General features: G+C 64.8%; 47 protein-coding genes and 4 pseudogenes (1 of these 51 running past the window's edge). 18 read left to right on the top strand and 33 right to left on the bottom strand.

The genetic code is table 11. The features are described from left to right. A pseudogene (locus NOF53_RS18130) lies at window positions 1–263 on the top strand (hypothetical protein) (its annotated part extends 106 nt beyond the left edge of the window); the annotation flags it as partial. 386 nt (window positions 264–649) lie between these two features. On the opposite strand, the gene NOF53_RS18125 reads toward NOF53_RS18130, so the two are convergent. After that, the gene (locus NOF53_RS18125; protein ID WP_255971215.1) at window positions 650–1,603 is read right to left on the bottom strand and encodes a DUF808 domain-containing protein; all 954 of its coding nucleotides are present in this window, start codon (window positions 1,601–1,603) and stop codon (window positions 650–652) included. A gap of 625 nt (window positions 1,604–2,228) precedes the next feature. Here NOF53_RS18125 and NOF53_RS18120 point away from each other — a divergent pair. Further along, a complete protein-coding gene (locus NOF53_RS18120; protein WP_255971213.1) occupies window positions 2,229–5,702 on the top strand; it encodes a serine/threonine-protein kinase in 3,474 nt (1,157 codons plus the stop codon). 100 nt (window positions 5,703–5,802) lie between these two features. On the opposite strand, the gene NOF53_RS18115 is transcribed toward NOF53_RS18120, so the two are convergent. Beyond that, window positions 5,803–5,985, bottom strand: a complete 183-nt coding sequence (locus tag NOF53_RS18115) for a hypothetical protein (protein WP_255971211.1) — start codon at window positions 5,983–5,985, stop codon at window positions 5,803–5,805. A gap of 402 nt (window positions 5,986–6,387) precedes the next feature. Between NOF53_RS18115 and NOF53_RS18110 the strand changes: the two genes are divergently transcribed. Continuing rightward, window positions 6,388–6,654: a type 2 periplasmic-binding domain-containing protein gene (locus NOF53_RS18110; protein WP_255971209.1), complete on the top strand. Its 267-nt coding sequence runs from the start codon at window positions 6,388–6,390 to the stop codon at window positions 6,652–6,654. A gap of 199 nt (window positions 6,655–6,853) precedes the next feature. Here NOF53_RS18110 and NOF53_RS18105 read toward each other — a convergent pair whose 3' ends face one another. The 12 genes from NOF53_RS18105 to NOF53_RS18050 form a co-directional block, all read right to left on the bottom strand. Further along, window positions 6,854–8,149, bottom strand: coding sequence for an acyl-CoA dehydrogenase family protein (locus tag NOF53_RS18105; RefSeq protein ID WP_255971207.1), 1,296 nt, complete (start codon window positions 8,147–8,149; stop codon window positions 6,854–6,856). Window positions 8,150–8,180: 31 nt separating this feature from the next. Continuing rightward, window positions 8,181–9,233, bottom strand: coding sequence for a phosphotransferase family protein (locus NOF53_RS18100; protein ID WP_255971205.1), 1,053 nt, complete (start codon window positions 9,231–9,233; stop codon window positions 8,181–8,183). Window positions 9,234–9,330: 97 nt separating this feature from the next. Further along, on the bottom strand, window positions 9,331–11,205 hold the full coding sequence (locus NOF53_RS18095; protein WP_255971203.1) for a helix-turn-helix domain-containing protein: 1,875 nt from the start codon (window positions 11,203–11,205) through the stop codon (window positions 9,331–9,333). Between the two features lie 80 nt (window positions 11,206–11,285). Beyond that, on the bottom strand, window positions 11,286–12,527 hold the full coding sequence (locus NOF53_RS18090) for a bifunctional 3,4-dihydroxy-2-butanone-4-phosphate synthase/GTP cyclohydrolase II (protein WP_255971201.1): 1,242 nt from the start codon (window positions 12,525–12,527) through the stop codon (window positions 11,286–11,288). 5 nt (window positions 12,528–12,532) lie between these two features. Then, the gene (locus NOF53_RS18085) at window positions 12,533–13,027 is read right to left on the bottom strand and encodes a flavin reductase family protein (protein ID WP_255971198.1); all 495 of its coding nucleotides are present in this window, start codon (window positions 13,025–13,027) and stop codon (window positions 12,533–12,535) included. Window positions 13,028–13,091: 64 nt separating this feature from the next. Then, on the bottom strand, window positions 13,092–14,189 hold the full coding sequence (locus NOF53_RS18080; protein ID WP_255971196.1) for an LLM class flavin-dependent oxidoreductase: 1,098 nt from the start codon (window positions 14,187–14,189) through the stop codon (window positions 13,092–13,094). A gap of 47 nt (window positions 14,190–14,236) precedes the next feature. Further along, the gene (locus NOF53_RS18075; RefSeq protein WP_255971194.1) at window positions 14,237–14,656 is read right to left on the bottom strand and encodes a nuclear transport factor 2 family protein; all 420 of its coding nucleotides are present in this window, start codon (window positions 14,654–14,656) and stop codon (window positions 14,237–14,239) included. A gap of 143 nt (window positions 14,657–14,799) precedes the next feature. Then, on the bottom strand, window positions 14,800–15,525 hold the full coding sequence (locus tag NOF53_RS18070; protein WP_255971192.1) for an SDR family NAD(P)-dependent oxidoreductase: 726 nt from the start codon (window positions 15,523–15,525) through the stop codon (window positions 14,800–14,802). Next, entirely contained in the window at window positions 15,522–17,486 is a 1,965-nt protein-coding gene (locus tag NOF53_RS18065) for an LLM class flavin-dependent oxidoreductase (RefSeq protein ID WP_255971190.1), read from the bottom strand. The genes NOF53_RS18070 and NOF53_RS18065 overlap by 4 nt, the downstream gene beginning before the upstream one ends. Before the next feature lie 73 nt (window positions 17,487–17,559). Continuing rightward, window positions 17,560–19,197 (bottom strand): long-chain-fatty-acid--CoA ligase, encoded by a 1,638-nt coding sequence (locus tag NOF53_RS18060; protein WP_255971188.1) that lies wholly within the window; start codon window positions 19,195–19,197, stop codon window positions 17,560–17,562. Continuing rightward, a complete protein-coding gene (locus NOF53_RS18055; protein WP_255971186.1) occupies window positions 19,194–20,231 on the bottom strand; it encodes an LLM class flavin-dependent oxidoreductase in 1,038 nt (345 codons plus the stop codon). The genes NOF53_RS18060 and NOF53_RS18055 overlap by 4 nt, the downstream gene beginning before the upstream one ends. A 123-nt stretch (window positions 20,232–20,354) precedes the next feature. Next, window positions 20,355–21,107 (bottom strand): SDR family NAD(P)-dependent oxidoreductase, encoded by a 753-nt coding sequence (locus NOF53_RS18050; protein ID WP_255971184.1) that lies wholly within the window; start codon window positions 21,105–21,107, stop codon window positions 20,355–20,357. A gap of 986 nt (window positions 21,108–22,093) precedes the next feature. Here NOF53_RS18050 and NOF53_RS18045 point away from each other — a divergent pair. Next, the gene (locus NOF53_RS18045) at window positions 22,094–22,351 is read left to right on the top strand and encodes a hypothetical protein (RefSeq protein WP_255971183.1); all 258 of its coding nucleotides are present in this window, start codon (window positions 22,094–22,096) and stop codon (window positions 22,349–22,351) included. 215 nt (window positions 22,352–22,566) lie between these two features. Here NOF53_RS18045 and NOF53_RS18040 read toward each other — a convergent pair whose 3' ends face one another. The 6 genes from NOF53_RS18040 to NOF53_RS18015 are packed head-to-tail and all read right to left on the bottom strand — an operon-like array spanning window position 22,567 to window position 27,802. Further along, entirely contained in the window at window positions 22,567–22,764 is a 198-nt protein-coding gene (locus NOF53_RS18040) for a ferredoxin (RefSeq protein ID WP_255971182.1), read from the bottom strand. Further along, window positions 22,761–23,963: a cytochrome P450 gene (locus tag NOF53_RS18035; protein WP_255971180.1), complete on the bottom strand. Its 1,203-nt coding sequence runs from the start codon at window positions 23,961–23,963 to the stop codon at window positions 22,761–22,763. Before NOF53_RS18035 ends, NOF53_RS18040 begins: the two co-directional genes overlap by 4 nt. Window positions 23,964–23,971: 8 nt before the next feature. Then, window positions 23,972–25,555, bottom strand: coding sequence for a bifunctional 3-(3-hydroxy-phenyl)propionate/3-hydroxycinnamic acid hydroxylase MhpA (gene mhpA, locus NOF53_RS18030; protein ID WP_255971178.1), 1,584 nt, complete (start codon window positions 25,553–25,555; stop codon window positions 23,972–23,974). Continuing rightward, window positions 25,552–25,701 carry a hypothetical protein gene (locus NOF53_RS18025; protein WP_255971176.1) on the bottom strand — a complete coding sequence of 50 codons (150 nt, stop codon included), beginning with the start codon at window positions 25,699–25,701 and terminating at the stop codon, window positions 25,552–25,554. The genes mhpA and NOF53_RS18025 overlap by 4 nt, the downstream gene beginning before the upstream one ends. After that, window positions 25,698–26,636, bottom strand: coding sequence for a fumarylacetoacetate hydrolase family protein (locus NOF53_RS18020; RefSeq protein ID WP_255971174.1), 939 nt, complete (start codon window positions 26,634–26,636; stop codon window positions 25,698–25,700). The genes NOF53_RS18025 and NOF53_RS18020 overlap by 4 nt, the downstream gene beginning before the upstream one ends. Then, window positions 26,633–27,802 (bottom strand): VOC family protein, encoded by a 1,170-nt coding sequence (locus NOF53_RS18015; protein WP_255971172.1) that lies wholly within the window; start codon window positions 27,800–27,802, stop codon window positions 26,633–26,635. The genes NOF53_RS18020 and NOF53_RS18015 overlap by 4 nt, the downstream gene beginning before the upstream one ends. Before the next feature lie 136 nt (window positions 27,803–27,938). On the opposite strand from NOF53_RS18015, the gene NOF53_RS18010 reads away from it, so the two are divergent. Beyond that, window positions 27,939–28,625 carry a TetR/AcrR family transcriptional regulator gene (locus tag NOF53_RS18010; protein WP_255971170.1) on the top strand — a complete coding sequence of 229 codons (687 nt, stop codon included), beginning with the start codon at window positions 27,939–27,941 and terminating at the stop codon, window positions 28,623–28,625. A 33-nt stretch (window positions 28,626–28,658) separates the two neighbouring features. Here NOF53_RS18010 and NOF53_RS18005 read toward each other — a convergent pair whose 3' ends face one another. Further along, window positions 28,659–29,705, bottom strand: a complete 1,047-nt coding sequence (locus NOF53_RS18005) for an amidohydrolase family protein (protein WP_255971168.1) — start codon at window positions 29,703–29,705, stop codon at window positions 28,659–28,661. Between the two features lie 186 nt (window positions 29,706–29,891). Beyond that, a complete protein-coding gene (locus NOF53_RS18000) occupies window positions 29,892–30,707 on the bottom strand; it encodes an SDR family oxidoreductase (RefSeq protein ID WP_255971166.1) in 816 nt (271 codons plus the stop codon). Between the two features lie 524 nt (window positions 30,708–31,231). Here NOF53_RS18000 and NOF53_RS17995 point away from each other — a divergent pair. Both NOF53_RS17995 and NOF53_RS17990 read left to right on the top strand, forming a co-directional pair. After that, on the top strand, window positions 31,232–32,542 hold the full coding sequence (locus tag NOF53_RS17995; RefSeq protein WP_255971346.1) for a cytochrome P450: 1,311 nt from the start codon (window positions 31,232–31,234) through the stop codon (window positions 32,540–32,542). A 369-nt stretch (window positions 32,543–32,911) separates the two neighbouring features. Continuing rightward, window positions 32,912–35,461, top strand: a complete 2,550-nt coding sequence (locus tag NOF53_RS17990; protein WP_255971164.1) for a helix-turn-helix transcriptional regulator — start codon at window positions 32,912–32,914, stop codon at window positions 35,459–35,461. On the opposite strand, the gene NOF53_RS17985 is transcribed toward NOF53_RS17990, so the two are convergent. Then, window positions 35,440–36,147, bottom strand: a complete 708-nt coding sequence (locus tag NOF53_RS17985) for a hypothetical protein (RefSeq protein WP_255971163.1) — start codon at window positions 36,145–36,147, stop codon at window positions 35,440–35,442. The two genes, NOF53_RS17990 and NOF53_RS17985, sit on opposite strands and share 22 nt — an antisense overlap. Here NOF53_RS17985 and NOF53_RS17980 point away from each other — a divergent pair. Further along, window positions 36,146–39,442 carry a beta-propeller fold lactonase family protein gene (locus tag NOF53_RS17980; protein WP_255971162.1) on the top strand — a complete coding sequence of 1,099 codons (3,297 nt, stop codon included), beginning with the start codon at window positions 36,146–36,148 and terminating at the stop codon, window positions 39,440–39,442. The two genes, NOF53_RS17985 and NOF53_RS17980, sit on opposite strands and share 2 nt — an antisense overlap. A 78-nt stretch (window positions 39,443–39,520) precedes the next feature. Here NOF53_RS17980 and NOF53_RS17975 read toward each other — a convergent pair whose 3' ends face one another. The 4 genes and pseudogenes from NOF53_RS17975 to NOF53_RS17960 form a co-directional block, all read right to left on the bottom strand. Further along, window positions 39,521–39,685: a hypothetical protein gene (locus tag NOF53_RS17975; RefSeq protein ID WP_255971160.1), complete on the bottom strand. Its 165-nt coding sequence runs from the start codon at window positions 39,683–39,685 to the stop codon at window positions 39,521–39,523. Window positions 39,686–39,808: 123 nt separating this feature from the next. Next, window positions 39,809–40,126 carry an HNH endonuclease gene (locus NOF53_RS17970; protein ID WP_255971158.1) on the bottom strand — a complete coding sequence of 106 codons (318 nt, stop codon included), beginning with the start codon at window positions 40,124–40,126 and terminating at the stop codon, window positions 39,809–39,811. A 727-nt stretch (window positions 40,127–40,853) separates the two neighbouring features. Beyond that, window positions 40,854–41,432 carry a ParB N-terminal domain-containing protein gene (locus tag NOF53_RS27765; RefSeq protein WP_308213837.1) on the bottom strand — a complete coding sequence of 193 codons (579 nt, stop codon included), beginning with the start codon at window positions 41,430–41,432 and terminating at the stop codon, window positions 40,854–40,856. 141 nt (window positions 41,433–41,573) lie between these two features. Then, window positions 41,574–41,888 (bottom strand): annotated as a pseudogene (locus NOF53_RS17960) (IS110 family transposase); the annotation flags it as partial. 484 nt (window positions 41,889–42,372) lie between these two features. On the opposite strand from NOF53_RS17960, the gene NOF53_RS17955 reads away from it, so the two are divergent. Both NOF53_RS17955 and NOF53_RS17950 read left to right on the top strand, forming a co-directional pair. After that, entirely contained in the window at window positions 42,373–43,914 is a 1,542-nt protein-coding gene (locus NOF53_RS17955; RefSeq protein ID WP_255971156.1) for an alpha/beta hydrolase, read from the top strand. Beyond that, window positions 43,914–45,467, top strand: a complete 1,554-nt coding sequence (locus NOF53_RS17950; protein ID WP_255971154.1) for a serine hydrolase domain-containing protein — start codon at window positions 43,914–43,916, stop codon at window positions 45,465–45,467. Before NOF53_RS17955 ends, NOF53_RS17950 begins: the two co-directional genes overlap by 1 nt. Before the next feature lie 48 nt (window positions 45,468–45,515). Here NOF53_RS17950 and NOF53_RS17945 read toward each other — a convergent pair whose 3' ends face one another. After that, complete coding sequence (locus NOF53_RS17945) at window positions 45,516–45,743, bottom strand: hypothetical protein (protein ID WP_255971152.1); 228 nt, start codon at window positions 45,741–45,743, stop codon at window positions 45,516–45,518. On the opposite strand from NOF53_RS17945, the gene NOF53_RS17940 reads away from it, so the two are divergent. Both NOF53_RS17940 and NOF53_RS17935 read left to right on the top strand, forming a co-directional pair. Then, window positions 45,730–47,043 carry an alpha/beta fold hydrolase gene (locus tag NOF53_RS17940; protein ID WP_255971150.1) on the top strand — a complete coding sequence of 438 codons (1,314 nt, stop codon included), beginning with the start codon at window positions 45,730–45,732 and terminating at the stop codon, window positions 47,041–47,043. The two genes, NOF53_RS17945 and NOF53_RS17940, sit on opposite strands and share 14 nt — an antisense overlap. A gap of 19 nt (window positions 47,044–47,062) precedes the next feature. Then, window positions 47,063–47,413, top strand: a pseudogene (locus NOF53_RS17935) (serine hydrolase domain-containing protein); the annotation flags it as partial. Between the two features lie 973 nt (window positions 47,414–48,386). Here the strand turns inward: NOF53_RS17935 and NOF53_RS17930 are convergent. Further along, complete coding sequence (locus NOF53_RS17930; protein ID WP_255971149.1) at window positions 48,387–49,883, bottom strand: aldehyde dehydrogenase family protein; 1,497 nt, start codon at window positions 49,881–49,883, stop codon at window positions 48,387–48,389. Here NOF53_RS17930 and NOF53_RS27760 point away from each other — a divergent pair. Together NOF53_RS27760 and NOF53_RS27755 are read left to right on the top strand one after the other, a co-directional pair. Next, window positions 49,882–50,538: pseudogene (locus tag NOF53_RS27760) on the top strand (cupin domain-containing protein); the annotation flags it as partial. The gene NOF53_RS17930 and the pseudogene NOF53_RS27760 overlap by 2 nt on opposite strands. Window positions 50,539–50,562: 24 nt before the next feature. Continuing rightward, complete coding sequence (locus NOF53_RS27755; protein WP_255971344.1) at window positions 50,563–50,970, top strand: helix-turn-helix transcriptional regulator; 408 nt, start codon at window positions 50,563–50,565, stop codon at window positions 50,968–50,970. Here the strand turns inward: NOF53_RS27755 and NOF53_RS17915 are convergent. After that, a complete protein-coding gene (locus NOF53_RS17915) occupies window positions 50,967–52,220 on the bottom strand; it encodes an acyl-CoA dehydrogenase family protein (protein WP_255971147.1) in 1,254 nt (417 codons plus the stop codon). The two genes, NOF53_RS27755 and NOF53_RS17915, sit on opposite strands and share 4 nt — an antisense overlap. A 71-nt stretch (window positions 52,221–52,291) precedes the next feature. After that, on the bottom strand, window positions 52,292–52,807 hold the full coding sequence (locus NOF53_RS17910) for a hypothetical protein (RefSeq protein WP_255971145.1): 516 nt from the start codon (window positions 52,805–52,807) through the stop codon (window positions 52,292–52,294). A 467-nt stretch (window positions 52,808–53,274) separates the two neighbouring features. On the opposite strand from NOF53_RS17910, the gene NOF53_RS17905 reads away from it, so the two are divergent. Then, window positions 53,275–53,544, top strand: a complete 270-nt coding sequence (locus NOF53_RS17905) for a hypothetical protein (RefSeq protein ID WP_255971143.1) — start codon at window positions 53,275–53,277, stop codon at window positions 53,542–53,544. Window positions 53,545–53,678: 134 nt separating this feature from the next. After that, on the top strand, window positions 53,679–54,395 hold the full coding sequence (locus NOF53_RS17900) for an HNH endonuclease family protein (protein ID WP_255971141.1): 717 nt from the start codon (window positions 53,679–53,681) through the stop codon (window positions 54,393–54,395). A 120-nt stretch (window positions 54,396–54,515) separates the two neighbouring features. Here NOF53_RS17900 and NOF53_RS17895 read toward each other — a convergent pair whose 3' ends face one another. Further along, on the bottom strand, window positions 54,516–55,049 hold the full coding sequence (locus NOF53_RS17895; protein WP_255971139.1) for a helicase associated domain-containing protein: 534 nt from the start codon (window positions 55,047–55,049) through the stop codon (window positions 54,516–54,518). A 336-nt stretch (window positions 55,050–55,385) separates the two neighbouring features. On the opposite strand from NOF53_RS17895, the gene NOF53_RS17890 reads away from it, so the two are divergent. Then, entirely contained in the window at window positions 55,386–56,552 is a 1,167-nt protein-coding gene (locus NOF53_RS17890) for a site-specific integrase (RefSeq protein ID WP_255971342.1), read from the top strand. Then, on the top strand, window positions 56,489–57,151 hold the full coding sequence (locus NOF53_RS17885) for a hypothetical protein (protein WP_255971137.1): 663 nt from the start codon (window positions 56,489–56,491) through the stop codon (window positions 57,149–57,151). The genes NOF53_RS17890 and NOF53_RS17885 overlap by 64 nt, the downstream gene beginning before the upstream one ends. Window positions 57,152–57,479: 328 nt before the next feature. Here NOF53_RS17885 and NOF53_RS17880 read toward each other — a convergent pair. Next, window positions 57,480–57,671: hypothetical protein (locus tag NOF53_RS17880; protein WP_255971135.1), on the bottom strand; the 192-nt coding region annotated here is incomplete at its 5' end.

The raw sequence follows: 57,671 nt of genomic DNA, 5'->3' as shown, positions 1-57,671 counted from the left end.
CGGATCACCACCCGGCGGTTCCGCAGGACGACGGCCGCTACCGGGTCACCGGCACGAAAATGTGGATCTCGGGAGGCGACCACGAGCTCACCGAGAACATCGAACACGCCGATGTCCGCCGCATGCTGCTGGCGCAGAAGTTCTATGTCGAGGGAGCACTTGCGCTGGGCCTCTACTGCTCGCTCTTGGTGGATGAACACGACGCTGCGCTCGACGACGCTGCGGCAGCCGGCGCCACCTTACTCCTCGACGGCCACGTCCCACCGCGGTAACGGTGTGCTTATCGGTCCGAGCAGTGTCGAGGATGAGCCGGAACCGCGGTTTGCCGGCTTTCCGGCGCTCGACGGCGTCCCCGGCTTCCTCGGCACGGCATCCGCTCGATCATCGGCGGATGCCCCGCCGAAGTGCGAAGCTCAGGGTTTCCTCGCTAGTGCGCTGCCTGCTGGCGAGGATGAGGACTCGGTCTGGGACGACAGGTTGAAAGGGCAGACAGGACTCTTGCCCGGTTCCGTCGATCGGGTCGGGGGCATGGCGGCCTAGGATTCGTCACCAACGTGGGGGTTGGGAGCCGTGCCGTAGGCGGCCCCTGGCGCACAGTCCCTCCTCCCATCATCTCGCCCGAATCGCCCCGTCGGCCGGCCCGGACGCGTCAGTGCGCCGAGGCGCTTTTCTTCCGCTTCGGAATCAAGTGCACGATCAGGACGACGATCGCGCCGACGACGAGCCCGACGAGTGCGGACACCACGGTCCCCGCAGTCCAGGACAGAACACCGTCGAAGCCGCCCTGCACGAGATCGCCGAACCAGTGTTCGAGATCGTGGAGGCGATCGGCCGGCCAGTGGAATCCTGCCTCGCCAATGTTGACGATCAGGATGTGGCCGCCGACCCACAGCATCGCGGCGATCCCGACCACGGTGAGCACCGCCATCACCTTCGGCATCGCGGCAACGAGCCCTCGACCGATCCGCTGACTGAACGACGACTCTCGTCGGGCGAGCGCCAGACCCACGTCGTCCATCTTCACGATCAGGGCGACCACGCCGTACACCAGGACGGTGATGAGGACCGCGACGACGAGGAGCACCAACAGCCGAGTGAAGAACGGTTCGTCCTCGACCGACGACAGTGAAATCACCATGATCTCGGCGGACAGGATCAGGTCGGTGCGGATCGCGCCGCTGACCATCGTCTTCTCGTGCTCGGGTCCGCTCTGCCCTTCGGTCGCGCCCTCATCCTTGTGGTGACCGCCGATGAGTGCTTCGTAGACCTTCTCGGCTCCCTCGAAACACAGGAACAGGCCACCGGCGATCAGCAGGTACGGCAGAGCCTGCGGCAGGAACTCGCTCAGGATCATCGCCGCCGGAAGGATGATCAGGAGTTTGTTGCGGATCGACCCGATCGCGATCTTGCGGATGATGGGCAATTCGCGATTAGGGGAGAACCCGTGCACGTAGCGGGGGGTGACGGCGGCGTCGTCGACGACCACACCCGCTGCCTTGACGCTGGCCTTGCCGGCCGCAGCTCCGATGTCGTCGACGGATGCCGCGGCTGCTTTCGCGAGTGCCGCGACGTCGTCCAACAGGGCGACGAGACCACCAGCCACGGGAACCTCCCAGTTCGGTTGTGCAGAGCCGATCGAATGACACGCGGTCGCGGGTCGACACCGAACGGTACCGAATCCATGGTCATACACAACCGGTAGCGCTGAGCGCCGCGGCGCCGATACACAGCATGTTCGTGGAGCTTTCCCGAAAGGTGCACTCATGATCGGTGTTGTGTTCGACCTTCCGGCAGGTATCGGGGACGTGACGTTCTGGCCGTGGACGTGGTGGAACTCGTTCGCCACCTGGTGGAATCGGTTCTAAAGAGGAGCTGGTGATGATAGGACTACTGCCGGACCTGTTCTTGGCGAATCCTCTCGAGGAGGGCGTATCGCCACTGATACTCGAGTGGAACAATTTCGTCCGTTGGTGGAACCCGCTCTGAAGCCCGGCCGAACCGCGTCGCACAGAGAACCCTGGACTGGTGGTCACCGAGAACCCGCTGATCGGTGACCAGCGGCCCGGTAGTGAGTTGCCAGTGCACCGACATCACCAGGCATATTGGCGCCAGTGAGCTTCGGCGGTATCTAGAATGGGGTCGTATCGCGAGGAGACCCCATGGGCAGGTGTTGGTCAGCCCGGGCGCGGCGCATCGACGAACCGGTCACGGTGCGCTGAGGGATTGCCATGTCTTACGACGCCGCCGAGAACACGCAACGCCAGGTCGATGCAGACATCGTCGCGGAGTTGGCGGCCGAAGGTTTCGAAGACGCATGCATCGCCGGCCGCGGCGGCTTCGGTATCGTCTACCGGTGCCGGCAACCCGCGCTCGACCGTGTAGTTGCCGTCAAGGTCCTCAGTCCCGATCCGGACCACCTGGATCGCGCCCGTTTCCTGCGTGAGCAGCAGGCAATGGGGCGGCTGTCCGGGCATCCGAACATCGTGCACGTGTTGCAAGCCGGAATCACCCACACCGGACGCCCCTATATCGTGATGCCGTTTCATCGCCGCGACTCTCTCGACTCCTGGATCACCAACCACGGAGCTTTGACGGCCGCCGAGGCACTGGCCGTCGGTGTCAAACTTGCCGGTGCTCTCGAAACCGCGCACCGCGCGGGAGTGCTGCATCGCGACATCAAACCGGGCAACATTCTGCTGACCGAGTACGGCGAACCGCAGCTGACCGACTTCGGTATCGCCCGCATCACGGGAGGTGAGGAGACCACCCGGGGTTTGGTGGCCGGATCCCCCGCGTACACCGCCCCGGAGCTGCTCAGCGGCTCCGACGCCTCGACCGTCACGGATGTCTACGGACTCGGCGCAACACTGTTCACTGCGCTGGCGGGCCGACCGGCGTTTGCCCGCCGCCGTGGGGAGCCGGTCTTCGCGCAGCTGATGCGCATCGGAACGGAACCGCTGCCCGATCTTCGCGACGGGGGAGTACCCGAGGCGGTGTGCACCGTGATCGAGGCGGCCATGGCCCGAGACCCCGCGGACCGTCCCACCACCGCTGCCGAACTCGGTGCCGCGCTGCGACGGGCGGGAGAACAGATCGGTCTCGCACTGGCGGATATCCCACTTCCGATCGTCGGTGACGAGGACCGCCCCTTCCGGCCTTCCGACGAGGTCACGTTCGGTGTGTCGCAATACCTTCGATATCGACGTGGCGGCGGGACCCCGCTAGATCACCCCGCGCCACCGAGCGCCTCCACCAAGTACCGTCCACCGGTCACACCGGGGGCGACGGTGGCGCGCACGCACCTGCTCGAGCGCCTGCGCCGCAGCGGTCGTCCGCGTCTGGTGCTCATCCACGCACCCGCGGGGTTCGGGAAGAGCACAGTGGCCGCCCAACGCCTCGCGGCACTCCGGAGCGAGGGCGTGGCGACCGCCTGGCTGACGATAGACAACGACGACAACACGCTCATCTGGTTCCTCACCCATCTGATCGAGTCCATTGCCGTCGCGCAACCAGCCTTCGGCCGAGAACTGGTGCGCGAAATCGAAGTACACGGCGCGGGCCGCGAGCGGTATGTACTCACCTCATTGATCGACAAGCTCCATTCCTCTGACCAGCATGTCGCCCTCGTCATCGACGATTGGCACCGCGTGAGCAACGAGGACACACGGTCGGCGCTGGCATTCCTGCTCGAGCACGGCTGCCACCACCTCCACTTGATCGTCACCAGCCGCACCCGCCTCGGTCTCCCGCTCAGCAGAATGAGCGTGCACAACGAACTGGTTGAAATAGACTCCGCAGCACTGCGTTTCAGCGTCCGTGAGTCGACCCAGTTGCTCGTCGACCGCTCCGGTCTCGATCTGGACGCACCCGATATCGTCGAGCTGGAACAGTCGACGGACGGGTGGGCGGCGGCACTGCAACTGGTCTCGCTGGCATTACGTGATCACCCGAACCCCCGCGAGCTGATTGAGCACCTGACCGGAGGGAATCGGGCGATCGGCGAGTATCTGGCCGAGAACGTCCTCGGCAGTCTCGATCGACGCACCCTCGATCTCCTCCTCGCAACGTCGATCACCGAGAAGACGTGCGGCAGCTTGGCACGCGCGCTCACCGACAACCAGGAAGGCCAAGCGGCACTCGAGGACATCGAGTCACGGGACCTGTTCTTGCGCCGGCTCGACGAAGAGGGGGAGTGGTTCCGCTACCACCACCTGTTCGCCGAATTCCTCCAACATCGCCTCGAGCGTGACGATCCCGACCGAGTTGTCGAGCTCCATCGGCGAGCAGGTGGGTGGTTCGCGGACCGGCACCTTCTCAGCCAGTCGGTCGACCACTACCTTCTCGCTGGTGACGAGGAGGACGCTGTCGCGTTGGTCGAGGACGCTGCGATGGATCTGCTCGAGCAGTCGCAGATGGGGACGCTGCTCGGCCTCGCCGCGAAACTGCCGGCGAAAGCGACTACCGACAAGCCCCGCCTGCAGATCGCGATCGCGTGGGCGCACGCACTGCTGCACCACCCGCGCGAAGCCGAACAGTTTCTCTCCGCCGCGGAAACAGCGCTGGACAACGGAGTCGACGATCGCACCGCAGCGGACATGCGGGTCGAGGCCACATTCATCCGGGCCGCGGTCAACGTGTTCGACGACAAGATCGACGGACTCGACGAGGCCGTCGAGGGATGCATTGCCCGGACGGAGACACTGCGACCATGGGTGTTGTGCGGAGCCGCCGACGCCGCGTCCTTCCACGCTATCTACCGCTTCGACTTCGACGAAGCACGCCGATGGCAGAAATGGGCGCTGCCTTTCCACCAGCGCTCCACCGGGCCCTTCAGCGTGATGTACGGATACTGCATGGCGGGGATCGCAGCACGGGAACAACTCGATCTCCCGGCGGCTGAGGCGAGCTTCCGGCACGCTATGGCACTGGTCTCCGAGGCCGAGGAAGGCTTGGGCTACGGCACCCGGCTCACCGCTGCTCTGGTCGGCGACTTGCTGTACGAACAGGGCCACCTCGCCGACGCCGACCAACTCCTCGACCGCAGCCACACCTTGGGCGCCGAGGGCGGCACCGTCGACTTCATGCTCGCCACCTACGGCACGGGCGCACGATTGAAGTACCTGCTCGGGCACGAGGACGCGGCGAAGTCGCGTCTCGACGAGGGCGCCCGGCTGGCGGGGCAACTGCGCTTGCCCCGCTTGGCAGCACGAATCGCCAACGAACGAGTTCGAGCCGGAATCGGACACGCGGCTTCCGGGACCCCGATTCTCGAACTCGACAGCCGGCAACTGCCCGACCGGAACAACGGAATCGCCGTCATCACCTTCGAATTGGAAGAGGACTCGGCGATCCGGGCGGCACTGGCCACCCACGATCAGGACCTCGCGCCGGTCTACGAGCGGGCACACGCCCTCGTCGCGTCAATCGACCGTCGGGTCCGCCCGCGGGCATTCCTCAACGCCGCCCTGCTGCAGGTGGAAGTGTTGGCCGCCATGGGTCAGGAGGAGGCCGCGCTGACGAAACTGCTGCCCCTAGCCGAGCAATGCGCTCGACTCGGGCTGGTACGACCGGTGCTCGACGCCGGACCTGCGGTGAACCGGTTGGCACGACGTCTCCGCACACACCTGCATGAGCGCGCCGACGCTACCGCGTCCACCGTCCTGGACGAGTATCTCACCGACCTGGAGAAGCAACCGACCTGACCAGTTGCTGCCAACAGGGTGGTGCAATGGCGTACGGCACCTGCGGTGAATGTCTGGTGTTCGTCGGGGAAGCGGGTGACGTCGAATCGGGTCGAGGTCGTCACGGCTCAGGCGATCCCGGCGGATTCGGTTCATCAGGCGGCGTGCCCACCGAACTGGTTGCGCAGGCGCCGAGGCCGCTTTCATTGCCGGGAAGTAGCTCGACCAACGCTTCGAGGCTGTCCGCATCGCTGTCGGCGGCGTTCGGGTCGCATCCGATCGCCTCGAGTTCGCGTTCACGCAACCGGCGAAGTCTCTGATGGCAAGGCACCGCGTCGTCCGCATCGGACCAGCCCAGTCGGGGAATCCCCCCCGTACTCCGACTGGTAAGCGAACAAGTGCGCTTCCTCGCAGTCGCGGGCGCTTCGGCGACGGAGCTGCGATAGATCGGCGCCGGAAAGTCGTTGCAATGCTCGAGGAATCGCCGATTTCGACGAGTTCACGACCCGCAGTTCGTGGGTTGGGTGCGAGCGGTGTGGATGCGCGGCGTGAAGGTAGTGTACGAGGGCACCAGCGAGATACCGGGATGTCCGGCTGCTGGCCCGGGCGGCGTCACGCACCAGTGCCCGTCCGGCCATGACGCCGGCTCGGTCCTGGGTGACCGGCTGCGCCGACTGAGCCTGGGGCGGGGTTCGATCCCGACATCGTGCAGAGGGCACCCGATTCGTGGACCGCCATGGCGCTGGTGGGGGCCGAAGTCGGATGCTCCCTGACGGTGTCGTCCGTGGCGGAGAACGTGACGGACCCGCATGTGCACTTCCTGCGGGTGCTCGACGAGACCCTGCCGATCCATCTGCGCATGGCGTGGCGCCCGACCTCGGACAACCCGGCCCTGCCTCCGGTCCTCTCCCTTGCGAAACGCGTCTGGCCCGGCCACGTTCTCGGTGCACAGCACCCTGACCAGAGACGGTAATTGTTTCCGATTGCCGGCTACTTCCAAGGTTCAGCGCGAGCGTTCGTACCACGTGCGTGCGTCCGCGGTGAGGTTGTCCGGAGACCTCCTGGGCCGCGCCTCGGGTCTGACCGCCGCTCCGTGAGACCCGAGGCGCTACAAAGAGTATTCGTCGTGAGGCCCCGCACCGGCTCGGACCTCGTCCCGGCAAGAGTGGGGATCAGACTGAGGCCAGGATCTCGTCGAACAGCGCGGCGTAGCGCTGCTGCGCGGCGCGACGGCGCGTGGGCACGTGCTCGGTCGGAATCCGGTCGGCGGGGGCCTCGTAGCCGCGCAGGATGAGCTTGGCGACGGTGTCGCGGTGCACCTCGTCGGGGCCGTCGTACAGGCGCGCTGCACGTGCCGCCCGGTACATGAAGTCCAGGGGCAGGTCGGAGCTGTAGCCGAGGGAGCCGTGGGTCTGGACGGACCGGTCGATGATGTCGTGCAGGATCTTCGCGCCGTAGTACTTGATCATCGCGATCTCCTTGCGGGCCTCCTTGGTGCCCTTGGTGTCGATCATCCAGGCCGCCTGCAGCGTCATCAGTCGCAGGGCCTGCATCTCGGCGGCGGAGTCGGCGATCCAGTTGCGGACGGTCTGCTTTTCACCGAGGACGCTGCCGTGCGCGAAGCGGTACGTGGCGCGCTCGCACATCATGTCGAAGGCGCGGTTGGCCTGACCGATCCACCGCATGCAGTGGTGGATACGCCCGGGACCGAGGCGCTTTTGGGAGATCAGGAACCCGTCGCCGGGATTGCCGAGCAGCGCGTCGTTACCGACACGCACGTTGCGTAGCATTACCTCGCAGTGCGAGCCGTAGGTGTGCTCGCGCGGCGACGGGTTCTCCATCGACGCGATGTCTCGTACCACATCGAGGCCCGGTGCGTCGATTGGGACGATGAATTGCGATGCACGGCGGTGCCGTTCGGCGTCGGGTTCGGTGACGGCGACGACGATGACGAAGTCGGCGGTCGATGCGTTGCTGATGAACCACTTGTGTCCGTTGAGAATCCAGCTGTTGCTGTCTCGCACCGCAGTCGTCTGCAGGTTCGTCGGGTCGGCGCCGGCGTTGTCGGGTTCGGTCAGTGCGAAGGCCGAGTACTTTTCACCCGCCAGGAGCGGGCCGAGCCATTGGCGTTTCTGCTCGTCGGTGCCTACCGCGGCGAGGATTTCAGCGTTGCCGGAATCCGGTGCCTGGCAGCCGAACACGAGCGGACCGAGTGGAGAGGAACCGAGGATCTCGTGCATCAGGCCGAGCTTGACCTGACCGTAGCCCTGACCGCCGAGCTCGGGGTCGAGGTGTGCGGCCCACAGCTGCTGGGCCTTGACCTCACGTTGCAGCGGGGAGATGGCCTCGAGCAGCTGCGGCCACGTCAGTTCGAGAGTTTCGAGCGGACGGATCTCGTCACGCACGAATGCGGTCATCCAGTCCAGCTTCTGCTGGAACTCGGGTTCGGTGGAGAATTCCCATGCCATGTTTCGTACCTCCGGTGTGCGGTGCGGTGGGTCAGTCGAGGAAGCGCAGGGTGCGCTCGAACAGTTGGACGGCGTACCGGTGCAGCCGGTCGCCGACCTCGGTGGATGCTTGCCCGGAGCAGGCGCGGGCGTAGGTGCCTTCGAGGATGATCCCGAGTTTGAAACCGGCGAGAGCGGTGTACCAGTCGATCGCGCTCAGGTCCCGATCGGTGTTCGCGGCGTACCGCTCGAGGAGTTCCGCCCGGGTCGGCAGGCCGCCGGCGACGGCGAGACGGCTCTCGAGTAGATCGGGTCCGCCGTCATGATCGGGCCACATCGCGAAGATCCACCCGAGGTCGAGCAGTGGGTCGCCGATGGTGGCCATCTCCCAGTCGACGATCGCCGTTACTGTCGGGTCGACGTGGTCGAACATGACGTTGGAGACGTGGTAGTCGCCGTGCAGGATGCCCGGTGACCATTGCCGGGGCCGGTTGTCGTCGAGCCACGAGGCGATCCGGTCGACGCCGGGAAGCAACACGGTGGGATATCCGGGCAAGAGTGTGTACGACTCGAGTTCGCTGCTCCACCGGCGGACCTGGCGTTCGAGGAATCCGTCGGGTCGGCCGAAGTCGGTCAGTCCGATCGCCGGGGGGTCGATCCGGCCGAGTTCGGTGAGCGCGTCGATCATTTCCAGGCCCATGCGGTGCCGGAGCTTGTGGTTCGCTGCGTGGACCGGGGAGAGGCTTTCGGCGGCGTTGTAGCCGTCCACAGCGTGCATCAGGTAGAACGCCGCACCCAGTACGTCGGTGTTCTCGTTGCCGGCGACGAACGTCGGGTGGGGAACGGCGGTACCGGACAAGGCACGGAGCAGCGTCATCTCCCGGACCATCATGCGGTTCGAATGCGGGCGCAGGTGTTTCGGTCCTCGTCTCAGGACATAGCGGGTCCCGGAGCGTTCGAAGCCGAGCATGATGTTCTGGGTCCCGCCTCCGATAGGGGAGACCGCGGTCAGGTCGCCGGACCCCAGTCCCTGCGCGTCCATCCAGTCCCGCACTGCGGTGAGATCGACTCCGAGGAGGTCGCTGTGTGTGGTGTCGGTCGGCATGGGTAGAACGTATCGGCGTTGTCCTGTGGTGGCACTGTACTTTTCGGAGGGCTGTTGTGGATTCCTACAATGCTCTCTGGGTAGGTGTCCGCGCTGTTCAGCGAGCTGCGAAGTCGAGGATTTGAAAGGCCAGGCGCGCGGAGAGCAAAACGTCGAGGCTCGTCGGGTCCAGGCCGGTGATTTCCTTGATCTTCCCCATCCTGTATCGCACCGTGTTCTCGTGCACGTTCAGTGCGACGGCTGCGCCTTGCACCCGTCCCTCCGCGATGACGAATGCCCGCCACGTCTCGAGGAGAACTCCGTCGTCGGCGCCCTGGACCGCGTGGACGTAGTCGTGGGCGAAGCGGACTGCCTCCTTGACGCGGCCCGAGCTGACGACGACGCGAAACAGTCCGAGCTCGGTGACGTCGAGGACACCGTCGGACCACTCGAACGATCGCGCGATGTCGGCGACCTCGCGCATCTCGCGCGCGGCCGGCGGGAAGTCGGTGACGTCGCGGCACACTCCGGAGATAACGGTCGCGCCCGTAGCGAGGTGTGCCTGCAGCGAGGTTTGCACTTCACTGACACGGTCGCGGACGGTCCGGAGTTCCTCGGCGGAGCCGCCGTCGGGCAACGGTACGAGCACGATGATGCTGCCGGGCAGTTTCACCGCCGCCGGTTCGTCGATGCCCAGGATCTCTCGGAAGCGGCGAGTGACCAGCCGTTGCGCCGCGGAGGCTGTCATCCGGGGATCTGCCGAAAGAGTGAACCGAACCAGTACGTGGGGGTGGGTCAGGTCGATTCCGAACTGCGGGCCGCGGCGCAACAGGTGTTCCTTGTCGCGGGTGTTGCGCAACAGGTCGGACAGGTAGTCGTCGCGGGCCTGCCCTTGCGTCTCGATCTGTCGGCGTTCGGAAAGGATCTGCAGTGAGAGCACCGTTGCTCCGTGCTCGGCGAGGTTCGCGTCGACCTGTTCGAGCGACCGGCCGACCTCGACGATACTGAGGTAGCCGTTCGGTTTGCCTTCGATCACCAGTCGGCACATCAGGTGCCGACGGCCGAGGCCGACGGACAGGGTGGGTGGGACCACCGCGGACGGACGTTCCGGGCTCAGCGCGGCGAGTTCGGCTTCGACCGATGGCATCCCCCGGATCTGCTCGGAGATCGCCGGGGGGCGGTCGAGACCGAGTGTGGGGGGAGCAGCCCAGGCGAGCACCCGAAAGTCCTCGTCGTAGAGCACGACGGGTTTGGCGGACAGGTCGCTGAGCAGCGTCACCACGCTGTGGATGTCAGCGCCTTCGAGGACGGCGTTGGTGAGCTTGCGGTGCACGTCCGCGAGGTAGGCGAGGGTGTTGCGGCTGCGGGCGATCTCCGATGCCTGGCTGCGCAAGCGGACGTTGAGCATCGCCTGGCTGATGAACAGCGCGCTGAGCTGCGCGAACATCTCGGCGATCTCGATGTCTTCCTGAGTGTAGAGGTGCTCACGGTCCTTGTTGTCGACGAAGAGCAGGCCGATGACCTCGCCGTCGAACACCAGCGGGACGCCGAGCATAGCGCGCACCCGCCAGTGCTCCATGGTGCGCCGGTGCGGCCGCGGATCGTTGGTGACGTCATCGATGAGTACCGGTCGTCCGGTTTCGATGACTTCCCGGCTGAACCGGTCACCGGCGACGCCCGACTCCTGGCGTTTGACGGCCTCGGTGAGGTCGCCTTTATCCGCGCAGTGCCCGGCGGCGCCGCGGAAGCGACCGTCGGGTCGCTTGAGGTAGAGCGACGAGCGCGATACCCCGATCACGCTGCATAGTTTCACGCAGACAGAGCGCAGCAGCTGTTCGAGGTCGGCGTCGGTGATGGCCTCACCGGTGATCTCGGCGAAGGCGGTGATGACATCGCGTTCGCGGGGGCGGGTTGCCGGGGGTGGCATTGTCTCGCCGGTGGCGTCGGGATGCGGACTCATCGTCTCAACACCCATGCTCGGCAGCAGTGCCATGCCAGTCCCTCACTTTCGCGGATGTAGTCGCTGTATCTCCACCCCGCCGCCTTTGTGGGATATCACAACGTACCGCCTTCTCAGGTAGCGATCACTTTCGGGAGGGTATCGAGGTCGTGTCCCATTCGGTCCCGCTTCGCGCGCAGATACCGCACGTTGTGGACGGTGATCACGGTGGGGAGTGCCACGCGGCCGACGATGTCGATCGAGTAACCTTCCAGACCACCGAGTTTGCTGGGGTTGTTGGTGATCAGCCGCATCCGCCGGACGCCGAGGTCGGCGAGGATGCGTGCGCCGACACCGTAGCTACGTGAGTCGTCGGGCAGTCCCAGCGCGCGGTTGGCATCGACGGTGTCGAGTCCCTGCTCCTGCAGTGAGTAGGCGCGGATCTTGTGAGCGAGCCCAATCCCACGCCCTTCGTGGCCCCGCAGGTACACCAGCACTCCGCATCCCTCGCGGGCGATCTCGGCGAGGGCACGTTCGAGCTGGGCTCCGCAGTCGCAGCGCAGGGATCCGAGGATGTCACCGGTGAGGCACTCGCTGTGCACCCGCACCAGCACTCCTTCCGGGGTGCGTCCTGCGGCTGCGACGTCGCCCATGACCAGCGCGAGGTGTTCGGTCCCGTCGAGGACCGACCGGAACGCCACCGCCCGGAACTGACCGAACTCGGTGGGCATGGTGGATTCGGCGACGAGCTCGACGAATGGTTCGGTCGCGGCGCGGTAGCGGACCAGATCGGCGATGCGCAGTATCGGTAGGTCGTGCTCGCGGGCGAACTCGATCAGGTCGGCGCCGCGGCGCATGGATCCGTCCTCGGCGACGATCTCGCCGATGACTCCTACGTCGCCGGCACCGGCGAGACGCAGCAGGTCGACGGTCGCCTCGGTGTGGCCGGCGCGGGCCAGGACGCCGCCTTCTCGGGCGCGCAGCGGAAAGATGTGGCCGGGTCGGCGCAGGTCGGCGGGCACGGTTGCGTCGGAGGCGAGGGCCCGCACCGTTGCGGTTCGGTCTGCGGCGCTGACGCCGGTGCCGGTGGAGACGTGATCGACGGTGATGGTGAAGGCGGTGCCGTGCGCGTCGGTGTTGCGCTCGACCATGAGGGGCAGGTCGAGCGCGTCGGCGCGGTGCGTCGTCATCGGCGCACAGATGATGCCGGTCGTGTGCCGGACGATGAACGCCATCTGCTGGGTAGTGATCGCCGCCGCGGCGGCGACGAGGTCGCCTTCGTTCTCGCGATCGTCGTCGTCCACGACGACGACGATGCCGCCGGCGGCGAGGGTCTCGACCGCGAGTTCGACATCCTGAGCGGGGGTCCGTGGCATGGCGATTACTCCTGTTCTGCGCTGTGGGTGCCGAAAGTGCGCCGGTGATACGTCAGCGGCGGGTGGTCCCCGCGATCGGCGTGCTCGACGTGCCCGAGAACCACGACGTGGTCGCCGCCTTCGACGAGATCGGCGACGCTGCAGGCCACCCAACCGGGTGCACCGTCGATGCGGGGCACACCTGCGGACAGGGACCATCCGATGCCGTCGAACTTGTCGCTGCCCTTGCGGGCGAAGGTCAGGGCCAGACCGTCCTGACCGTGACCGAGGACGTTGATTCCGAACCTGCCGTGCTCACGCACCACCGCGAGCAGGTCGGAGCCGCGGTCGAGTGCGACCAGGACCATCGGAGGATTCATCGACAGCGACGCGAAGGCGCTCACGGTGGTCCCGTGCGGCCGGGCGCCGTCGAGTGCGGTCACCACCGTCACGGGGGTGCACACGCTAGCCATCGCATCGCGAAATTCGCTAGTGAAGTCTTGGGTGGCAGTGGAATTCATTTTGTCCTCCGAAGGGATGGGACAGGCGGTGCCCGGTGCGTACCCGGGCACCGCCCAATTGAGGTCAGGCGCTGGCCGGAACCGGTGCCTTCATCTTCTGGAGCTCGGGGACGACCTTTTCGCCGTAGAGCTTCAGGGCCTTCTCGGCCTGGTCGATCGGCATGCCACCGAACGCGAAGGCGGCGTTGGCGAAGAAGTCCCCGATCTTCTCGTGCCGGGCGGCGTACTTCTCGACGATCTGCTCGGGCGTGCCGTACACGTTGGCCTCGACGTAGGCGTCCGCGGCGGCTTCCATACCCGCCTCGCGGATCATGTCCGCGCCCACCTGGTAGGTCTCGTAGCCCTTCGTGTTCCGCCAGTGCTCGCCGGCAAAGTCGTAGTGCTTGATGACCGACAGGAAATAGCGGGCGGTGTGCGCGTAGGCGAGTCGGCGGGCTTCCTCCTCGTCCTCGTGGCAGACCACGAAGTCCTGGATGACCGGCGGCAACGGCTCGGTGCCCCAGCGCTCGCGGTAGAGGTCGCGCCACCGGGTGATCGTCTCGACGTGCTTGTCGAACTCGAACTGCATGAACGTCATCATGCGCACGCCGAGATCGGCGATGACCGGTACCGAGTCGGGCGACATCGCGGCACCGAACAGACGGTCGCGTCCCCACTCGAATGCCGGGTTCGGCGCGGGGCGGATCTCGACGCGTGACTGTGGGTAGAACTCGCCGTCGGGATTGTCGACGACGCCGGTGCGCAGACCCTCGATCGTCATCTCGGCGCTTTCGACGAAGCGTCCACGCGCTTCGTCCATCGGGATTCCGAACGCGTCGTACTCCATCTTGGCCAGGCCGCGGCCCATGCCGTACAGAGCGCGACCACCGGACATCATGTCGAGCATCGTCATCTTCTCGACGACGCGGACGGGGTTGTTCCACGGCAGGATCACGGCGCCGGTGCCGAGCTTGACCGTCGACGTGCGGGCCGCGAGATACGACATGATCTGCATGTTGTCCGGGCACATCGAGTAGTCGTCGAAGTGGTGCTCGGCGGACCAGACGGCATCGAAGCCGTACTTCTCCGCGGCGACGCCCATCTCGAGCTCGCGGACGAACACCTCCTGATCGCTGACGTTCTCGTGGTAGTTCTGGAAGACGAGTAGCATTCCGACATCCATGGATGTATCTCCTTGCGTCAGTGCGTGAATGGGGGAGTGATTCGGGATCAGAGGAACACGGCCCGCGTGTGTTCGGTGTCGAGGAACTCCTTGACGGACTGGATGAGTCCGTCTCGGACCTCGAAGACGAAGTGGTAGAGGTTGTTGTAGACGCGGCCGTTGTTCATCTCCGAGTACGACTCGGTCTCCACCGCGACACGGTCGTCTTCCGCGGTCCACGCAATCGGGGTCAGAGCGATCGCGCCGGTCTTGGTATTCGCGGACAGACCCGAGAGCATCTCGCGGAACTCCTGCTTGTTCTTGGTGCCGGAGATTCCGTCGATGGTGCCGGCAACCCACCAGGTGGCGGTGGGTGCAAGGTAGCCGAGGATCGCCTCGACGTTGCCGGTGGAGAAGACCTCCATGAATTCGGCGACGAGCTTCTTGTTGGCTGCTTCGAGGCTTCCGGCACGCGCGACGTTGCCCATCTGAGCTCCTTCGAGAGAGGAATTGAATGAATCTCGCAGCGTGGAAACAACTTCCGTGCTGCTGGTGTCGAGAGTAGTCGGAGTGCTGTGGTGTGGGTCACGCTGACTTCCCGGTCGTTGTAGGTCGCTACAACGACTTAGGGTCAGGATCGGGAGCTGAACGAGCTCATCAACCCGCCGTCGGTGGCCACGATGCTGCCGGTCATGTAGGTCGAATCCGCGACACCCACGATGACCTGCGCAATCTCTTCGGCACGGCCCGTACGACCCATCGGAATCGCCGCGACAAGCCGCTCGCGCGCCCGTCCGGTCAGCGCGGAGGTCATGTCGGTATCCACCACCCCGGGGATCACCAGATTCACGCGAATTCCCCGTGGAGCCAGTTCGACGGCCAGCACCTGTGTCAGCCCGCTGAGCCCAGCCTTCGCCGCACCGTAGGCGACATCTCCCGGAAAGCCCCGAAAACCCACGACAGCACCGACATTGATGACAGCGGCGCCGTCCTCCAGGCGCGGAACCACCGTGCGGGCGAGTTCGAATGCGCCGGTGAGGTTAGTGGCGAGCACCTCGTCCCAGTGTGCTCGGGAGAGGTCGTCGATCCGGCCGCCGCGGTGTACCCCGGCGGCGTTGACCACAACGTCGAGCGAACCGAACGTCTCGAACACCGTGTCCACAGCGAGCCCCAGGGAGGCGGCGTCACTGATATCGGTGGGGATCTCCACGACCTTCTCGGGATGCGTCCACTGCACGGTGGCCGGCTTGCGGGCGAAGACTGCGACCCGGTCGCCGCGCGCGGTCGCGTTCTCGACGACGGCGCGCCCGATTCCGCGGGATCCGCCGGTGACCAGCCAGGTCTTGGGTGTGCTCATCGGTTCAGGAATCCCGTCAGCTCGGCGAGGTAGCGATCGCGCTCCTCGAGGAACGGGGCGTGGCCGCTCGACGTGAATTCGACGACCTCGGCCCGGTTGTTGAGCGTGGGCACGGCTTCGGCGGCGGAGAACGGGACGAACGCGTCGGCTCGACCGTGCAACAGCAGGATCGGCACCTCGAGCGAGGCGATCTCCTTGCGCAGATCCACCGTGGCCAGGTCGCGCAGCGAATCGTCACCGCGCGGCCCCATCGACATGAACATGTCCCAGATCGAGTCGAGCACGGCCTCGCCGGGATTCTCGGCGCACACCGCGGCGGCGACCCCGCGGAAGGTCTCGGCACGATTGGCGGCGGCCGACGCCAGCACGGCCTCGACGTCGGCGACGGCACCGCCGTGGGGCCAGTCGTCGGTGGCGGTGTACCGCGGGGAGGCCCCGCCGGTGAGCACCAGTGCAGAGGCCCGGTCGCCGAGTTGGGCGACCGCCGCGGTGGCGACGGCGCCACCGAGCGACCAACCGTTGATCACCGGTCGGTCGAGGCCGAGGTGTTCGACGAGTCGGACGATGTCGGAGGCCAGAGCGGCGATCGAGACGTCGTCGAAGTCCTTGTCGGAGCGGCCACAGCACCGCAGATCGACGGTGACGACTTCGTTTCCGTTGGCGCGCAACGCCGGAAGCGTCGTGTCCCAGGCGCGGGCGGTCGCGCCCCAGCCGTGGATCAGCACGATCGGCCGGCCTTCACCCCGGTGATGTTCGAAGTAGATGCTGCGGTCGTTTTCGACGGGCAGAAATCCCATGGTGTCCTCCTGTGCGAATGGGGAATTGGAATTGAACGGGTGGGAAGAGGTGTGGGGCGCCGAGTGATCGCGCAGCGCGCGCGGGACGACGGGCTCACGGTCCCGGAATCGCGGAATGACGTGCTCGGCGAACAGCTCGAGCGACCGCATGACCTTCTCGTGCTCGAGTCCGCCGAAACGCATCCAGCAGATCAAGTGCTGCAGCCCGGTCTCGTCGTGCAGGGCGTCGATCTGCCGGATCAGCCCGTCGGGGTCGCCCACGTAGACGACTCCGCCGTCCCGCAAGCCCTCGACGGTCATACCGCCGGCCTCGTCGGTCGCGGTGACCAACTCGGCATACCGCTCGTACGTCGGCGGCACATCCGGCCCCTGCGGCACCGCAGCCAAGGCTGCGTCGAAATACCAGGTCAGCGCCTCGCGTGCGTTCTCTACCGCGGTCTCCTCGGTGTCGGCGAGGTGGATTTGCCAGTTCATCGGAAAATCGAGATCGAGGATGTCGCGACCGTGATCGCGCAACCGGCGTTTCGCGTCGACGACGAACGCGTTCAGTTCTGGCATCGTCATCAACGTGGGGGTGACCAACATGTTGTAGCCCTGGTCCGCGGCCAGGTCGAGGGTCTCGGGACTGATCGAGGCGATGTAGATCGGCGGAGTCGGACGCTGCAGCGGGGTGGGCCGGCAGTCGACGTTGTCGAGGTCGAAGTGTCTGCCACGATAGGAGAACGGCTCACCGACCGGCTTGCTCCACAGGCCCCGCACGATCTCCAGGGCTTCGACGAACACCTCCCGGCTCTCACCCTGGAGCTCGGCGACGCCCATGTTGTGGAACTCCTGCGGCTGGTAACCGCGGCCCACGCCGAAATCGAGCCGTCCGCCCGACAGGACGTCGACCATCGCGTAGTCCTCCGCGATGCGCACCGGCCAATCGAAGGTCAGGTTGCTCACCGCGATTCCGATGCGCATCCGCTCGGTGCGTTCGGCGATGGCCGCAGCCGCGATCTGCGGTGAGGGCATCGAACCGTAGTCGCTGCCGTGATGCTCTGCCAGCCACACCTCGTCGAAGCCGAGCTGTTCGGCGTAGGAGATCTGCTCGAGCATCTCGCGGTAGGCCCGTGTGAAGTCGTGGTCGGGGCATTCGAGGACGTAGAAGATTCCGAACTTCACGGTGTTCCTCCTCGTGACGACGGATGCCCCTCTTGGGCGGGCCGGTGGAACCGACGCTAGAACGACGGTCGCCCTACCTGAGAGACCCGGCGACGGTGCTGTTGTGGGTATCCACAAACAGGTGGCCCTCGGCCGCGCTGCGCAGGCGCTTCTTGTCGAGCTTGCCCACGCTGGTGCGGGGAAGGGACTCGACGACCTCGATGCGTTCGGGCAGCCACCACCGTGGGACGAGATCGGCGAGCGCATCAAGTACCGCGGCAGGATCCAGGGCGTGCCCGCTCTCGGGAGCAACGAACGCCAAGGGGCGTTCCTGCCACCGCACGTGCGGCACCGCGACCACCGCGGCCTCCGCCACGTGCGGGATCGTCGTCAGGGCCTGCTCGAGTGCGACCGAGCTGATCCATTCACCGCCGCTCTTGATCAGGTCTTTCGCTCGGTCGACGATGGTCAGGTAACCCTCGGGGTCGATTGTCGCGATGTCGCCGGTCCGCAACCAGCCGTCGACGAACGCTTCGGGGTGCTCGTCGCGGAAGTAGTGTTCGGCCACCCACGGACCGCGCATGAGGAGTTCGCCTCGATCGACGCCATTGTGGGGAACTACAACACCCTCGTCGTCGACGAGCTTCCACCGCAGGCCGGGAAGCAACCGGCCCTGCCGGCGGATGTAGTCGTAGCGCCGCTGTGGATCGCCGTCGGCCGAGCGGGGAGGGCGCGCAAAAGTGCCCATCGGCGACAGTTCCGTCATGCCCCAGCCCTGGTAGGCCCGCACCCCGAGATCTTCTTCGATGCTGCGGATCAGCTCCGGTGTCGGGGTCGAACCGCCGAGGACGAGCGCCCGCAGGCATGTCAGGTCGATACCCGAGGCGAGGGCGTGACGGACCAGATCGACCGCCACCGTCGGCACCATCCCGGTGTACGTAACCTGTTCATTTGCGAGGATCGTCGCGATCTCCGGTACAGCGGGGTGAGCTCCGGGGAGGACCTGGTTCGCTCCGGTCATCAACGCGGCGAACGGAATACCCCAGGCGTTGGCATGGAACATCGGCACGACATGGCAGACGGTGTCGCGCTCACCGATCGCGTGTCCGTCGACCAGGCACGCGGTGAACGTGTGCAGGTACAGCGCACGGTGCGAATATCCCACGCCCTTCGGTGGCCCAGTCGTCCCGGACGTGTAACACAGTGCCGCGAGGTCGTTCTCGTCCCGAGGCACCGGGTCGGTGAGCGGTTCGGCCGCGGCGATCAATCCATCCTGGCTCGGTAACGCGGCACCGTCGCCGTCGGTGGTGATCACCGGCATGTCGGGTCGTCGCGTCCGCGCGGTGTCGAGCAGGGGAAGCAGCGAGGTGTCGGCGAAGACGATGCGGTCGTCGGCGTGGTCGACGATGTAGGCGATCTCGTCGGGTTCGAGCCGCAGGTTGACGGTGTGGAGCACGGCCCCTGCGAGGGGGACGGCCAGATACAGCTCGAGATGGCGGTAGTGGTTCCATGCGAGGGTTGCGACGCGGTCCCCGGGCCGGATTCCGAGGTCGATCAGCGCCGCGGCCAGCCGGAAGACCCGGTCCGCGTAGTCGCCGTAGGTGTACTCGAAGACTGTGACGTCGTCCTGGTACTGCGTGATCGTCTTGGCGGAGAAGAGATCCCGCGCTCGATACAGAAAATCGGTGATCACGAGCGGACTGCTGGAACCGAACGACGGCACCGGGGTCATACGGAAACCTCCTGTCCGGCGGCGAGCGCCGCGCGTACCCGGGGGATCACCTTCGAGGTGAGCAGTTCGATGCGCGCCGAACCGCTGTCGACCGGCTCGCCCGGCAGTTGCGCCCAGAAGTGCACGTCCTTGATCTGCGGGCGGGAGACGAGCAGCGCAGTGAGTTCGGTGACTGCGGTGTCGACATCCCACAACGTGAACGCGCCGCCTTCGACGAGGTCCTGCGGTGTCGCGAAGGTGGGGGTGGATTCGGGTGGACCGAAGGCCCCCATCTCGATGTATCCGTTGATCTGGTACAGAGCGTGCTCACCGATGCGGGCCCATTCGCGCTCGGGGTCGTCGGCCACCACCGCCCACTGGCCGGCGTAGATACGGCCTTCCTCCCGAGACCGCCCAACCCGATCCAACGCGTCCAGATACATCGCGTGGTGCGCGTTCTGCGTGCTCAGGTACCCGTCTGCGATCCGCGCGGCCCGCTCGATGGCAGGTTCGGCCATAGCGCCGACGAGAAGCTGGGGTATGACTTCCGGTTGCGGGGTGACCGGGAGCGCTGGGAAGTCGTATCGCTTGCCGTGGAACTCGGCCGGTTCACCCGACCACGCGCGTCGGATCAGATCGATGCCTTCCTCGAGCAGGCTCGGGCGGTTGCGCAAATCTCGACCGAAGGCGGCGAACTCCGGTTGCCAATAGCCCTGCCCCACACCGAGGTCGAAGCGACCGCCCGTGAGCAGCGACAGTGTCGCGGCGTCTTCGGCGAGCCGAATCGGGTTGTGCAGTGGGGAGACGATGAGATTTGTGCCGATTCGCATCGATGCGGTCCGGGCTCCGATTGCGGCAGCGAGCACGAACGGCGACGGGGTGTACCCGTCTGTCATGAAGTGGTGTTCGGTCAGCCAGACCGACTCGATTCCGCGGCTCTCGGCCCAAGTGATCTGCTCGAGGCTCTGTGTGTAGAAGTCGGTGAAGGTGCGCGGCCATCGCGCCGGGTTTCGGAAGTCATACCACAGGCCGAAAGTACAGTGCTGATCGTCCACGGCGCATCTCCTCGAACTTGGTCACATTGGTCATCGGTTATGTCTTGAATCACAGAGTGTCGTGCTCGCCCCGGCCGGAGAAGGGGTCGGAGCGAGCGCGATTGTCGGTGGGCCCAAACTCCGTCAGAAGTTGCCCTTGGTTGCCCAGCCACCGTCCACCGGGTAAATCTCGCCGGTGAGGAAGCTGCCCTCGCGCATGAGGTACGCGACCATCGAGGCGATCTCGGACGGCTGACCCAGGCGCCGGATGATGTGGGCATTGGCGTTCGCTTCGCGCATCTCGTCGGTGATGTCCGCGAGGATCGGGGTGTCGATTGTGCCCGGACAGATGGCGTTGATGAGGACGTTCTTGTCTCCGTACTCGACCGCGGCCTGCTTCGTGAGGGAGATGACCCCGCCCTTCGCGGCCGAATAGGACGCGAGATTCGGCAGGCCACGTAGCGCCGCCATCGACGAGATGTTGACGATCCGTCCACCGCCGCGCTCGATCATGTTCGGAATCACCGCCTGCATGCCCAGCCACACGCCCTTGAGGTCGGTGCCGATGACGTGGTCCCACGCTTCTTCGGTGAGCCCGACGACACTGTCCTCGCTCAGCATATTGACCACACCCGCCACGTTGGCGAGCAGGTCGACGCGGCCGTGTCGCTCGAGCACTTCGCGTCCGGTCTCGGCCCAGTTGCTCTTGATGCGCACGTCGAGCACGTGCGCCTCGGCCTTGCCGCCGGCGGTGACGATGGCCTCCACCGTGCGCGTCGTGTCCTGAATGTCTGCTGCGATCACCGTCGCGCCCTCGGCAGCCAATCGTTTCGCGGTGGCCTCCCCGATGCCTTGTGCAGCACCGGTGACGATCGCAATCTTTCCGTTCAGTGACATCTCTGACTCTCTCTCATATGGTGAGCAAACTTGCGCGAGCAACTCGTGTCTCGCCGTGAAAAGTGACGTCACACGCGGTGGACCGCAAGGCGGAATGCTCAATGGGTGACTCGGCACTTTGAACCCCGACTGCCGGGGTAGCCCTCGATCAGGTGCAAGCGACTGGCAGTGCCTAAAGCGCCACGATACGAAGCAGACGTGTCCCAGGGCACATATTTCTGTACGGCACTTGGAACAAATTACAATCCGAATTCCGCCAGACACGGGAGACATCAGAAAATTTGCCGGATCCTGGGCTACACCGGGACAGCGTGTCGACCACGGCACCGACGTTCACAGTGCACAAATCTGGTGCTGCACTGGGACCTCGGCCGCGCAATCCTGGACCGCCAAACAGGCCGGACGGTGCTCGTGAGTACAGAACGCTCCTGGCGCAACGCCATGGTTCCGAGCGGCGTCGAACACTCGCTCCACGTCACTCCAGAACTCTGGCCAGCCCAGCGGCACGCCCAACGAGTTGGACAAGTCCGCCGGACCCATCAGGACGGCATCGATCCCTCGGTATGCCGAGAATCTCGTCGGCGGCCCGGACGCCGATGATGGATTCGATCTGGATGGCGACGAGGGTGTGCATTGCGTCTGCCGTGCAGTCGGGATTCGCCAATGCGGTGCCGCAGTCTGCTCCTCGCCCGGGCCTAGGCCTCTTCGCCCTTCCGGCTCGAAACGTGCTCGCCCCACAACGGCCGCTGCCTGCTCAGCAGTCTCGCTCTGAGGAACGATGACCCGGCCGCCTGATGTGGAACTGCTTCATTGTTCGAAGTCCGAATGCACACAACTTCGACCGGATTTTCTGTGCGGAACAACGGGATCGACCGTGCTGTCACTCCCTTGTGCGCGTACAGCGCACAGTCGAAGTGGTCAGCGATCGGCTGGCATTGGCTGTCCCGGGCACCGCGTCAAGGTTGCGCGTTCGTCGAGGAACGAGCGTGGTTACGATCGCGCCGAGTGCGGCGACGCCAGAGAAGATATGGGACGCGCCCTGGCTGCCGATGCCTGCACTGATGAGGGCGCCACCGAGTTCGGAGTGTCCGGGCGCCGGCGGAGGTCCGCAGTACCAGTTCGCCTTCTTGCTCGGGCGCTGCGAGACGGCGAGCGGCCGCACCGGTCGCGACGATGAGATCGTCGTAGGAAATGTGCTCGTGGACTGCGCGGTTCTCGGTGTCCACGCCGACAGCGTGTGGTGATCGTGGTGATGTCGAGATCGGACATGTTCCACGTATCGGTCTGTCCGCCGTCTTGTTTGAGGACGTGTTTGGACAGCGGCGGACGAGCGCAGCATCCGTCCGGGTCGGCACCGATCATGGTGATCGAACCGGAGTGATCGAGGGCCCTCAGTTCCCTCGCGTGGTGTATCGAGCGATGGAGTCACCGACGATCACGATCCGACGGTCGGTACTGCTCACGTGTGCTCTCGCAGTGCCGCGACCGGGCACGCACCGATGGCCGATTTAACCCCGGATGCGACATTGTCCGGGATGTCGCTGTCCTGATAGGCATATTCGAGTTCCCCGTCGTCGTCGAGGCTGAACACCTCGGGGGCTTGCTCGGCGCAGAGTCCGTGGCCTTCACAGCGATCCCAGTCGACATCGATCCTCATGATGGTGTCCCCTCTGCTGCAACCAATCTCAGTGGCAGCTTTTCGAATCGGTGGATGACGTTGTTGATGGCCCATTTCGGTGTGCCAGCCGGTTCGATGCGATGGACGCGCCGGGCCAGTATCCGCAGGATGGTCTGTGTTTCCAGGCGGGCAAGTCCTTGACCGGCGCATCCATGGACTCCCGAACCGAAGCCGAGTTGGCGTGCGGCGTCGCGGGTGATGTCGAACGAGTCCGGGTCGTGCCATTCGCGGGGATCCCTGTTGGCGGAGGCGTAGATCACCAGTATCCGTGCGCCGCTGGGGACGGGTGTGCCGCCGATCTCGACATCGCGTACCGCGCGGCGGGAGAAGGCCCTCAGCGGTGACTCGTAGCGCACGACCTCGTTGACGGCGTTGGGGATCCGGTCGGGGACGTCCCTCAGCGCTTGCCACTGCTCGGGGTGACGCGCGAAGAGGTGCAACGCACTCGAGATGGCTCCGATCGTGGTGTCGAGGGACGGCGCCAGATAGTCGATCATCAGCGCTGGGCACTTCGACTTCTCGATCCTGTTCTCATCCGCCGCGGTGAGTACGTCGTCGCCCATGCTGCCGGGAAGCACAGACCGCTCGCGGACCACTCGCTTGGAGAACGCAAGCATCTCGCCAGCCGCTTTCGTTGCTTTGATCGATTGCCTGTTGACCGGACCGAGCGAATCGAAAGTTGCGCCTGCCCAACGTAGTAAGTTATCGCGACCTTCCTCGGGCCAGCCCACCAGATCGGGAACGATCGATGTGGGTAGCGCGGTCGCGAGATCGTCGACACCATCTACGAATCGCTTGGCCAACGCAGCGTCGACGATTTGCTCGGCCTTGTCCTCGACAGCGGCGGTCATCTTCCGTACGGCCCTCGGTGTGAGTCGGTGCGCGAGGACCGACCGCTTGAGTGCGTGCTGGTCGCCGTCACTGTTGAGGGTGGTTCCGCGGCCGAGTCGGTTCGCGAGCGGGTTCAATGCCACTCCGTCTCCGGAGATGAAGGTTTCGTCGTCGAGCAAAACGGACTTGCAGTCGGCGTACCTCGAGATTGCGTAAGCACGGTGCCGGGGTAGCCACACGGCCGGGCCGAGAGCACGTAGTTCCGCGTAGTGCGGGTACGGGTCGAGAATCGCAGCTTTGGAATATATATTCTCGCGGTACTGCGGGATCGAAACATCGAGTGCCATAACGGATCCTAAACGTCGGTGGCGGACAGCGTGGCTGCGATGAGCGGCACGGCAGGCGGTTGCGCGCGGCCGGCGACGGGCACGGCCGAGGCGGGCACGAGAGTGTGCAGCGACGCGAGTGACCGGCTCGTGGCCATCACAGTCTTGTCGGGCCGCACGAGGGCCGCAGATGCGTGTGCGCCTCGCAGCCACTCCCCGAGCTCGGAGGAGGCGCCCACCACGAGCGCGGCGGCGCCGCGGCGGAGTATCTCCCGATGCTGCCCGCCGGTCGGGGCGGTCAGCGAGACGATGACGAACTGGTCGGGCGCGACATCGTCGAAACGTTTGCCCCGGTCGATGATTGCGTTGGGGCACAGCGTGCCGGCGAGACCACGGGTGAGCCCAGGGGCGCGGCGCACGTATGCCGACCTGTGCAGGGCGGGGGTGGCGCTGTCGGTCACTCGTGCCGCTACGCCGGGTAGCCGCGCCAGCAGAGGGAACAGGCGCTGGCGGAGCGCGGCGGTGCGTTCCCCGCCGCCGGTCATTGCCCAACCGATGGTCACCGCAAGTTTGATCATGGCATCGGCGTGGGGCCCGCGTTCCTGCTGATAGGTCTCCAGTGCAGAGTTGGGCAGCACCCCGTGCAGGACGCCGACGAGTTTCCAGATCAGGTTCTTCGCATCACGCACCCCTGCGCCCATGCCCTGTCCGATGAACGGGGGAGTGAGGTGGGCCGCGTCGCCGAGAAGGAATACTCTGCGGTCCCGCCAGCGATCGACCACCTGGGCGCGGAAGGTGTATTCCGCAACTCTGATCAGCTCCAGGTCGACGTTCGCCGTGGTGCCGATCCACGGGGCGATGAGAGGCCGGACGGTGTCGATGTTGCTGAAGTCCGCGGTGGTCTCGTGATCGTGCAACCGGAATTCCCAGCGGTAGCGGCTCTCGCCGATGCGCATGTACGTGCCGGCACGGTCGGGGTCGGCGAGTTGATGCACGCCATCCCACTGCTGCAAGTCGGTGCCGGTGGCCACGTCGATCACCAACCAGCGCTGTTCGAAGCCGAGATCTCGCATCTTCGACCCGATGGCGGAGCGGACGGTGCTTCTCGCGCCGTCGCATCCCAGCACGTAGTCCGCGGTGACGAAGCGGTCTGCGCCGGAGGCTCGGTCCGTGTAGCGGACGACGGCGTGATCGCGCTTGTTGGCGACGTCGGTGACCTCGCATTCGCCGCGGAAGGTGACACTGTCGTATCGGTTCATCGCTGCCCGCATGATCTGTTCGAGTTCCGGCTGATCGAACATGTTGGCCGGAGGAAATCCGTGCGGCGCCGAATCCGGATCACGGGTGAACTCGGCGATGGTGCGCAGGCGTCGATCGATCAGCCGCAGTCCATGTCCGGGCCGGGAGATCGACGCGAAGTCGTCGGCGAGGCCCAGCTCACCCAGGATGCGATAAACCTCGTCGTCGAGGTGAACTGCTCGTGGTTGAGCGAAGACATCGGTCCAGCGGTCCAGGACAAGGCAATCGACCCCGAACCTGGCCAGCAGCGACGCGGCGACCATGCCGGTGGGCCCCGTCCCGATGATCACCACCGGGTAGTGCTCGGCGTTCACCCCACAGACCCGTTGTCTCGTTGCAGCAGCGCGTACGTGCTGTCGGGGAGTCCTCGTTCGGCGAGAGGGACCGATTCCACGACCGTCAGGTCGCCCGGGCCTTTCAGGACGGACCACAGCGCGGTGTCAGCGACACCGTGGGTCATCGCGCGTACCTGACGGTGGTGCGCTGGACGCCGAGGTCGAGCATCGCGTCATCGGTTGCGATGGTCAGCTCGACGATGTCGCCGTCCTTCAGATATTTCGGGTTGCCGGCCTGCCTTGTGAAGAATGTCTTCCATTTGACCGCAGGGGGGAGGAAGGATCCGATGATCTCGATCGGTTTGGCCGGCGCTTTCAGTGCCGTTCCACCGGGGGTGCCAGTGAGCACCAGGTCGCCGGGGTCGAGTCGTTGGAAACCGCTCAGGGTCTTCAGGGCTTGCGCCGGTCGGAAGATCATGTCCCGCACCGTGCTGTTCTGGCGCACCTCACCGTTGACGCGCAGCATCAGGCGCAGCTGTTCGAAGCGAGCGAAGTCGCCGTCTTCGAGAACGAGGAGTACCGGGCCGACCGGGGTGAAGGTGGGGTAGGACTTCGCCTCGTAGAACTGGGTTTTCGGGAGCTGGACATCGCGTGCGGACACGTCGTTGGTGATGACGAGGGCGGCGATGTAGTCGGCGACGGTGGACTCGTCGATAGGTGTGCCCACCGGAAACGGCTTGCCGACGACGAGCCCGATCTCGACCTCGTAGTCGAGCAGCTTCACGTGAGCCGGTTTGACGATCTCGTCCGACGGACCGCTGATCGACCCGGACGCCTTCCGGAAGAACGTCAGTGGCACCGTCGCCGGATTCATGCCCGAATCCTTCACGTGCGAGACGTAATTGGTCATCTGCGCAACGACGCGACATGGCGCGGTGACCGGCGAGAGCACCTCGAGCGATTCCACCGGAACGGTGACGGTGCTGCCCGCAGCGGACTCGATGGCCGCGCGATCGGCCAACAGTTCGGCGGTCGTCGATGCGGTCGTGTCGATTTTCGCTGCGCCGGTGGGCAGCTGCACCCACCATGCGTCGGAGGTGCGCAGGACCGAAATGCTCATGTGGAGGCTACTTTCAACAGGCCGCGGAGGCGTTCGGAGTCGAATTCGTTGTCGGTACGTAGTGAAGAAAAGATCGAACGTAGTTCTTGGAGAGACGCCCTGCCGGGAGCGATCCCGAGGAAATCCGTGGTGGCGGGCGGGCCCCACTGGGCCAGCCCTGTTGCGGTCATCGGCGCCCAACCGGGCTGGAGGGAAGAGTCGAACAGGTCTCCGTCGCTGAAATGCTCGACGAGGAAGCCGTCCGGATCCCGCCAGTAGTCGAAGAGCTGGCTGCCCTGGATGTGGCGGCCGATGCCCCACGAGTGCTTGTATCCGCGTTCGGTGAGATATCGATTGCCTGCGCCGATGGCGTCGAGGTCGCACACCTGATAAGCCGAGTGCACATAGCGGTCCGAGGGGCCCAATGCCAGGGCCAGGGTGTGATGGTCGCTGGGGGTGGCGCCGCGGTCGCATCGGATGAAGCTCATCACCGGCCCGCGCTGACGCTGTCCGTCGTAGTACAGGAAGTCGCTGACGATCAGGCCGAGGTGTTCCAGATACCAGTCGAGGTTCTCCAGGTAGCGGGCTCGTTGTAGAACCACATGACCCAACCGTTCGACGAGAGCGGGTTCGCGCGGAGGGCGTTGGGTGGCGTTCAGGCGGGGTGCGTCGGTGGTTGCGGTGTGACGTACTGCGAAGTTGTAGTCGTGCACCCGTTGGCCCGGAAGTTCCGGGCCGACATCGAGATCTGCGACGATGCGCACCGGCTGGCCGCTCGGATCGGTGAGAGTGGTCCCGATTCCGCCGACGGTGTCCGGGAGCCGATCGACGCGGCGGCCGGTGGTCTCGGCCAGTCGCATCACATCGCCGCCGTCGGCGGCGAGAAACGCCGCCCCGAGGTACTTCGTGTGGGCGCCTTTGCGGATCAGTACGCACGGTGAGCCGGCTGCCGTGCCGCGTAGGTGCAATTCCTCGGCGGTCCGCAACGTCACTGTGAACCCGAAGGCCTCGGCGAATGCCTGGGCCTTGACCAAGTCCGGCTTCTGGAACTCGAGCCACGCGATGTCGTGGGCTTTGATGATCGGGTTCTTCGCGCGCCCGGGATGTTCGCCGGGCAGTGCGCCCTGGTCGACGTGAATGTTCTGGTGGCCGTCGACACCCGGTCCGGTGGTGATCTCTGTGGTCAAGTCCACTCCTCGAAGAGTTCTTGACGATATCGTCACCTATAGGCTGGGCCACAGTCAAGTGTTTTGACGGAATCGTCATAATGATGGGCGGGGGTAAACTCTCGTCGACCAAAGCCCAACGAGGCAGGAGCATCGCGTGTCGGACAACAGTGGACTCGAACGCCGTAAAGCGCGTACGCGGGCAGCCCTCATCGCTGCAGCGCAAGGGTTCATCGCCAACGGCAAGCTCAACGCGCCGATCCTCGAGATCACCCAGGCAGCCGAGGTGGCCAACGGATCGTTCTACAACCACTTCGAGAGTAAGGAAGACCTGTGGCGAGCAGCGGTGGACACAGCGCTCGACTCGGTCGGTGACTATCTCGACAGCCTGACGGTCGATCTGACCGATCCCGTCGAAATGTTTACGCAGTCGTTCAGGCTGGCGGGGCGGTTGTTCCGACTCGAGCCGCAGATGAGCCGAGTGCTGCTCAGTTCAGAGGCTGCCGCGATAACATCCGATCACGGGTTGGCGCCGCGATCGAGGCGCGATATCGAGGCCGCGGCGAAGCAGGGCCGATTCGACGTCGACGACCCCGACCGAGCACTCGCACTGGTGGCCGGTGCATTTCTCGCCATGGGTCGCATGTTGTTGGACCAGCCGGACCGAGACGAAGCGCCGACGGTCGACGGCATGACGGCAGATATTCTGCGAGCGCTGGGAATTCCGGCCACAGAAGCAAAGCAATTGTGCGCCCGCCCACTGCCCCAGTTCTTCGACGTCGGTGTTCGCAGAGTGGTCGATCCGGCCGCTCAGAGCGCCGATCCGAGCGTCACCGCATGTTGAATCTCGACACCGGGCCCGTAGCGGCGCAATTTTTCAGATGTCGCCAAGTAGTCGCCGCGCGTTGTCCGAGGTCGCTCGGCGCCAGTTCGCGAAAACCTCGGACGGCGTCGAAGCGTCGAGGGATTGAATTTGCTGCCGGACCGCGTCGAGCGGGGTGAAGCAGAAGTCGCTGCCGTACACCAGGTGTTCGGTGCCGACCGCGGAAACCAGGGCGGGCAACTGGCGGGGGGCGGGGGTGCCGGCAAGATCGAACCACATGCTCTGCAAGATATCCGACATCGTGGGGGCTTTGATACCTACTTGCGAACGAAAGAAGTCCACGCGATCCGACAGCAGAGGAAGCACGCCCCCGCCGTGGGTGAGAACCCATCGAATGTTCGGGTAGCGATCGATGGTGCCCAGCATCAGCAGGTCGACGACGGTGCGCGCGGTATCGAACAGAAACTCCATCATCGATGCCGGTAGGCCCAGATTGACCGCGGCCGCGTTGGGTGGTGACGTGGGGTGGACGAAGACGACTGCCGAGCGCGCGTGGAGCGCTGCCATCAGTGGTGACAGCGCTGCGTTGCCCAGGTACATTCCCGCGGCGTTCGACATCATCACGACGCCGTCGGCGCCCAAGTCGTCCAAGGCGCGAACGGCCTCGACAACGGAATCGACTACATTCGGAAGTGGGAGTGAGGCAAAGAATCCCAGTCGGGGTTGACCGCTTGTCACCTCGGCCGCGAAGTCGTTGACGCGACGTGCGAGAGCGGCCGCCTGCGCGGTGTCGCCCAAAAGAACCCCGGGTGAGGACAGGGATAGAACCGCAGAGTCGACGCCACAACTGTCCATCATCGCCAGATGTTCACCGATGGACCAGGAAGGCCACTTGGGCATTCCGTCGGGGAAAGCGATTCCCGCCTGTACCGCGTCTCGGACGTAGAAGTCGGGAAGGAAGTGCGAATGTAGGTCGATCAGGCCACCGGCGGGTTCCGCCGGGTTCGCCCGGGCGCTGCGTGAAGCGCTCACCACCGAGTGTGCCACCCCGGAAACCGTGACCCCTCCGAGTGTGCCGAGCAGCGTTCTGCGGTCGATCATCTCGCGACTTCCTTCTGCGGCTGCAGTGACGGGCTATGCCGGATTGCGTTTCCGGAGGGGTGGGCGGCCGCGCCGCTTTTGAAAGGACACAATGATGGAGCGTCCAGCTTCCACGGTCTACCGACGGCGCCCTGCCCGTCGATTCGGGTGAGAGCGCCGTAGTGCACGGTCGGCGGCGCCGAGGAGTCAGGCGCCCCGTGTTCGCGCGCCGATGCCGTATGCCTTGGCCATGACGGACTCGATCACCGTGCGCGGCATCAACCTTCGCGCCAAGAACACAACTGGGGCGTTGCTGCCTACGGCGTAGAGCGGAAGGGTCTTCTTGTCCTCGACTGCTTTGACCACCGTTCGTGCGACCTTGGTCGCTGAGATACCCTGCGCCTCCCTGGCATCGAGTACCGAGATTGCGGAGGAGAAGCGCTGTTCGTAAGGGGATCGGCTACCTATGTACTTCGTTCGGCGCCCTGACAACCCGGTGGCGATCGAACCCGGTTCGACGGTGGTGATGTCGATGCCGAACGGCAGCAGCTCGTAGCGTGCGGCTGTGGCGAATCCTTTGATAGCGGCCTTGGTGGCCACGTACGACGACCGGTACGCGAGGGGGAAGCTGGCCAACATGGACCCGACGTTGATGATCTTGCCGCGTCGCCGCTGCCGCATTCCTGGGAGCAACAACTGAGTCAGCTCCACGGCGCCGAAAACATTGAGCTGGAACAACCTTTGCACGGCATCGACGGGTAGCTCTTCGAGAGGACCGCACTGAGATTCGCCTGCGTTGTTGATCAGCACGTCGACCTCTACCCCGTCGAGAGCGTCGACGAAACTACGGATCGAGTCTCGGTCGGTGAGGTCCAGATCGCGGTATTCGACACCTCGCGTCGGGTCGCTCACCGTGGAACTGTTCCGGCTCGTCCCGATCACCCGGTACCCGCGGTCGACGAGCGCCGTTGCTACGGCCTGCCCGATCCCCGATGACGCCCCGGTGACGATAGCTGTCTTCACCACATACCCCTTGCCCTTGTGTGCTGTGCCGAACTGGTGTGTCCGCACATTTCGGTAGTCGATACGAGTCTTATCGGCCGGCGTGCGTGATCCCAGAGACCGCGCAAGCCGATGCGAAGCTGCCCGCGAGGGGTTTTCGGCAATCCGGTCGCCCGGGGTCACATCGATCCGCGATCTGCGGCCGACGGGTACCGCACCCCGAGCAACTTGCATGTTCCTTCGTGCGCCGCCCACGCCGATGCGCACATCCAGCAACCCCGACTCCTCACCCTTCTGATGATATCGTCAATCAAGACGGAGCGATAGTTCAGAAACTGAATCTGAGAACCATCAGAGACAAGGGCCGCCTGAGGTCCTCGGAGAACCGCGATTCGAAGGTGCAGTGACGCATGACCGCTGGGGACAACCGGCTCGATCGCCGCGAAGTGCGTAGCCGCGGCGCACTGATCTCCGCGGCGCGGCTCCTCATCGCGGCGGATAGGCACACCGAGTAGCTCACAGTGGACAACGGAAGGGTCGAGGACATGAAGGCTCGGATCAGGTGGATCGCCGCGCACGGCATCGTGCGCTACGGGGCGAAGAAGGCGGCGCAGCGCGGTGACCTGCAGGCGATGCTGGTCGCCGACCCCGCCACCCGCGAGAATCCGCGGCAGGTCTTCGAGAAGATCCGGGCGTCGGGGCCGTTGGTGAAGACGCGGATCGCGAACATCTCCGTCACGCACCGCGTCGTGCACGATCTCCTACGCTCGGACGACTTCCGGGTGACCGAGTTCGGCGCCAATCTCCCGAAGCCGCTGCGGTGGATCGAGAACAAGACCCGCTCGAAAGCGCTTCACCCGCTGAAGCCGCCGTCGCTGCTCTCGGTCGAGCCGCCGGAACACACCCGCTACCGCAAACTCGTGGCGTCGGTGTTCACCCCGCGCGCAGTCGCGAAGATGCGCGTGATGGTGCAGGAGAAGGCCGACAGCCTCCTCGACGAGCTGGTAACAGCCGGACGCGACGTCGACATCGTCGACAAGTACTGCGCGCAGCTTCCCGTCGCCGTCATCAGCACGATCCTGGGCGTCCCCGACGCGGACCGACAGCGGGTGCTCGAGTTCGGGGAGATGGCCGCGCCCAGTCTCGACATCGGGCTGTCGTGGGAGCAGTTCACCCGCGTCGAGGACGGGCTCGAACAGTTCGACGCTTGGCTCGCCGGTCACCTCGCCGAGCTTCGCCGCAATCCCGGTGACGATCTGATGAGCGAACTGATCAGGGCCACCGAGGACGGCGTCGGGCTGAACGACGAAGAGCTCCGAGCTACGGCTGGTTTGGTCCTGGCCGCCGGTTTCGAGACGACGGTCAACCTACTGGGCAGTGGCATCCGGCTGCTCCTGGACAACCCCGACCAGCTCGAGATCCTGCAACAGGATCCGTCGTACTGGCCGACGGCCGTCGAGGAGATGCTGCGCCTGGAATCACCGGTGCAGCTGACAGCGCGCCTGGCCAAGCGCGACGTGACGGTCGAGGGCGTGCCTCTGACGAAGGGCGAGCTGGTAATTCTGGTTCTCGCAGGCGCTAACCGCGACCCTGAACTGTTCGACGATCCGTACCGCTTCGACGTCACCCGTGAGAACGCGGGCAAGCACCTGTCGTTCTCGGGCGGACGTCACTACTGCCTCGGCGCCTCGCTCGCCAAGGCGGAGACGGAAGTGGGACTGAAGACCCTGTTCGACCGATTCCCCCACCTGCGATCGACAGGTGGGGGAATCCGGCGTGACACCCGAGTCCTGCGCGGCTGGGCCTCGCTACCCGTGGATCTCGGACAGCCTGCTTCTACAGGCGTTGCCCGGTAAAGGCGGAGGACTCAGCCCTTTTCGAGCAGGCCCACGCGAAGAAGTTCGGACGAGGTGGCGTGTGGTTGTGCCGGAGGCGAGCCATTCGTCGACGTCGTGCGGTCGGCATGTGGCGGCGGTGCGTCCATCGGTGTTGTGGAGCCAGGTCAGGAACTCGAGGGTTGAATCGATATTTAGCGCACGACTCGGTCTTTAACGAACTGTGAAATGGCACAACCTGGCTGGTGTGGCTGAAGTTGTTTTCAGTGCCAATCAATGCCGCGGGCTGGGTGATGGCCGGGATATCCGTCGCGCCAACTACCGCTGGAAAACGCAAAGCGTCAGTCGATGATTTCCCGCGCCTACTAACGCAGTAGCTAAGATTGCGCTGTGGACGGTGTCTGGCCACTTATTGGCAGGGATGAGGAACTGCGGCGCATCTGGGCGGCTATCGAAGGCTCTGGTGATGACTGTGGGGTTCTTGTGGCGGGCGGTGTAGGTGTTGGCAAGAGTCGGTTGGCGAGTGCCGCCGTCGCCGTACTTGCCAAACGGCACGCCGTCCGGTGGGTCACCGCTACGGCCTCGGCCCGAACTCTTCCGTTGGGAGCGTTTGCCCAATGGGCACCGATCTCGGAGGCCGACCCGATGATGGTCATTCATACCGTCATCAAAGCGCTCACTGCTGGCGAGAAGCCCGTAGTCGTGGCCGTCGACGACGTTCACCTGCTCGACGACCTGTCCGTCGTCGTCATCCAACAACTCGTGCAGCGCGGCCTTGCCAGGGTCGTGCTCACCCTGCGCAGCACAGAACCGGCCCCCGACACCATCACCACCCTTTGGAAAGACGGGTTCCTCAATCGGATCGATTTAGATCCCTTGCGCGAAAACGACACTGAATGCTTGCTTTCGCAAGCGCTCGCTGGGCCCGTCGCCCCCGCAACGGCGGCCGAACTGTGGAACCTGACTCGCGGCAATGTGCTGTTCCTGCGGCATCTCGTTGGCCAGGAACGGGACGCCGGACGGCTCGTGAGCGACGTCGGCACCTGGCGGTGGAGCGGTGAACCTGTCGTCTCACCCACCCTCGCCAAACTCATTACCGGCCAGCTTGGTTCGCTGACCGATGACACGGCAGAAGTTCTCGACTACCTCGCGATTGGCGAACCCATTGACGGCACGGTGTTGGAAATCCTCACCAGCCCGCATGCGGTCAAGGAAGTGCATTCCCGCGGCCTCATCGACATGGCCGGCGACAACGGCGATATCGCCGTCCGCCTCAGCCACCCCCTCTACGGTGAAGTCCGTCGCAGCACTGGCAACCTCCTACATCTGCGCCGCCTGCGCGGTCGTCTCGCAACCGCTCTGTCCACCCGCGCTGATCCGACACCGGCAGCTCTGTTGCGACGGGCATTGCTGACGCTCGAATCCGACCTTCCGCCCGACCTGGGGCTTTACCTCGCTGCCACCGCCACCGCACTACGGCTCCACGATGCTCCTCTCGCCCTTCGTTTCGCAGACGCCGGACATATATCTGACAGCGGCTTTCAAGGCGCGATGCTGCACTACTGGGTGCTCAATAACGTCGGTCGGGCACAGGATGCATTCACCCTGCTCGAGGCGCTCGATCAGAACGCGCTGACGATCGAGGAGAAACGGCGACTGTCCGTTATGCGAGTGGGCACCCTCTGCTGGAGCCTCGGCGATCCCGAACGGGCGAGGCAAGAACTGGCAATCGCCAAGGTAGCGCACTGTAATCACAAATCATGTGAGCTAGCCGCATTCGAAGTACTCCTCGATTCGGTGCAAGGCCGACCTGACCACGCGATCGCCGCAGGAAACGTGGTCTTTCAGGCTGCGCCGAGCGATATGGCCTTCGTGCTCACCTCATGCGCTCTGGTCATTGCCCACGGTTACTCGGGAAATGCTGCCAAGGTTTCTCCGTTGACCAAGCGGGCCTCCGCTTTAGTCGCAACATCTAGTGATGCTTCCGCGCTGGAGTACGGGATCGTCTACTTCCACATCGAAGCAATGTTCATCGCGGGGTACCTTCAGGCCGCGGAACAAGTCATGACCCAGTTTGTCGAGTATGCCGCGAACACTCCCGGAACCATAGGTTTGTTTGTCTCATTGCTCCACAGCTACGTTAACCTGTCCCAAGGTCATCTGAGCGCGGCGCTCGAGGTTCTGAACAGGGCGGATCGCGAATTCCGTAGCACCACGTACGACAGATCAGCTGTCGTCAGCTGCCGGGTTTACCTGATTCTCGCGCTATCGCATCGCGGGGACGGGAAACGCGCAGCGGAGCTGGTGCGCGATCTCGACACGCTGAATCCTTACGGCTTCCTCCGATCAGCGTGCACCCTCGCCAAAGCATGGGCTGCGGCCGCCCAGGAGATGATCGCCGATGCAATCCGCCTCGCACGGAAGGCGGCCGCGATCGCGGCCGATCGCGGCCACTTCGGCCAAGAACTCATGTGTCTGCAAGCCGCATCGCAATTCGGCGATCGCACCACAGCGCACCGGCTGAACGAGCTCACCGCCCTCGTCGACGGGCCACGCGTCCACGCCGTTGCACTGCATGCCAACGGCCTGACCAGCGTCAACGGCGAAAAACTCGCCGAAGCCTCACGGCGGTACGAAGAAATCGGTGACATCGTCGCAGCGACCGATGCCTCCGCCCAAGCCGGAACTCTCTTCCGCGAACAGCAACATCACGGTTCCGCACTGACAGCCATCGAACGTGCCAGGACGCTGGCAGGCACCCACCGCGGACTCAACACCCCCGCACTGCGCCAAGCCGGCGAAACCACCCCACTTACGAGGCGGCAGCGCGAAATCGTCGCCCTCGTCTCCCAGGGCTTCACCAACAAAGAGATCGCCGAACGCCTCGGAGTCTCCATCCGCACAGTCGAAGGCCACCGCTACCACGCCAGACTGCGCTGATCGCGCGTCGCCGCAGTAACCAGAAAATCGCGTAGTCGACTACGCGGTTCAGATCCGCGACTGAGCGTGACGATCATTGCTGTCCCATGCAACTTGAGAAGCGCTTCGAGGCGATAAACCAGCCCAGCCACCGGATGGTGCGTCCGGACTGCAGTTCGAAGCGTCCTTATCGAGGAGTACCCCATGAGTAACGACAAGCACCTCAAGCACCTCGGCGAGCTGGCGGTGGCAGTGGGCATAGGGCTTGCGGTCGCGCCGGCTGGCATGGCGGTGGCAGCACCGTCCGTCGGCGACTCGTCCACGTCGTCGAGTTCCGACTCCTCCGGCCAGACATCGTCGGACGGGAGATCCACGGACCGATCCACGGACGGGACTTCGTCGGACAGGACTTCATCCGGCGCATCGCGCACCGACTCGGACTCGTCGAGCGGCAGATCCGGATCGTCGACGACCGGCGACTCGACCACGGATTCGCAATCCACGTCCGGCGCGGATTCGCAATCCACGTCCGGCACGGATTCCCAATCCACCTCCGGCACCGATACCCACTCCACCACGGGCACCGACTCCACGTCCGCCACCTCGAACGACGACATGAACGGGTCCGGCGCGACGACCCCCGACACCGCCACGGCACCCGACCCCACGACACCCGACAGCTCGTCGACTGCGAACGGCGATGGCATGCCAGAGTCGGGCACGACAGCAGACGAGTCCGAGCAGGACGGATCGAGCTCTGCCACCACGGCACCGACCACGATCGACGAGTCCGGTGCCGCGATCGCGCCGGCCGACCGGCCTCTGGCGGGAGCAGTCACCGAGCCATCGGATTCGTCCGCGTCATCGACACCCGCAGAGGGTCACGACCACGCACCTGTGGGCAGCGCCATTGCGCCGAATCCACCGACCACCCCGGTGACGGGCAGCTCCGGCACGGCACTCGCCCCGCCCGCCGTGGCGGAGGACCCGGCGGCGCGCGGACCCGTCCCGGACGCGCCGGCAGCGATTCCGGATGCAGTTCCGGCGACGGCGACGGCTCCCGTGATCACCACGATCGACGGGACGACGGCCCTGACGCGCGGGGTATCCGACGCCCGTGCCGATGCGCTGCAGGTCGGGACGCAGGCAATGGCGCCGTCTCTCCCCACGCCGGCGGTGGATGGCGCATCCAGTGTCGTGTCGAAGGTGCTCGGAGCCCTCGGGCTACGTCCGTACCTGTCGAACGACCCACACCTACCGATCGAGTCGCCGACGTTCTGGGCGCTGGCCGCGGCATGGTGCCGTCGACAGGAGAAGGCAATCACCACCGACGCGAGCAAAGCGCTGGCTGCCGCCCCCGTCACGACCAGCGAGCCGATCGAATCGTTCGCCGTCGCGAGCACCGCATCCACCGGCACGAGCTCTGCATCCACTGCCGGGCCGATCGTCGGTGTGCCCGACCGCAGCACCGGTTCGGTGCCCGGCTCGATCAATTCGCCCGGAACCCAACTCGATTACACGGTCACCGGACCGCCGAGCCGCGGAACGGTCACCGTCGACGCGACCGGCGGGTTCACCTACACCCCAACCCAGGCAGCGCGCCAGGCGGCCGCGCTGGACCCGAGCGCCGATTACGACTCGTTCACCGTCACCGTGACCTCCGGGCAGTCCAGCAACCCGGTGACCGTGCAGGTGCCGGTGTCTGCGGCGCGGATGCAGGTCGCGCAGTCCACCACTGTCGGATCCAACCCGTCCGGTGTGGTGTTCGCCGGCACCAGAACCTATGTGGCAAACCAGGGTTCGAAGAGCGTATCCGTGCTCGACGCAGGTAACACTGTCGTCGGCTCGGTGCCCGTGGGCACTTCCCCGACCGGCGTCGCGGCCAACCCGGCCGGGACCCGGGTGTACGTCACCAACAGTGGCAGCGGCACCGTGTCGGTGATCAACACCGCCACCAACACCGTCGTCGCCACCGTCAAGACCGGCACCACACCCAGGGCTGTCGCCGTCAACCCGGCCGGGACCCGCGCATACGTCACCAACAGTGGCAGCAACACCGTGTCGGTGATCAACACCGCCACCAACACCGTCGTCGCCACCGTCAAGACCGGCACCACACCCAGGGCTGTCGCCGTCAACCCGGCCGGCACCCGCGCATACGTCACCAACAGTGGCAGCAACACCGTGTCGGTGATCAACACCGCCACCAACACCGTCGTCGCCACCGTCAAGACCGGCACCACACCCGGCGCTGTCGCCGTCAACCCGGCCGGCACCCGCGCATACGTCACCAACAGTGGCAGCAACACCGTCTCGGTCATCGACACCGCCACCAACACCGTCGTTGCCACCGTCGCCGTCGGTTCCCAGCCGACCGCCGTGCGCGTCGCCCCCGACGGAAGCGCAGCCTATGTCGTCTCCAATCCGGACACACTGACCGTCATCGACACGCGCACCAACATCGTCGTGTCCACACTCTCCATCGACTCGCCCGCCGAGTCCGGCGACCACTCCATCGCGCTGAGTGCCGACGGTTCCCGGATGCTCGTCACCGATGCGACCGACGGGCGGGTCCGGGCCCTGACGCTCACCCACGTGAACTCCGCGCCCACAGCGAGCTGGACGGCCGGCACACCTCAAGCGTCCGACGGCGCGGTCGTCATCACCCTCGTCGACCCCAAAGACCCGGATGGCGACCCGGTGACTTTCACGAACACCGCCCCCGGGTCCGGATCGGTCCTCTCCGACGGCTCGACATTCACCTACACCCCGACCACGGCCGCCCGCGACCTCGCCCTGCAGACACCGTACGAGGACGCCGACCAGTTCACCATCGCCCTCGCCGACGGCCACGCAGTGACGAACATCGTTGTCACCGCTTCCATCTCGCCGACGCAGGCTCCGGATGTCCTCGAGGTCGAGTCGACCGCAATCACGGTGGGAAGCGGTCCGACCGGCGCGGTGATCGCCGAGGACCGCATCTATGTCGTCAGCGAAGAGGGCTTCGTCCGGGTGATCGATCCCGAGACCAACACGGTCGTCGGTGCGCCGATCGCGGTCGACTGGGCGTCGTCGAACATTGCGGCCGCCCCGGCGGTCGACCGGGTGTACGTCAACAGCCCCAACACCGGCACCATCTCGGTGATCGACACGAGCACCGGCACCGTCGTCGACACGATCTGGCTGCCCACTTCCCCCGACTACCAGGGCTGGACCCTGGCGCAGGAGCTGGCCGTCAGCCCCGACGGGACACGCCTCTACGCCAGCGGTGAGGACGGCACCGTGTCGGTGGTCGACACCGCAACGAACACCCTCGTGACCTCGCAGCCCCTCGGATACTTCACCGATCTGGCCGTCAGCGAGGACGGCCGTCACCTGTACGGCACGAGCGGCGCCTCCGTTACCGTGATCGACACCGAATCCATGACGGCGATCAGCACCCTGGGAGTCGGGCCGGTGTGGGACCTCACCCGCTCGAGCAGCGAGTTCACCGATGTCACCAGCAGTGTCGCCGTCAATACGGACGGCACCCGGGCCTATGCCACGTACCACGTCACCACGGTGGAGCTCGCCAGCGGCGGCTACTCCAACGGACAGTTCATCATCGACGGCACCGGACGGACCTGGCGTGTGACGGGCGGATACGAGGTCGTCACGGTGATCGACGTCGACCGGTCCAGTACCACCTACGGGACCCAGCTCGCGACGGTCCGGCTGCCCGAGGGAGCACACGACGTAGCGATCAGCGCGGACGGCGATCTGCTGTATGTCTCCGGCGCGGACGGCCGGACCGTCTCGGTGATCGACACCTCGACATACGCCGTCGTCGGGACCTTCGTCACCGACCCGGACGGCTCGACCTCCGGGGCGTACGGACCCTACCGATTCCTGCTCGTCGATCCGGACAACCGCGGAACGCTGTACGTCACCGACTACGCCGACGGCGCCGTGTATGCAGTCACCGGCGCACCGGGCGGCGCACCCGCCGCTGTGCTCACCTGACCGAACCGACACGCTACGCTGGATGACGCGAACGGCCCCCGATCCCTTGTGGGAGCGGGGCCGATTCGTCGGACGCGACTAGCGGTAGTCGGAACCGAATCCGTAGTCGTCCAGCGGAACCGCAGCACCAGTGCCCTGGCCGAAGCCTTCCGGGCTGTACTGGTCGTCGTAGGACGGCACGGCGTACGCCTGGGCGCGCGCCTCCTCGATCGGTGGATCGGCATCGAATGCAATACCGGACACTCTGATTGGCATAATATAAATTACCGGCAGTGTGGAGTCCTGTCTGACAGCATATTTGGCACATACTCCGGTCTCGAGCCTGCTCGTTAGCCGGATAACGCGGCGGGGGTCGGAACATCCGCGTCAACTGGGAGGGATGGGCTTCGTGGTTCGTGTGGCTTTCAGGGCAGGCGGGTACTCGGTGAGTCCAAGCCAGGTGGAGGATGCGGGCTCGCGAAGTGCCCAGCCGAGTTCGTCAAGGAGGTAATGGCTGCGGGCGTCGTTGCACGCGTAGCACGTGGTAACGAAGTTGCTGGACTCGTCGAGGCCCCCGCGGGCGATCGGGACGACGTGCTCGAGACTGGTGGAGTGGGTCCAGTAGATCAGGTGCGAATGACCGAATTTCCAATGCGAGTGATACGGAAATTCCGTCGGGAAGGCGCGCGAAACGAGCTTCAGCACCCGCAGATCAATGGTGCGGGATCCGCAAACCGACACGTCCACCGATCACGTGCAAACACCGCGATCTTTTCCCGTCCCACCGACCGCCGCTTGATCGCTGGCGCCGTGCGGGTCGGCACGACTATCCGACATGCGGCGACATCAACTGCTCGGTTCCCGCGGACCGCTTCGATCTCACCGAGATACATCGACTCATCTTGATATGCACTTTAGGAGCCCGTGAGCACGGTCGTATCGCAGATACTCGTTCTCAGTGAAGGCTTTCACGGGACGAAAGACAGGAAAGGACTCAGAGTCGTAGTCGATGAGTACTGCACCGTATTTGTAGGGTTCGTCCGACATAGCCCGAAGACTAGTGCTTCGATGATGCTACGGCGATCGAGAATTGCGAAGCCGCAGTCGTTTTGCCAGTACCGGAGATGAACGGCACCTTCAGGGATTTCTCTCTTCTCGTTCGGTGGCGGGTGCACCAAACCGTCCGATGTCGGTGTTGTTTACCGCGGTAAACAACACCGACACGGGGCAATTAGGATCGGCCTCCAGGCGGCGGAACGCTCGAGTGACCTTCGCGGCAGTCATGGGGGAGCGGTCAGATTCTCGCTCAGCTGGAGGGCAGTCCTGGTCGCTCCCGTCTGCCTGATTCTCACGCTGTGGGTCGGCTTGCCACTTGTCGACTTGTTCCGCCTGCCGAACCTGTGCGAGGGAGCGCGGGGTACGGATGGCGAGTTCACCTGTGCGAATGTCCGTTTGGAGTTCGGTGCCAGTTTGAGCGGGGCCCGCCGTTGCGAAATCCATCCCTTGGATTTGTTGAGCTCGAGGGCTGCCTACCGACGGTCCCACATTCGACGACCATCAGTTCGACGGCCTTGGCCTCCTCGATGACATCGAAGTCGCGGCGGCCGACGTTCTCGGCGGCGGCGAGCCGCCGGCAGCCATTAATCACTATCCAGCGGGCGCGGCCGATCTCAGTTTCGTCTTCGGGGTACAGCCGCAGGTAAGCCGACCTGGTGACTACCAGAGCGCGCTGAAGCTGGGTGCCCGTGATCGAGACCAGGTCTCTGAGGTCACCAAGGTCGTCACGCGGATTGCGAGGATCCGGTGCCAGCTCGCTGAGCGGCACGTGGGACAGTGTCGGACCGACGGAGACCGCGGCCACGGGGGAGGTGGCGTCGCGATCGTCGTCTTGGTTGAGGACGTCCGCGGTGACGGCTGCGAGGTTGACGGCGACGGTACTCTTTCCGACGCCGCCCTTCTGGTTGAGGAGGACGTGAATGATCTTGAGACCTTTTCCGTTTGCTTCACCCACCTGATATGGGCTACTTCGGACGGGTACGGACGGTACGGCACCGAATGGCTGGAGTTCGGGAGACACGCTCACGGATCAGACATTCGCCGATAGTTGTTCGGTCTGGGCGAGACTCATCAGCCAGGCGACCGGATTGGATAATGCCTCTCGCCTCTTCGTCTCGGACAGGCCCGCGGGGTACAGGTCGGCGATGCGGCGCATCGACAGCCCCGGCAGGTAGGCAACGTCGTGTCCGCAGGCGCGGGCAACGGTGACCAGGGCGCCGATCGTGCCCAAGTTGATCGACGATCACCAGGACCGGACCGCGGGTGGCCAAGCCGTCGAACACCGCACGCAGCTTCGTCTCGTCGTTCGGCAGTGCCTTGTCATAGAGTCGGCCGCCGGAGGGATCCAGCCCGACGGCGTGGTGTTCGCCTTTCCCACGTCGATGCCGCAAAACACGGCGTAGCTGTCCATTCAGCAGTCCATCGACGCCACCAGGTTCGGCGACACCACCCCCCGGATCATTCGAGAGACAGGGGCAAGAAGTCATACCGAACATGGCGACCGCAGTCCCGCGGAACGGGACCACGAAGACGGTAACGAGGTGACATGGGTGTAGGCGCGGCAAGTCCGACGTAACCGCGCTCGCGTCTTATGTGCTGGACGACGGGCTGCCCTTCATCATGACCACAGCGGGCAACTGGCCGTCCCTGACGCCAATCGGGGCACCGACTATCTCGTTTTGCGGCGGTGATCTCGCGCCGCCTTTGGGATGCGTTCTCAACCGAGCTGGCCGACCGCACGATTCGATTCATCACCGAGCGTCTGCATAAGGATCGCCGGATTTCATCGGTTCTCGAACTTTCGGTATTGCTATGGGTGTGCCAGGATTATCTGGGTAATACTCGGGCCGAGCCCGAACACAAGGTTCGGGCGGTCGCCATTCAGGGTGGTCGACATGCGGTTGGTGAACCAGATAACTGCGATTGCGTTTGCCTCGATTCTCGTCAGCTCAGCGTGTAGCAGCAATTCCGATCCGTCCAGTTCGCCACCGACGACTGTGGCTCATCCGCCGGCGGAGTTTGTCGAGGGTCCGTGCGCGAAGACGCCGAATCCGGTCCCACTGCTGGAGAATGCTCGCTGCGGGGAATTGTCGGTACCGGTGAATCGCACCAAAGAAGACAGCGGAACCTTGCGCTTGGCAGTAGCGATCGTTCCGTCGGAAACGCAGCCGCCGACCAAGGCTCCGATCGTCTTTCTCATGGGCGGGCCCGGTCAGGATGGGGTCACGGATCCCCCGATCAACCCGGACGTCCCGCTGAACCGTGATCGCGATCTGATCCTGATGGGACAGCGCGGCAACATGACGTCCAGCTCGCCGTTGCCCTGCCCGGAGATTTTCGAGTTCTTCGCCCAAAGGATCGGGATGGCGTGGAACGCTGAGTCCACACGGGATGCGTACGTAGAAGCGGTGAAGGAGTGCCACGACCGCCTGGCTCCCACCGTTGACCTCTCGGCGTTCAATTCGACCGAGAGCACCTTTGACCTGATTGATTTACGCAAGGCACTCGGCCTCGAGAAGTGGAATGTGTTCTCCCACTCGTACGGTACCGACCTTGCGCTGATCTACATGCGTCAAGACGCCGACGCTATCGAGTCGATCGTGTTCGACGGAGTGACGCCTCCATCGGCTGGTGCCCTGGGGTGGACCTGGGCCAGCGCTCGCCAAGCATTCGACAACATGGTCAAGGCGTGCGAGGACCAGCCAGCATGCAAAGAGCGCTATCCCGACCTGGGGGCAACGTTCATCCGGCTGGTCAATGAGCTTGAAGCGAAGCCCATCACCACGACGGTCAACGTTGAGGGTGTAGGAGGCACGAAGGTTGTCGTCGACGGCGGAATGCTGCTGAACTGGTTTGTCCCAGTGGCTACCCATCTACCGAAAGAGTTCCCATCAACGGTCGATGAGCTCGCAAACGGGAATGCGCAGCCCATTGCGTCGCGCTGGGCCGAGGTTTGGGGGCATCCGGAGAGGGGCGTCCTCCATTGGGGCCTCACCCTGAGCATTTGGTGCCGTGAATGGATCCCGTTCGAGACCGTCGAGCAGTCAATGCAACAGGCGGAAAAGGAATTCCCTGAACTCCCGGAGTCGGTTCGGGCCCAAGCGCCGCAGCTGCCGTTCCTGCGCGACGCCTGCGAAGTGTGGGACGTGCCGAAGGCCCCTGACTCGATCCGAGACATCACCGTGAGTGACATCCCTTCGCTTGTGCTGTCGGGAACCTACGACGGGCAGACCGGAGCGGTGTGGGGCGACTACATCGCGAAGGATCTCTCGCAATCCATAGTCGCGGTAGTGCCCGGAGCTGCACACGGTGTGTATGCAGAGCCACCGTGCGGAGCCGAGATAGTCGCGTCGTTTTTCGACAATCCGGAGAAGCCGGACACATCCTGCACGGACACGACGCCACTGCCGGCATACGACATTCTCCCGCCACGCTGATGACGACCGAGGTGTTCGCCGTCGGTGGCCCTGAGTTGTCGCGCCGGGCGGTGCTTGGCGGGGCGGTCGCCGGGTTGGCGGTGCTCGTATTGCCGGCATGTTCGTCGAAGGAGTCGACCAACACAGCTACGAGCGTCCCGGCGAACGCGAAGGAAGCGTTCAACGAGCTCGACGCCAAGATCGACAAGGCGATGAAGGACTACGCGATCCCCGGGGTTGCGGTTGGCGTCATTGCCGACGGTGAGGAGTACATCAAGGGGTACGGGGTCACCAATGTCGACCACCCGACACCGGTGGACGGCGACACCCTGTTCCGGATCGGCTCCACGACGAAGACGTTCACCGGAACGACCGTGATGCGCCTCGTCGACGAGGGCAAGGTCGATCTGGAGGCACCGATACGCCAGTATCTGCCCGATTTCGCGGTCGCCGATCCAGAAGCCAGCGCCACGGCGACGGTGCGACAACTGCTCAACCACACGTCGGGTTGGCTCGGTGACGATCTCCAGGACTTCGGTCGAGGCGACGACGCGATAACCAAGTTTGTGGCGTCGATGACCCGGCTCCCACAAGAGACCCCGCCGGGCACGGTCTTCGCCTACAACAATGCGGGGCTGGTTGTGGCGGGGCGGATTGTCGAGGTCGTGACTGGATCGGTCTACGAGGACGCCGTCCAGAAGATGCTGCTGGACCCGCTCGAGTTAAGTCACACCCGCTTCTTCTCGGACCAGATAATCGGCCGGAATATCGCCGCCTCACACAACGTCGACGACGGAAAAGCCGTTGTGGATCCGGGTTTCTGGTTCTTCTCGCGCAGTTGTAACCCGACCGGATCGTTGATTTCCAGCGTGCGGGATCAGGTGCGCTACGCGCGCTTCCACCTCGGCGACGGCACTACATCCAAGGGAGATCGGTTGATGAGCAAAGACTCGCTCATCGCCATGCGTTCCAATCCAGGCGTCGGCGGCACGCTTCAGGTCGAACTCACCGGCATGGGAGTGTCATGGATGCTGCGGCCGTCCGCGGAGAACGAGACGATCGTCCAACATGGCGGGACCTGGGCGGGTCAACGATCCGGGTTCTTCATGGTGCCCAGCCGTAAGTTCGCCATGACCGTGCTCACCAATTCCGAGGGTGGAGGGAAACTGCTCAACGAACTGTTCGCCGAGGACTGGTCGCTTCGCCGCTTCGCCGGAATCAGTAACCTGCCCGCGACGCCCCAGAAGTTGAGCACGGCCGAGTTGGCGCCCTACGAGGGGGCGTATGCCACTGACGACATCGATCAATCGGGCACCCTGGGGACCGTCGTGATCAACTTCCGCGGCAAAGATGGCCAGCTCGTCGGCAACATGAGCGACGCCCCGGATGGCACCTACCTGCCGGATGAGCAGACAGTCCCGAATCTCGGTCTTGCGCTTTACCAGACCGACTATGGGCTCGACCTTGGCCCCGACCTCAAACCCACCGGTACCCGATCCAACTTCGTTCGGGGGTCCGATGGGAATGTCGCCTGGTTCAGCAACCACGGACGGCTCTACCGGCACCTGCAGTAAATAGCCGATCTACCCCGGGGAAGCCGGTGGCGCAATGCGAAATTTGAATCAGTTCACAGTCCTGGCTTTTGCTGTGGTTCTCGCCAGCGGGGCATGTTCGAGTTCGCCGTCCACCTCGCCGCCGACCACCGTGGACCATCCGTCGGCGCAGTTTGTCGAGGGGCCCTGCGCGAAGACACCGGAACCGGTGCCGCTGCTGGCCAACGCTCGCTGCGGAGAGCTGGTCGTGCCGGTAAACCGCACGAAGGCGGATGGTCCGACTATGCGGTTGGCCATCGCGATCATTCCCTCGGAGACGCAGCCACCCACCAAGGAACCAATCGTGTTCCTCCAGGGCGGGCCCGGGCTGGACGGAATCGCATCTCCCGCAGTTCCGCCAGACGTCAGCCTCAACCACAACCGCGATCTGATTCTCTTCGGCCAGCGCGGCACCCAGACGTCGAGTACACCCCTTCTCTGCCCGGAACAGGACGAGTTCTACTCAGTTCGAGTCGGGCTGGTGTACGACGCGCCCTCCACTGGTGAACTGGACGCCAAATCGGTGAAGGAATGCCGCGACCGGCTCGCACCGACCACCGACCTCGCGGCGTACAACTCGACCGAAAGCGCCTACGACCTCATCGATCTGAGGAAGGCGCTCGGTCACGAGAAGTGGGCAGTGTTCTCGCACTCCTACGGAACGACCCTCGCGCTCATCTACCTGAACATGGACGGCGCAGCGATCACATCCGTCGCGTTCGACGGAGCGACACCTCCGTCGGTCGGCGGATTTGGATGGACATGGGTAAGTGCAAGAGCGGCGTTCGACGGCGTGATGGAGGCGTGCGAGGCACAGCCCGCCTGCAAAGAGCGCTACCCCGACCTCGGACCGACGTTCATCCGGCTGGTCAATGAGCTCGAGAAGAATCCCGTCACGACCACTATCGATCTCCCCGGACACGGAGCCACGAAGGTCGTGATCGACGGTGGAACGTTGCTGGCGTGGTTCGTGGGGTCGGCTGGTCGTCTGACCGCCGGCATCCCAGCGGCAATCGACGAGCTCGACCACGGGAATCCGCAGACTGTCGCCATGCAATACGCCTCCGGGTGGGTGACTTCCGGAGTCTCCAACTCGACCGTGGCAACCGGCCTCACCTCGAGTATCTGGTGCAGTGAATGGGTTCCGTTCGAGACAGCTGAAGCGGCAATGTCCGAAGCGAAGAAGGCCTTCCCGGACTTCCCGGATTCGGTTTTGGAGCAGGCGCCGCAACTCGCGTTCCTGCGCGAAGAATGCGCTGCCTGGGACGTGCCGAAGGCCCCTGACTCGGTTCGGGACACCACCAAGAGTGACATCCCCTCGCTTGTGATCACGGGCGGTTTCGACGCGAGGACTGGACCGATGTGGGGCGAGTACATCGCCAAGGATCTTTCGCATGCGATTGTCGTGGTGGTTCCCGGGTGGGGACACGGAGTGTTCCTGAACCCATGCGGCGCGGAGGTGATCGCGTCGTTCTTCGACAATCCGGAGAAGCCCGACACAACCTGTGTGGACTCGGTGGAAATCGTGGAGTTCACGATCCTCCCGCCACGACAATGACCGCCAGATCGAGCAGAGGATGAAGGACTACGCGATTCCCGGGGTCCGGTTGGTCTTTTGGCTGATGGCGAGGAATGCATCAAGGCGTACGGGTCACCAATGTCGACTACCCGACTCCCGTGGACGGCGACACCGTGTTCCAGATCGCCTGGACGACCAAGACGTTCACCGGAACGACGGTGATGCGGCTGGTCGAAGAAGCAAGATCGATCTGGAGGCGCCAATACGCCGGTATCTACCTGACCGCGCGATCGCCGACCCGGACGCCAGCGCCACGGTGACGATGCGCCAACTTCTCAATCACACGTCGGGCTTCCTGGGCGATGATTTTGAAGACTTCGGTCGTGGTGAGGACGCGGTGGCCCGGTTTTGTTGAATCGATAACCCGCCCGCCATACCGTGTTCAGTTTTCACGTGCCGTCGACACCTGCGGCTCGTGGCGCATAGACGCTGCTGAATCGTCGGTGATCAGCCTCCCCCTCGCGGTCCGTTACCCGTCGAAGGCCCGCTGATCGACTCCCATTAGGTTCCACGGCTCGATGTCACTCCACTAGGCCTACAACCTGCGGGTTCTCAACGCCGTGTCAGTGCTTGATTCTCACGAACTTGTCGGAATCCTCAGCCCGGTCGCTCTCCCGAAGGGTATCGCCGATCAGTCAACGTCGCTGTACGGCAATCCGCGGACCCACGATGCCAGTCCGCCACGGCCTTCTGCAGGCCGGGGGCAGTTCGGGGTGCAGTTGCCGACCTGTCGACCGCGTGCCCTGCATGCGCAAGACCCGGTTACTGCTCGCGTCGTTCAGAGGGCCGGCCTGCGCAATCAACAGGCCAGTGACTCCAGGTAGGTCAGGAGGGCGGTGATCGCGATGGCCAGGCCGATCGCGATCGTTCCCGCTCGTTCATCGTTGTCGGCACTGTTCCCAGCCACCCAGCCACCGGTGTCCTTTCGTCCGTAATCCGTCACCCCGGCTCGGCAACCGCGGTGCGGTGCGGGCGTGTCGCGAGAACGGATTTGTCCGTGCACCTTTGGAAGCGTCTCGGTGTCCCTGGCATCACGCGTCGAGGTTGATGGTGATAGGGAAATGCCGAGGTACGCGAGGCGGGGTCCAGTACTGGTCGGGTTCGTGGCCGAAGCGGAGCCAAATTCCTTCTGGTGGAGTCCCCCGCAGGGAAGCCAGCTGACCGTGGTGTCGACGAGCATCCGGTCGTCATTTTGTTGGGTTGATGCACCTGTCGGCTGGGATCGAGGAACCGGGGATGGTTGCTCACGTTTGTGCAGCCGTAGTCGCGTGCGGTTCGTCGTGGCCGAGGCGCGTGGTGACGCCCCGGCCGCGGCTGTACGGCTATCCCTTCTTGACGATCACGGTCTTGGTTTCGGTGTAGGCGTCGAGCGCACTGGAGCCGTGTTCGCGGCCCCACCCGGACTGCTTGTAACCACCGAAAGGAAGTGCCGGATCGAGCACGTGGTAGCTGTTGATCCAGACGGTGCCCGCTGACAGGCGCGCGGCGACGGTGTGTGCCTTCGACACATCAGACGTCCAGACGCCCGCGGCGAGCCCGTAGTCGGTGTCGTTGGCGGTGGCAAGAACGTCGTCGACATCGTCGAACCGCGACACAGTGACCACCGGCCCGAAGATTTCCTCCTTGACCACTCGCATGGTGGGTGTGGTGTCGACGAGCACTGTGGGTTGGACGAAGTAGCCGATGTCCCCCTTACGGCCTCCTCCCGCGACCGCGGTGGCGCCCTCGGCGCGCCCGGACTCGAGGTAGCCGAGGACGGTGCTGAGTTGTTTCTCCGACACCACCGGTCCCATCTGTGAGTCGGGGTCGAGACTGTCGCCGACCTTGAGCTCGGATGCGATCCGAGCGACTCCCTCCACGACGCGGTCGTACACCTTCGACTGCACGAGCAGGCGAGATCCGGCTTCGCACGCTTCTCCCTGGTTGAAGAAGATTGCCATCGCAGCGCCTTCGATTGCGGCGTCGATGTCGGCGTCGTCGAAGACGATGTTCGGTGACTTGCCACCCAGTTCGAGGGTCACCTTCTTCAGGTTGCCGCGGGCGGCGCCTACGATGCGCCGACCGACCTCGGTCGAACCGGTGAACGACACCTTGTCGACCCCGGGATGGGCGGTAAGGGCGGCGCCCACGGTTTCGCCGAAGCCCTGCACGATGTTCACCACACCGTCCGGCACACCTGCTTCGCGAAGCACGTCACCGAGCAGTGCGGCGCTCAGCGGGGTCTGTTCGGCCGGCTTGAGGATTACCGTGTTGCCGGCGGCGAGGGCGGGGGCCAGCTTCCAGGCGGCGAGGAGGAGCGGGAAATTCCACGCCACGATCGCCGCGACGACTCCGACTCGCTCGCGCACGGTGTAGGCGAAGTAGCTTCCGGGAGCTGCCGCAGATGTGATCGGGATCGTGGTCCCCTCCAGCTTGGTCGGCCAGCCGGCCATGTATCGGAACCAATCGGCGGCCAGCGGTACGTCGACCAGGCGCGCGTAGGTCAGGGGCTTGCCGTTGTCGAGTGCCTCGACGAGCGCGAAGTCTGCCACCCGCTCCTCGAGCAGGTCCCCGAGGCGCCAGAGGATCTTGCTGCGCTGTGCTGGCGTCATGCGACCCCAGGGGCCGTCGAGCGCCCGGCGCGCCGAGGCTACCGCATTGTCAACGTCGTGGTTACCACCGAATGCCACTTGTGCGAGCGGGTCGCCGTTGCAGGGGTTGAACGTCGCGAAGCTTTCGCCGGAAACGGACGGAACGTTCTGTCCGTCGATCAGATGATGGACGGGGTTCTTCAGGAATTCGGTCACCGTGGACGACGGTGCGGCGTGTGTGATCGTCATGTCTCGTTCTCCTTGTTCAGTTTCTCGGTTGTCAGGTATTGACAAGCCCGCCTCTAGCGCAGAATCTGGTGGCGTGCCGTACTGGTCCACCTCGGGTCTCAGTCCTCGCGACCAGGCGAGTTACTGGAGCGACATCGTCTGCGAGGCCTTCACCCCCCTGGCGCCGAAGCGTGCTCGGGCGCATCTCGACCGCAGTGCAACGGCCGACGGGGTGTCGGGCTGGGTTCGATCCGAGCCCCTTGTCGAGACGAATTGTGCCGAAATCGCCTCGTGCACTCAGCTTTTGACCCACGGTCCGCGTGAGGTGCGTCGCACCTCAATGGAGGCGCTGTTCGTGAATCTGCAGCTGTCGGGCGTCTGCCACGGCGAACAGGACGGCAGACGTTGTATCGTCCCGCCCGGAAGCTATGCCGTGTTTGACACCACGCGCCCCTATTCGCTCGAATTCAGCGAGCCCGCGTCGGAGGCCAGTTGGCGTGTTCTGTCATTTCGTGTTCCTCGTGATCATTGGGCCTTCGGTGTTCGCACGGACGACGCGACGGCCCGTGCGATCGATACAGCGACTGGGGCAGGAAACGTTGTGGCGACGATGATGTCGTCGCTCTGGAAGCAACAGCACGCTCTGGATCAGTCCACCGAAGCGAGCTTGGAGAGATCCTTCGCTGATGTGCTCTGTGCGGTGTCATCAGCCCGGTCCCGGTCCGCCGAGACGCCAGAGTCCGAGGCTCGCGATGCAGCCCTTCGTTTCGTGGTCGAGCGCTACATCCGCTCGGCGATGCCCCTCGGCCGTGTCACCGCCGAGGCTGCCGCGAATGAGGCAGCGATCTCGGTGCGGACGTTGCACCGCCTGTTCCAGGCGGCGGGTACCACGTTCGCGGACCGTGTCCGGGAGGAGCGACTACGAGGCGTGATGCACGATCTCGTGACGGCCGCGCCCACCGTCTCCGTCGGTGAGATCGCCATGCGGTGGGGTTTCTATGACAGTTCGCATCTGACCCGCACCTTTCAGCGGTACCTCGGATGCACCCCTACCGAGTATCGGGCCGCGAACAGCACAGTGTCGGTCCAGCTGCCTCGGAAGGACTAGGCCGACACGATTCCCGCGGCGGACTCCATCGGATCGTAGTCGTCGCGCTTGAGCAAACCGTGCAGCTGGCGGCGGCGCACTCCCATGTTGCCGCCGTCGTAGAGGGGGAAGCACAGCACGTCTTCCATGATCCCCGCAATCGGTGTCTGATCTCCGTAGGAGTTCACTCCCACCACGCGCATTGCGTCGTACACCGTTTGGACGGACAGTTCGGAGGCATAGATTTTGACCATGTGCCCCAGTTCCTCGTCGGCGCCACCGGTCTTGTCGTACAGATCGCAGGCTTTCCAGGTGAAATACCGCGCAGCCTCGATTCGGGTTTTGATGTCCACCAACATGTATCCGACATTCTGGTAGTCGATGATCGGAACTGGGCCGGAGCGCTTGTCAGTCTTCGCGAACGCGAGCGCGTAGTCGAACGCGGCACGCATCCGGCCCACGCAAGCCGCTCCGATGAGCGGGGACGTCCAGTTGAATGTCCTGCGGGCGATCTCCATCCCGTCCCCTGGACGTCCGATGATGTTCCCGGCGGGGACCCTCACGTCGGTGAATGTGATGCGCGGGGATGCCGTGGCGCGATGTCCCATCGTGTCGATATAGGACTCGACCTTCACGCCCGGGGTGTCACCCGGCACCACGATCACCGCCAGTGACTCTTGCGGTGGCAGTGTTGGGTCGGTCCGACACAGGACGCTGATTAGCTCGGCACCGCTCCCGTCCCACCCCGACCCGTTCGTGGTGAAGTGTTTGTCCCCATTGATGACCCATTCATCTCCCTCCAACCGGGCGAAGGTCTGTACGCCGGCCGAAGTGTCCTCGGTGTCGAAGTTCGCACCCCCGGACGTTTCCGTGAAGGCCCACGACGCGAGAAGTGGATCATTGCCGGCGAATGGCCGCAGAAACTGTGCCTTCTGCTCGGCAGTTCCGAAGTGGATGATCGGTTGCAGCCCGAGACCGGTGCCAAACAATGCACTCGGAACATTGATATCCGCTCGCGCAAGCTCTTCCGCGGCTACTGCAAAGTCGAGCGACGACATCGCGGTTCCACCGTATTCAACCGGGAGAAGGGCTTTGACAAAACCCGCATCCACCATCTCCTGATAGAACGGCTTGATCGCCGCAAAACGCGCCTCCGGGGTGGGAAACGGCGCGATAACCCCCTTCACAAGGGCGAGCCGATTGTCCGCGAACGTCTGCGCCGCCTTCTGCAACGCCGCCTGCTCCGGACTCAGATCGAAGTCAATGGCCATGAGAATCAGTTCCTCCAGTGCTTGCCGTTACATCCAACTGTGAGACTCACAACACTCATTGTCGTCCGGTGTTACGAGTGACCATTGGATGGATGCGACAACGCCGTTGTACGGTTGCGCCAATCCACGGCGCACCTAGAAGTCTTGCCGGGGTCTCCCGTCAGGCGCTGCGTGTGCAGTTGCGCGAGAGCGACGTCGGTGTCCGGGTAGGCGATGAGTCTGCGGACCCCGACGCGGACCAGGACGGACAACCGACGTGGCCCGTACTCGTCGGCGAGTTCCTCGAGTCGGCGTTTCGTCTCAGGGTCCAACCGGAAGGGGTGCCGCTCGGCCGCAGGACTCCCACCGCGAGCACTGCGTAGAGGAGCAGGCACACTGCCGGAGCGCCGAGCGCCCATTCCACGTTGGTGGGCGGCGTTCCATGCGAAAGGGATCACGCCGAGCAGCAGCAACTCCGGCGCGAAGTCCGCCGTCCACAGACGGTCCAGTTCCAGCCGACTTTCGTACGCGACATGGCCGCTGTTGGTGGCCGACCAGAACAAGCCCGCGTAGTGCAGCCGGTGGTGGTGACTTCGAACCCGTCGCACGGGCCGTCCGCGAACAACCTGACGTGGGTCAACCGCAGCGACCGTCGTCGCAACAGCACATCCGTTGTCGCCGCACGTACCTGGCCTCGACCGCACCGGTCCACGTCACGATTCAAAATCTGGTCCCGACCGACATGAAATGTGGAAACCGACACGCCACCGACACGGAATCTGGAAACCGACACGGAAACGTGGAACCTACATCGCCAATGCGAATTGGGCCGTCCAGAGCGCAGGTCCGTGTCACTCATGATTTGTGCGGGGTGACTGCTGTAAAAAAACACTTACGCAGCGTCTCGGGTAAAACTCCTGTTCAAAACTGTTTTGTTCTGCAGGGCTCGATTCGAGTGTCTCGCCCTGCGAGTTGGTGCAGGTGGAGGCGGAAAGGGTCGTGACGAGACGGCACCGGCGACGTTCGGACCGGCGGGCCGCGTAACAGAACAGCTGGTGATCGCGAAGTCGATCTTGTGCGGACACTGATACTGATCGGAACGGCCCTCGGGCTCGGCGCGGGCCTGGTGTGTACCGCCCTGTTCGCCTGGTGGCTGTCGTACCCGGTGCACTTCTACGTGGGCAGCTACGAACCCCTCGGCGCCGAAGGAACCACCGCGCACATGGACTCCGTGAACCCCATACCGTTTCTCGCGGCCGGACTGATGCTCAGTGCAGTCCTCGGGTCGGTCTCCGGTCTCATCGCCGCACGGCGCGGCTGGCGGCTGACCCACCGGACAGCCTGACCCAGTCCTCTGAGAGCCGGGTCCCTCACCCTTCCGCTTCCGACAGCGCATTCCGGTCGGTCCCGCAACCGCGGTTGTCGGAGGTACCCGCGATACTTGCACATCAGTCACACAGGTAACAGGAGAACCAACGCATGCGCCATCGCTGCCAGACCGCTCTTCTCGCTCTCGGTGCGGTCACCGTGCTCGGCCTGACCGGGTGCTCGGCCATCGCCGATGCAAACCCGGGAACCGGCTCCCTCGGAGACGCACCGGCGGCTCCGGCGCCGGTCGGATTCGTTTCGGCACAGGCGTTGGCGAAACTCGACACCCTGGCGGTCAAGGGCCGCGCCCCGAAGACCGGCTACACCCGTGAGCAGTTCGGCCCGTCGTGGTCCGACGACAACGGCGTCGAAGGTGGCCACAACGGCTGCGATACCCGCAACGACATCCTCCGCCGCGACCTGGTGGACCTGACCTACAAGACCAGTACCCGGGACTGCGTGGTGGCCACCGGCACCCTGCACGACACCTACACCGGCACCACCAATTCCTTCGTCCGCGGCCAGGACACCTCCACCGCGGTGCAAATCGACCACGTCGTCGCACTATCCGATGCCTGGCAGAAGGGCGCCCAGCAGCTCAGCCCGGAGCAACGCCGCGACCTGGCGAACGACCCACGCAATTTGCAGGCCGTCGACGGGCCCACCAACTCGAAGAAGTCCGATTCCGACGCTTCATCCTGGTTGCCACCGAACAAGAGCTACCGATGCACCTACGTCTCAAGGCAAATCGATGTGAAAGCTCTCTGGTGGCGGTGGGTGACCCAGGCGGAGAAGGACGCGATGAGCCAAGTCCTGCACTCCTGCTGAGTAGTAACCCGACCTACGTGGGCTCGCGCCGCGATGGCCGTCGTGCCCACCGAAGTTCCGGACGCAGGGGGTACCTTCCTCCCGATACGGGAACAGGCACGCTGGCAGCAGGATCCGCGCTCAGATTCGCGCTTGTGATCGCCGCCCCGGGTGACGGACAGCCGACCCGGTGCGCTGTGCTGGTGTGCGCGGCCCGCGCGGGCGCGGGTTGGGGGAGACCCCGAGAACAGCGAGCGGGCCACGTTCCTCGTCCGGGAGGGTGTCGGCCCGCCACTTCTTCACCGCCCGATAGAGCCACTGACCGACCTGTTCACCGTCGTGGGTGACGTAGTTCGCGGGAACCAGTGCGTTCCCGTGCTCTTCGCGATAGGCGGCGATCTCGGTCAGCATCCGCCGTCGCTTGCTATCGGCCCGGGACACGGCGGGAAGGGGAGTGTTGTCATCGCTCCACACGAATCCGATCGCATCGAGCTGCGCAATGCGTTGCGGTGGCAGGGTGTCGAGCATGCGCGCCACACGTTGGCGGTCCTGCCAACGACCGAGATGGAAACCCCTTTCGGTGAGATAGTCGGCCGGAATCGCAGTACCGGGGTGTTCGCGGCGAAAATCGGAGTAGAGCTGCACCGGGGAGGTTGCGGACCGGGTCACTGGCATCGGAATCGCATCCTTCCGGAAGCTCTCACACGTTGTCGGCATTGTCATTAGCTCAAGTATGTCCACCAGTTGGACGACGCGGCAAGAACGTTGACCTAGGTTCGTGTGCAACGGCGTGTGCGGACATCAGGTCTCGATGAAGGACTCGAAAGATGAGTGTTGATCGGGTCGCTGTTGTCTGCCGTGCCGGCGACGGTGAATATACGTAAGCCAACTCCCCTGAAAGTGCAGTTCGCGCCGCGTTTTCGGTTGCAGTGATCGTGTCGGTCACCGCCGGTAGTGTTCCGGCTCGTGACGATCGAACAGCTGAACGGATCGGGCAGGGCGTCAGTGGATATGGTGCCGGTCGGTGGGTGGGGGTCGGCACCAGACCTGACAGATGAAGCCACGGCGCGGATCGCCGACGCCGTCACCTCGTCACGGGCGCCGGGCACCCGTCGGGTCTATGCCTGCGACTGGCGCCGCTTCCGCAGCTGGTGCGAAACCCGGGGACACAGTGCGCTGCCGGCGCACCCGGTCACCGTCGCCGCCTACCTGGTCGATGCTGCCGACACCGTCGATGGTGAGGGCGAGCGCGCCTATTCCCCTTCCACTCTCAGTCGGTGGGTGTCGGTGATCGGGCACTACCACCGGACCGCCAGCCTGCCGAACCCAGCGGGGGAGACGCTGGTGTCCTCGACCCTGTCCGGGATCCGACGGAACTACGCCGCCGCCGGCGACCGCCCCAGGACTCCGCGGGCACCGCTGTTGACCTCCGACATCGTCACCATCGTCGGATCCGCCCGACAGGCTGTGACCGGCTGGGCGACCGAGGTCCACGAACGCCGCGACTCGGCCTTGTTGTTGATGGGCTTCGCCGGCGCGTTCCGGCGCAGCGACCTCGTCGGCCTCAACTGTGGGGACGTCACCCTGCACCGCCTCGACGGGGTCCATGTGCGCTTGCGCAGGTCGAAGACCGACCAGGAAGGTCTCGGGGTGGTGCGGGCGTTGCCGTTCACCACCTCCCATGACAGTTGCCCACCGTGCGCCTATTTTCGGTGGGCGCAGGTCGTCGCCGCCTTCGACGTCGCCGGACGTCCGGGGGTGATCCGGTTGCTATGTACCGCACGACCGTTCGAGTCGCATGTGTGCCGAGGCGGATTGTCGCGGATGCGGGCGCGGGCACCGGCGTCGTTCGCGGACTGGTGCGCCGCCTGCGATCACCGGGCGGTGCCGGCGCATCCCAGTGTGCTGGCGCAGTTCCTCGCCGAACACCCCGCCGCCGACGGGACACAACGACGTCGGGTCACCGCGATCAACGCCGTTCACACCGAGGCCGAGTTGCCAGCACCGGGGCGTGCCGAGCTGATCCGGCAGCTGCTCAACGCAGCCCGTGCCGACCGGTTGGCCCGGACGCGGGAGCGGGTGGCGCAGGTGGTCCTGCGGATTCCAGTCATCGGGTGGCCGGGCGGGCTGTTGGCCGCCGCGACGCTCTGCTTCTCACCCTGGCCGGCGCGGGCCTGAGTTTCGAGCAGATCGCCCGACTGCGGCACACTGATGTCACTGCGGAGCATGATGCGCTCGCTGTACAGGTGGGGGAGAACTGGATTCGCGTCACCGTCGAATCCGGCGTCGAACCCACTGCCGCGTATAAGAACTGGGTGGAGGTGCTCGGCTTTCTGGACCAATACCCGAGTACCCAACTCCTCGCCGACCACCTCGACAAAGGTGCAGATCTATCAGCGTTCGCAGACAGCGCGCGCCGCGACGAACGGCCGCTGCTCACATCCATCGACCGGTGGGGGCACACCCCCTTCGCCCCGACTCCTCTGACCGGACAATCCGTCGCCGCCCTAGTCCGCGCGCACCTGGCCGGGCAAGCGCCGATACACAAGCGGCCGCCGGCCAGGAGATCCACGACGCCGCCCCGCGAGCACGTGCGGGTCCCGGCCCTGGTTGACGTCGAGCTGGACCAGGCCTACTACGACCGCGGCATCGCCGCCCGCCGTGACGCCCACACCCACCTCGAGGACGTCAACGACATCCTCGACGGCATCGAGGACGAAGCCGACAAACTTCTCGCCGACCTGCTTGCCATCCTCGACCACACCGAAGGTGACTGACTAAGAACTGGTTCCCCGACGTCGGGGACTTGCGTCGGGGTAGCTGCGATAACTGAAATTATCGCGACCTAGTGCTCACAAACCATGAGTGACACGGAGGCAGTCGGTTTGTGCGCCGAATCCGGCGTCGGTTGTAGGTTCCACGTTTCCGTGTCGGTTTCCAGATTTCATGTCGGTAGGACGCCCTCGCCTCACTGCAATTCCGTCGGCGAAGATCAGTTGCCACCGGAATCCTCGGGGCGGAATTCGAGACGTGCCGTAATGGTCGGTCCCGGCAGCGGAGCTGCGGTGGTCACACATGAGACGTTGGCCACCGCCGCTCCGGCTGTTAGCTGCCGAACCCGCTGAGCAGGTCGAGGAGGCCGTCAAGACCGAAGTCCAGGCCGCCACCGCCCGCGGTGGTCGAGGTGACGGTGACCCGCACCGGGGCGATCGGGTCCTGGTAGTCGACGTCGCCCTCCTCCTTGCACTTGGTGCGCACCTGGTACTCGCCGTCGGGGAAAACGGCCGACGTGCCGAC

Origin of the sequence: Rhodococcus tibetensis (genome assembly GCF_024438035.1) — a bacterium.
Taxonomy (GTDB): Bacteria; Actinomycetota; Actinomycetes; order Mycobacteriales; family Mycobacteriaceae; genus Rhodococcus_F; species Rhodococcus_F tibetensis.
This window is presented reverse-complemented; position numbering and strand designations above follow the sequence as displayed.

Coding starts and splice junctions, on each gene's coding strand:
- NOF53_RS17930 (WP_255971149.1), bottom strand. CDS start 49,883: ATGACGATCACACACGCCGCACCGTCGTCCACGGTGACCGAATTCCTG.
- NOF53_RS17890 (WP_255971342.1), top strand. CDS start 55,386: ATGGTGCCGGTCGGTGGGTGGGGGTCGGCACCAGACCTGACAGATGAA.
- NOF53_RS18040 (WP_255971182.1), bottom strand. CDS start 22,764: ATGAGGATCGATGTCGACTGGGATCGCTGTGAAGGCCACGGACTCTGC.
- NOF53_RS18090 (WP_255971201.1), bottom strand. CDS start 12,527: ATGCCACGGACCCCCGCTCAGGATGTCGAACTCGCGGTCGAGACCCTC.
- NOF53_RS18085 (WP_255971198.1), bottom strand. CDS start 13,027: ATGAATTCCACTGCCACCCAAGACTTCACTAGCGAATTTCGCGATGCG.
- NOF53_RS18120 (WP_255971213.1), top strand. CDS start 2,229: ATGTCTTACGACGCCGCCGAGAACACGCAACGCCAGGTCGATGCAGAC.
- NOF53_RS18005 (WP_255971168.1), bottom strand. CDS start 29,705: ATGATCGACCGCAGAACGCTGCTCGGCACACTCGGAGGGGTCACGGTT.
- NOF53_RS18060 (WP_255971188.1), bottom strand. CDS start 19,197: ATGACCCCGGTGCCGTCGTTCGGTTCCAGCAGTCCGCTCGTGATCACC.
- NOF53_RS17985 (WP_255971163.1), bottom strand. CDS start 36,147: ATGCCATCGCCGTTCGCAGTCGACGAGCTGTCGGGTGTCGTGGGGTCG.
- NOF53_RS17995 (WP_255971346.1), top strand. CDS start 31,232: ATGAAGGCTCGGATCAGGTGGATCGCCGCGCACGGCATCGTGCGCTAC.
- NOF53_RS17940 (WP_255971150.1), top strand. CDS start 45,730: ATGCGGTTGGCCATCGCGATCATTCCCTCGGAGACGCAGCCACCCACC.
- NOF53_RS17950 (WP_255971154.1), top strand. CDS start 43,914: ATGACGACCGAGGTGTTCGCCGTCGGTGGCCCTGAGTTGTCGCGCCGG.
- NOF53_RS18080 (WP_255971196.1), bottom strand. CDS start 14,189: ATGGATGTCGGAATGCTACTCGTCTTCCAGAACTACCACGAGAACGTC.
- NOF53_RS18020 (WP_255971174.1), bottom strand. CDS start 26,636: ATGAGCATTTCGGTCCTGCGCACCTCCGACGCATGGTGGGTGCAGCTG.
- NOF53_RS18100 (WP_255971205.1), bottom strand. CDS start 9,233: ATGCCGACCGACACCACACACAGCGACCTCCTCGGAGTCGATCTCACC.
- NOF53_RS18075 (WP_255971194.1), bottom strand. CDS start 14,656: ATGGGCAACGTCGCGCGTGCCGGAAGCCTCGAAGCAGCCAACAAGAAG.
- NOF53_RS18035 (WP_255971180.1), bottom strand. CDS start 23,963: ATGGCACTCGATGTTTCGATCCCGCAGTACCGCGAGAATATATATTCC.
- NOF53_RS18095 (WP_255971203.1), bottom strand. CDS start 11,205: ATGGCACTGCTGCCGAGCATGGGTGTTGAGACGATGAGTCCGCATCCC.
- NOF53_RS18070 (WP_255971192.1), bottom strand. CDS start 15,525: ATGAGCACACCCAAGACCTGGCTGGTCACCGGCGGATCCCGCGGAATC.
- NOF53_RS17980 (WP_255971162.1), top strand. CDS start 36,146: ATGCCAGAGTCGGGCACGACAGCAGACGAGTCCGAGCAGGACGGATCG.
- NOF53_RS17945 (WP_255971152.1), bottom strand. CDS start 45,743: ATGGCCAACCGCATAGTCGGACCATCCGCCTTCGTGCGGTTTACCGGC.
- NOF53_RS17955 (WP_255971156.1), top strand. CDS start 42,373: ATGCGGTTGGTGAACCAGATAACTGCGATTGCGTTTGCCTCGATTCTC.
- NOF53_RS18050 (WP_255971184.1), bottom strand. CDS start 21,107: ATGTCACTGAACGGAAAGATTGCGATCGTCACCGGTGCTGCACAAGGC.
- NOF53_RS17895 (WP_255971139.1), bottom strand. CDS start 55,049: ATGCCAGTGACCCGGTCCGCAACCTCCCCGGTGCAGCTCTACTCCGAT.
- NOF53_RS18025 (WP_255971176.1), bottom strand. CDS start 25,701: ATGACCCACGGTGTCGCTGACACCGCGCTGTGGTCCGTCCTGAAAGGC.
- NOF53_RS18105 (WP_255971207.1), bottom strand. CDS start 8,149: ATGGCATGGGAATTCTCCACCGAACCCGAGTTCCAGCAGAAGCTGGAC.
- NOF53_RS17915 (WP_255971147.1), bottom strand. CDS start 52,220: ATGGCCATTGACTTCGATCTGAGTCCGGAGCAGGCGGCGTTGCAGAAG.
- NOF53_RS17900 (WP_255971141.1), top strand. CDS start 53,679: ATGCGCCATCGCTGCCAGACCGCTCTTCTCGCTCTCGGTGCGGTCACC.